This is a genomic window from Aeromicrobium sp. JP4, from assembly GCF_054957925.1.
This window is the reverse complement of sequence record NZ_CM143290.1, coordinates 1910752-1966596: the sequence shown is the minus strand read 5'-3', so window position 1 is coordinate 1966596 and position 55845 is coordinate 1910752. Positions and strand designations below refer to the sequence as shown.

Genomic DNA, 55845 nt, shown 5'->3' with positions numbered 1-55845 from the left:
GGATCGTGGCGACGATCAGGCGCCGGCGCATCGACTCGGCCGAGTGCAGGCCGCCGTGGGCGGCGTGGCCCTCATGACCGGCGTGCGGGTCGTGGACCTGCGCCGTGTAGCCGGTCTTCTCCACGGTCTGGACCAGCTCGTCCGGGTCCACGGCGTGGTGCGCGTGGACGGTGGCCTTCTCGGTCGCGTAGTTGACCGTGGCCTCCACGCCGTCGAGCCGGTTCAGCTTCTTCTCGATGCGCGCGGCGCACGACGTGCAGCTCATGCCGCCGATGTCGAGCCGGTACGTGGTGGTCTGCTCGACCCCGGTCTCGTGCGTGGTCATCAGGCCAGCGGCAGGTCGCGCGGACCCGCCAACGCGTAGCCGGCCTCGTCCACGGCGGCCGCGACCGCGGCGTCGTCGAGCGGGGCCGTGCTGGTCACGGTGACCGCACCGGAGGCGACGTCGACCGCGACGTCCTCGACGCCGGGCAGGGTCGAGATCTCCTCGGTGACGGAGGCGGCGCAGTGGCCGCAGGTCATGCCGGTGACGGTGTAGGTGGTGGTGCTCATCCTCAACTCCTCACGAGACGCGCGATGGCGTCGGACGCTTCCTTGATCTTCAGGTCGGCCTCGGGGCCGCCCTTGGCGGCGGCATCGGCGACGCAGTGGGCCAGGTGCTCGTCGAGCAGCTTCAGCGCCACCGCCTCGAGTGCCTTGGTGGTCGCGCTGATCTGGGTCAGCACGTCGATGCAGTAGGTGTCGGACTCGACCATGCGGTTGATCCCGCGGACCTGGCCCTCGATGCGGGCCAGCCGCTTCAGGACGGCCGCCTTGTCGTCGGCGTATCCGGGATGTTCATGGCTCATGTCTCGACCATACCCCTAGGGGGTACCCGTATCAAGTCCCGAACGGCCCACGCGGCGGACGAAGGCGGTGCGGCCTCATTTAGAGTCCCCTGCATGAGCGAAGTTCCCGGACTGGACGGAGTGCTCGGTGTCGAGCACGTCGAGCTGACTCCCGAGAAGGTGGTGGTGCGCTTCACCATCACCGACCGCCACCTGCAGCCCTTCGGCATCCCGCACGGCGGCATCTACTGCGCGGTGCACGAGTCGACCGCGAGCATGGCCGGCCAGATCTGGCTGGGCACGAAGGGCGTCGTCGTCGGCACCAACAACTCCACCGACTTCCTGCGCCAGGCGCGCAACGGCGACACCATCACCGTCACGGCGACGCCGATCCACCGCGGCCGCACGCAGCAGCTGTGGCACCTGGACTCGGTCAACCAGGACGGGAAGCTCATCGCGCAGGGCCAGGTGCGCCTGGCGAACCTCGACCAGGAGGTCCCGCCGGAGGCCGTGGAGGCGATGAAGGGCAACCTCGCGCCCTGAGTCCACGCTCCCGGACGTGATCGAGGGATCAGGCCCGAGCCGCTAGGATGGGGTGGTCCGCGCGCGACTGGCGTTGAGGTGGCTACCACCAGGGAGCCGTGGACAGCACGACTTACGGGACCGTTCGCCTGGGCCCCGCGTCAGCCCGATCGACCGCTGACCCGGAGGCCACACACGATGACGATGATGAGCATGAGCTTCGACGTTCACGAACCGATGACCACGATCGACGACCAGGACGTCAAGGTCCTGCTCCTCGAGAACATCCACGCCGACGGCGCGGACTTCCTGCGCAACAAGGGCTACCAGGTCGAGACGCGCAGCGCCGCGCTCACCGAGGACGAGCTCATCGAGGCCGTCAAGGGCGTCCACCTGCTCGGCATCCGCTCGACGACATACATCACCGAGAAGGTCCTGGAGAACGCTCCCGACCTGCTCGCGATCGGCGCGTTCTGCATCGGCACGAACCAGATCGACCTCGCCGCCACCAAGCGCCACGGCGTCGCGGTCTTCAACGCGCCCTACTCCAACACGCGCAGCGTCGTCGAGCTGGCGATCGCCGAGATCATCTCGCTCGCCCGCCGCCTGCACGAGAAGTCCACCGCCATGCACGGCGGCGTGTGGAACAAGTCGGCCGCCGGCAGCCACGAGGTGCGCGGCCGCACGCTCGGCATCGTCGGCTACGGCAACATCGGCAGCCAGCTCTCGGTCATCGCCGAGGCGCTCGGCCTGTCGGTCGTGTTCTACGACATCGACGACAAGCTCGCGCTGGGCAACGCCAAGAAGTGCGCCACGATCGACGAGCTGCTCGCCATCTCCGACGTCGTCTCGCTGCACGTCGACGGCCGCCCGGGCAACGCGGGCCTGTTCGGCGACGAGCAGATGCGCGCGATGAAGCCGCGCTCGCTGTTCCTCAACCTGTCGCGGGGCATCGCCGTGGACACCTCGGCGCTGCGCCGCCACTTGGAGTCGGGCCACATCGCCGGCGCCGCCCTCGACGTCTTCCCCGTGGAGCCGAAGGCCCAGGGCGACCCGTTCGAGAGCGAGCTGCGCGGCGTGCCGAACGTGATCCTCACGCCGCACGTCGGTGGCTCCACCGAGGAGGCCCAGCAGGACATCGGCCGCTTCGTCGCGTCGAAGCTGCGTGCCTACGCCAAGGCCGGCACGACGAACCTGTCCGTCACGTTCCCCGAGCTGAACCTGCCGAGCGACCCGGCGCGTCACCGCCTCGCGCACGTGCACCACAACGCCCCGGGCGTGCTCGCCACGATCAACACGATCCTGGGCGACCACGGGGTGAACATCGAGGGCCAGCAGCTCGCCACCCGCGGCGAGCTGGGCTACGTCGTCACCGACGTCTCGGCCGAGGTCGGCGCCGACGTGCTCAAGGAGCTCGCCGCGCTGCCCGAGACCGTGCGCCTGCGCCAGCTGAGCTGACCCGGTCTCGATACGCCTGCTCGTTCCTCGCAGCGCTACTCGACCACCGGTGATCGAGTAGCTCGCGAGCGCAGCGAGCGGCGTATCGAGATCATGGCGACGGGGCCCGGTGCTAGTCCTAGCACCGGGCCCCGTCGCGTCTCAGCCCTCGCCGAGGCGCCGCAGGGTCTCGGCGACCCCGTCGTCGATCCGCACCGTGGCCAGCTCGTCGCCGCGGGTCGGGCCGCGGTTGATGATCACGATCTCCATGCCGTCCTTGGCCGCCCGCCGCACGAAGCGCAGGCCGCTCATCACCTGCAGCGACGAGCCCAGCACGACGAGCGCCGCCCCCTCGCGGCCCGCGCGCTCCACGAGTTCGAAGCAGTGGTTCACCTTCGGCTTGGGCACCGACTCGCCGAAGAACACCACGTCAGGCTTGAGCCGGCCGCCGCACTGGGTGCAGTCGGCCACGACGAAACCCGCGGTGTCCTCGAGGTCGACGTCGCCGTCGGGCGCGATCGTGACCTCCTGCTCGGTCCAGCCCGGGTTCAGCGCGTCGAGCCGCGCCTGCACCTCGGTCCGGCTCGTGACGTCGCCGCAGTCGAGGCAGATCACCCGGTCGAGCCGGCCGTGGAGGTCGACGACGTCGAGCGAGCCGGCCTTCTCGTGGAGGCCGTCGACGTTCTGGGTGATGAGCCCGACGAGCCGGTCCTGGCGCTCGGCGAGAAAGCGGTGGGTGAAGTTCGGCTCGGCGCCGCCCATCCGGCTCCAGCCCAGGTGCGCCCTGGCCCAGTAGCGCTGGCGGTTGGCCGGCGAGGCGATGAAGTCCTGGTACGTCATCGGCTGCCGCGGCACCGACTCGGGGCCGCGGTAGTCGGGGATGCCGGAGTCGGTGCTGACGCCCGCGCCGGTGAGCACCAGCCACCGGCGCTCGAACCAGTCGCTCACCCGGCCCCCGGGCGGCGCCGCGCGCCGATGTCGAAGGTGCGCTGCTCCAGTGCCTCAGAGCGTGACGCCAGCGCATCGAAGCGGGCGTCCACGGCGAACCCCACCAAGGTGATGATCGACTCCAGGTCCATGACGGGCACTCCTCCAGTGTGACGGCTGCCGGTGACGATGTCAGCCCGCGACGGTGCCGCGCACCCGCCCGTCCACAGGCTCACACCGTCGCGAGGGTGACCAGCTTCTCGACGGTGTTGAGGTTGCGTCCGGTGCCGTGACTTCCGAGCGTCCGCAGGATCAGCGCGGGCGTCAGCTTCGTGTTCGCGACCCCGTCGGCGTAGCGGATGTGCAGGTCACGGCCGATCACGGCGAGCCGGTCGGGCAGACCGCGGGCCATCAGGGCGTCGACCTGCTCGGCGCTCGGCGGCTCGAGCAGGAAGTAGACGTGGTGCGCCTTGCGCTCGCCCTCGATCGCGAACGGGTGCGCCTCCAGCGCCGCACGCAACTCCTCGGGGGAGCGGCTGATCGCCTCGCGGAAGAACCCGAACCGCTCCTCGATCGCTCGCTCGAGGGCCCGGTCGAACGCCTCCGGCTCGTCGACGTCCACCAGCAGGTTCCCCGACGCGATGAACGTCGAGACGTCCCGCGCGCCGAGCTCCTGCGCGACCTCGCGCAGCTCCGCCATCGGCAGCTTCGAGCCGCCGACGTTCACCGCTCGCAGCAGCACCACTCGTCTGGCCATGTCCCCAGTGTGCTGCGACCGGTGGACAGATTCCCCGGTTACGTGGGTTCTCTCGCACTTACCGGGGATGCGATCCCCGGGAAGTGACAGCAAACCCACGTAACCGGGGAAACCGTCAGAGCCGAGCCGCCAGCTCGGTGGCCTGCCGGATGGCGCGCTTGGCGTCGAGCTCGGCGGCGACGTCGGCGCCGCCGATGACGTGGACGGAGACGCCTGCGGCCTCGAGCGGCTCGACGAGGTCGCGCACCGACTCCTGGCCTGTGCACAGCACGATCGTGTCGGCGGCGATGAGGCGCGACTCGGGGGAGTCGCCGTCGGCGCCGACCGTCACGTGCAGGCCGTCGTCGTCGATGCGGTCGTACCGGACGCCCCCGACGAACTCGACGCCCGAGTCCTTCAGCGTCGTGCGGTGCACCCAGCCCGTGGTCTTGCCGAGGTCCTTGCCGAACGTCGTGGCCTTGCGCTGGAGCAGCGTCACGGCGCGCCTCGGCGGGGCCTTGGTCTTCGTGGCGAGCCCGCCGCGCTCGACCTCGGGGTCGGTGACGCCCCAGCGGGACATCCAGTGCTCGAGCGACTCGCCGGACTCGTGCAGCAGGAACTCCGACACGTCGTAGCCGATGCCGCCGGCACCGAGGACGGCCACCCGCTCGCCGGCGACGGCCTGCTCGCGGATCAGCTGCTGGTAGGTCACGACCGAGGGATGGTCGACACCCGGGATCGCGGGCACGCGCGGCTCGACGCCCGTTGCGATGACCACCTCGTCGAAGTCGCTGAGGTCCTCGACGGAGGCCCAGCGGTTCAGGTGCACCTTCACGCCGCGGCGCTCGAGCATCACCGAGTAGTAGCGAATCGTCTCGGCGAAGTCCTCCTTGCCGGGGATCTGCATCGCGAGGCGGAACTGGCCGCCGATCTCGGGCAGTGCCTCGAACAGCTCGACCTCGTGACCGCGCCCCGCGAGCTCGACGGCGGCCGCCAGTCCCGCCGGTCCCGCGCCGACGACGGCGATCCGCTTCGTGGACCGGGTGGGCAGCAGGACCAGCTCGGTCTCGTGCGCCGCCCGCGGGTTCAGCATGCAGGTGGCCCGCTGGTTCTTGAACGTGTGGTCCAGGCACGCCTGGTTGCAGGCGATGCACGTGATGATCTCGTCGGAGCGCCCGTCGGCGGCCTTGTTCACGAAGTCGGCGTCGGCGAGCAGCGGCCGCGCCATCGAGATCAGGTCGGCCTCGCCGGCGGCCAGGATCGCCTCGGCCTGCTCGGGGGTGTTGATGCGGTTGGATGCGACGACCGGCACCGAGACCTCGGCGCGCAGCTTCGCCGTGACCCACGTGAATGCGCCGCGCGGCACGCTCGTGACGATCGTCGGGATCCGTGCCTCGTGCCAGCCGATGCCGGTGTTGAGGATCGTGACCCCCTCGTCCTCGAGGGCCTTCGCGAGCGCGATGGTCTCCTCCCACGACTGCGCGTCGTCGACGAGGTCGAGCAGGCTGATCCGGTACTGGACGATGAAGTCGTCGCCGACGAGCTCGCGGGTGCGACGCACGATCTCCACCGGGAACCGCATGCGCTTCTCGGCGGACCCACCCCACGCGTCGGTGCGGGTGTTGGTGCGCGCCGCGAGGAACTGGTTGATCAGGTAGCCCTCGGAGCCCATGATCTCGACGCCGGCGTAGCCGGCGCGCTTCGCGAGGGCGGCCGACCGCGCGAAGTCGGTGACCGTGCGGTCGACCTCCTTCGTCGACATCGGGGACACCCGGAACGGCGTGATCGGCGACTTCACCGACGACACGCCCTTCTTGAACGGCGAGTAGCCGTAGCGGCCCGCGTGCAGGATCTGCAGCGCGATCTTGCCGTCGTGCTCGTGCACCGCATCGGTGACGAGACGGTGCTTGTCGGCGTGCCGCTTCCGCGACATCTCCGAGCCGAACGGCAGCAGCCAGCCGCGCCAGCTGGGCGCGAACCCGCCCGTGATCGACAGGGCGACGCCGCCCTTGGCGCGCTCGGCGAAGTAGGCCGCGAGCTTCGGCAGGTCCTTCGCGTGGTCCTCCAGGCCGGTGTGCATCGAGCCCATCACCACGCGATTGCGCAAGGTGGTGAAGCCGAGGTCGAGCGGACTCAGCAGGTGCGGGAACTCGCTCACCGCTGCTGCTCCGCGAAGGCGGCGGCGTCGGCCTGGATCTGCGGGAACTCCGCGGCCATGGCCTCCATGAGGGCCGTGGCGCCCGACATCGGGCGGACCATCACGGTGAACTCGGTGATGAGGCCCTCGTCGTTCGTCGTGATGAAGTCGCAGCCGTTCACGGTGACGTCGCCGATCCTCGTCTCGAAGAGGAGTGCGCTGCGGTTCCCCTCCTCGATGGAGCCCACGTAGTGGAGGTCCTCGAAGACCCGCGCGACCCCGTTGAGGATCGCCGTGGTGATCGCCTTGCCGGGGTACGGCTTGTGGGCGACGGGACTGCGGAACACGACGTCGTCGGCCAGCAGGTCCTCGACCCCGGCCAGGGAGCCGGTGGCGATGCCGCGCTCGACGAGTTCTCGGAAGGCCTTCATGGGCGGGTTCCCTTCGGTGGGGACAATGGAGGGGTGATCGGAAAGCTCGCGTCCTGGCTGCTCATCGCGGCCGGCGTCTTCAACATCGTCATCTGGCCCCGCTTCTTCAAGGCGATCGTCGACGACGACCGCGCGTGGGGCGGGGCGAGGTGGCAGGAGCCGACGTCGTTCTTCTGGGTGCACCTGGTGCTGATCGGCACGGCGATGACGCTGGGCGTGATCGTGCTCGTCATCGGGATCCGCGCGCTTCGAGGACAGTGAGGATCTCGTCGCACCAGGCGATGCCCTGACGCTCGCCGAGGATGCCGCCGCGCAGCGCCAGCCACGAGCCGAGGTCCGGACCGTCGAGCGCGGAGGGATCGGGGTAGAAGCGGGCCTCGCTGGCCTCGTACTCGGCCAGCCGCTCGGCATGGGCGGCGCGACGGGCGCGCGTGTCGGCGAGCACGGTCCGGGCGTCGCGGAAGGCGCGCAGCTTCACGGCGAAGTCGCTGCGCAGCGCCTCGCGCTCGGTCGGCTGGGCGGCCCACCGATCGAGCTCCGCGGCGCCGTCGGGCGTGATCGCGTAGGTCTTCTTGTCGGGTCGGCCGTCCTGCTCCTGCAGGGTGCTCTCGACCCAGCCGGCCTCCTGCATCCGCGCCAGCACCTTGTAGATCTGCTGGTGGCTGGCCGGCCAGAAGTAGCCGATGGAGGCGTCGAAGCGGCGGGCGAGGTCGTAGCCGCTGGCGGCGCGCTCGGTCAGCGACACCAGGATCGCGTGGTCGAGGGCCATGCGGGGAGCCTAGGGCTCGGCCGGACCATATGCAACGAGGTTCATACGTATCCGCACGACGAGACGGTGTCTCGTGCCCATTACGATGGGCACCATGAAGCGATCCCTGCTCGCCGTCCCCCTGGCGCTCATGCTCTCCGTCGCGGCCGGCTGCGCGCCGTCCGACGACTCCGACGACGCGAAGGCGTCCGAGTCCACCGCCTCCGCCTCCGCCGGCGGCGAGTGCGCCGCCGACCAGCTGCCGCTGACCACGTCCGGCAAGCTCACGATCGCCACCGACGACCCCGCGTTCGAGCCGTGGTTCACCGACAACGATCCCAGCAACGGCGAGGGCTTCGAGTCCGCCGTGGCCTACGCCGTGGCCGAGGAGATGGGCTTCACCCGCGACCAGGTGGCGTGGACGAAGGTTCCGTTCAACGTCTCCTACCAGCCGGGCAAGAAGGCCTTCGACTTCGACATCAACCAGATCTCGATCACGGAGGAGCGCCAGAACGCTGTCGACTTCAGCAAGCCGTACTACTCGGCCGCGCAGGCGATCATCGTCCGGAACGACTCCGAGTTCGCCGACGCCTCCAGCCTCGCCGACTTCCGCACCGCCAGCCTGGGCGCCCAGATCGGCACCACCTCGCTCAAGGCGATCGAATCGCTCGAGACCGAGGACGCCCCCCTGGTCTACGACGACACCACCAAGGCGGCCCTCGCCCTGGCCAACGGCCAGGTCGACGGCATCGTGGCCGACCTGCCCAGCGCCTTCTACCTCGTCGCCGCCGAGCTCGAGGACGCCACGATCGCCGGCCAGTTCGAGTTCGACGGCGGTGAGCCCGAGCAGTTCGGTCTCCTGCTGCAGAAGGACAGCGAGCTGACCCCGTGCGTCGACCAGGCGGTCACCGCCCTGACCGAGGACGGCACGCTGGCCGACCTCGAGCAGAAGTGGCTGTCGGCGTCGCAGGACGTCCCCGTCCTGAAGTGACCCGGTGACCCACGACGCGGGGCTCGCGAGCCCTCCCCCTCCGTCCGCTCGGCAGCAGCAGCGCAACGCCTTCCGGCGCCGGCGCACGCTGCGCCGCGTGGTGGTGGGGACGATCTCGAGCCTCGTCGTCCTGGGCCTGCTGGCCTGGGTCGTCACGTCGGCACCGGGCTGGCCCCGCGTCCGCGAGACGTTCTTCAGCGGCTACCACGCCCGCGAGTCCTTCCCCGCGATCCGTGACGCGTTCTGGCTGAACGTGCGGCTCTTCCTCACGGTCGAGCTGCTCGTGCTGCCGCTGGCGCTGCTCGTCGCGGTGGTCCGCGTGATCCCGGCGCCGGCGATGGCGCCCTTCAAGTTCCTCGCCGCCGCCTACACCGACGTGTTCCGTGGCATCCCCACGATCCTCGTCGTGATGCTGGTGGGCTTCGGCTTCCCGGCGCTCGGCCTGGCCGGGGTCCCCACCAGCCTGTTCTGGCTCGGCGTCATCGCCCTGACGCTGAGCTACGGCGCCTACGTGGCCGAGGTGATCCGGGCGGGCATCCTGTCGGTGCACCCCACGCAGTGGGCGGCCGGTCGCGCCCTCGGTCTGGGGTACGGCCAGACGCTGACGCGCGTGATCCTGCCGCAGGCCGTCCGCAACGTCACGCCGCCGCTGATGAACGACTTCGTGTCGCTGCAGAAGGACACCGCGCTGGTGTCGACGATCGGCCTGGTCGAGGCGCTCCGCGCGGCCTCGGTCTACCAGGCCACCACGTTCAACGTGACCTCGCTGTGCGTGGCCGCGCTGTTCTTCATCGTCGTGACGATCCCGCTGGCGCGGTTCACCGACTGGCTCACCATCCGTTCCATGCGTCGTCAGGGAGGCCAGTGATGCTGCGCGTCGAGGGAGTCCGCAAGTCGTTCGGCGACCACGTCGTGCTCGACGGGATCGACCTGACGGTCGGCCGCGGCGAGGTGGTGTGCCTCATCGGAGCGTCCGGGTCGGGCAAGTCCACCCTGCTGCGCTGCATCGACCTGCTCGAGCTGACTGACGACGGCGACATCTTCCTGGGCGACCTCGAGCTGACCGACCCGGCCATCGACGAGAACGCGGCCCGCGCGCGGATCGCGTTCGTGTTCCAGGCGTTCAACCTGTTCCCGCACCTCAGCGTCCTGCAGAACCTCGTGCTGGGACCGCGCCGGGTCAAGGGGGTCTCCCGGTCGCAGGCCACGCGGCGGGCCCACGAGCTGCTCGCGCGCGTCGGTCTCGACGCGAAGGCGGCGGCGTACCCGGACTCGCTCTCCGGTGGTCAGCAGCAGCGGGTCGCGCTGGCCCGGGCGATGGCGATGGATCCCGAGCTGCTGCTGCTCGACGAGGTCACGTCCGCGCTCGACCCGCTGCTCGTGGCCGAGGTGCTCGATGTCGTCCGCGAGCTCAAGGACGAGGGCCGCACGATCGTCATGGCGACGCACGAGATGGACTTCGCCCGCGAGTGCGCCGACCGGATCGTGTTCCTGGCCGAGGGCCGGATCGTCGAGTCCGGGCCGCCCGAGCAGTTGTTCACCGCGCCGCGCGACCCGCGCACCGCGGCCTTCCTGGCCCGCCACTCCGGCGCCCGCTGACGCATCTCGATAGTCCCCCGCGAGCGGGAGGTGCCCCCACGACTCGCTGCGCTCGCCGGCACTCGATCACCGGCCGGGCCGGTGATCGAGTAGCTCGCGAGGAACGAGCGGCGTATCGAGACCAGCGCTCAGGCGACGGAGGAGTCGTCCCGGGCCGCGGTGGCGCGGGCGGTGGTGGCGCGGATCGCCGCGACGACCTGCTCGGGGGAGTCGCCCATGGGCACGTGGCCGCAGTCGGCGAGGGTCACGAACTCCACGCCGCGCATCCGCTTCGCGGCCAGCTTGGCCTGCGACTTGTGCAGGATGAGGTCCTTGTCGCCCCACGCGATCGTGATCGGCACCCTGGCCGAGCCGCGGAACGACTCGGGACTGGTGAAGCCCAGCGGGAAGCAGCGGATGAAGTAGCGCCAGAAGCCCTGGCCGTGCCTCATCGCGAGGGCGTCGCCGTAGACGCGCTCGGCGGTGTAGCGGTCAGGGTGGCTGTAGAGCGAGAAGCCGATGAGGCGGCGACCGATCGGCAGGCGCGAGACCGCCCGCAGGACCCGCTTCGGCAGGTACGAGCCCAACTTGAGCGGCAGCAGGGTGACGGTGGCCTGCAGGAGGCTCCACGGCCGGAAGTAGCCCGCGGGGGACAGGCAGGTGGCCGAGCGCACGTCGCCGCGCTGGGCGAGCGCGATCGAGAGCAGTCCGCCGAGCGAGTTCCCGACGACGTGGGGGCGGTCGACTCCCCAGGCCGTGAAGTTCTCCGCAATCGCGGCGGCCACGTTCTCGGCCGAGTAGCCCGTGCCGTGGGGCAGGGGCGGCGAGTCGCCGAGACCGGGAAGGTCGGCGGCGATGACGTCGTAGTGCCGTGCCAGCTCGTCGAGGACCGGCTCGTACGCGGCGCGGCGGTGCCCGATGCCGTGCAGCAGGACGAGCGGCTCGCCCTGGCCGCGTCGTGTGTAGGCCATCTCGCTCAACATTGGGGACTCCTCAGGCTCACCCACCGGACGCCCGCCCGATGTGACATCGACGATGTCGCATGCAGCATCGCACAGATTTCGCCGGGTGTGAACGGGACCACGCGGGCCCGCCCCGCGAGGCCGCGGCACCGCGGTTGCCACTGTGACAGCGATGGTGTCAGAATCACGGCGTGACCCAGAGCACAGGACCCCTCGCCGGGGTGCGCGTCGTCGAGATCGTCGGGATCGGCCCGGGCCCGTTCGCGGCCATGCTGCTCGCCGATCTCGGTGCCGACGTCATCCGCATAGATCGACCGGGCGGCAACGCCCTGCAGGTCGCGCCGCCCGAGCGCGACGTCCTGGGCCGCAACCGGCCCAGCGTGGCCATCGACCTCAAGCACGAGCAGGGTGTCGCAATGGTGCTCGACCTCGTCGAGCGTGCCGACATCCTGATCGAGGGATTCCGTCCCGGGGTGATGGAGCGCCTCGGGCTGGGACCCGAGGTCGCCCTCGCGCGCAACCCGCGCCTCGTCTACGGCCGGATGACCGGCTGGGGCCAGAGCGGCCCGCTCGCCGACGCCGCGGGACACGACATCAACTACATCGCGGTCGCCGGCGGGCTGGACCCGATCGGCCGTGCCGGCGGACCCCCGCAGGTCCCGCTGAACCTGCTGGGCGACTTCGCGGGCGGGTCGATGTACCTCGTCACGGGCGTGCTGGCCGCCCTCACCCACGCGCGCGGCACCGGGCAGGGCCAGGTCGTCGACGCGGCGATCACCGACGGCGTGGCGCACCTGCTGTCGATGACCATCAGCATGCAGCAGTCGGGCGCGTGGTCGCCGCGCCGCGGCACGAACCTGCTCGACACCGGCGCCCCGTTCTACGACGTCTACGAGACCTCCGACGGCTACTGGATGAGCGTCGGCGGGCTCGAGCCGCAGTTCTGGTACGCCATGCAGGAGGTCTTCGCCTCCGTCGGCCTGGGCGACCTGCCCGACCGCAACGACCCGAAGAACTGGGCCGACCTGCGCGACACCCTGCGCACGTGGTTCCTCAGCCGCACCCAGGAGGAGTGGACCACCCTCTTCGCCGGCACCGACGCGTGCGTCGCACCCGTCATGCCGACGGAGGAGGCCTACGAGCACCCGCACAACGTCGCCCGCGGCACCTACGTCTCGGCGTTCGGCATCACCCAGCCCGCTCCCGCTCCGCGCTTCTCGGCGACGGAGACCGGGATCCACCGCGCCCCGGAACGCCCGGGCGCCAGCACCCGCGAGGCGTTGACCGCGTGGGGCATCGAGGACGTGGACGACCTCATCGAGAGCAAGGTCGCCGTCCAGGACGAGGAGAACTGATGGAACGCACCCTGTTCGAGCCCGAGCACCAGTCGTTCCGCGACACCGTGCGCGTCTTCCTCGAGAAGGAGGTCGTGCCCCACCACGACGAGTGGGAGCGCGAGGGCATCGTCCCGCGCGAGGTGTGGACGCGGGCCGGCGAGCTGGGCCTGCTCGGCTTCATGATGCCCGAGGAGTTCGGCGGTGGCGGCGTCTCGGACTTCCGCTACAACGCGGTGCTCCAGGAGGAGCTCACCCGCATCGGCGCCAGCGGTGTCGGCTTCGCCCTGCACACCGACCTGGTGTCGGGCTACCTGCTCAGCTACACGAACGACGAGCAGAAGCGCCGCTGGTTCCCCAAGTTCGTCTCCGGCGAGATGATCACCGCGATCGCGATGACCGAGCCGGGCACCGGGTCCGACCTGCAGGGCATCAAGACCACGGCGGTCCGCGAGGGCGACCACTACGTCGTCAACGGCGCGAAGACCTTCATCACGAACGGCATCAACGCCGACTTCGTGATCGTCGCGTGCAAGACCGATCCCGACGCCGGCGCGATGGGCGTCTCGCTGATCGTGCTCGAGCGCGGCATGGAGGGGTTCGAGCGCGGCCGCAACCTCGACAAGCTGGGGCTCAAGGCGCAGGACACCGCCGAGCTGTTCTTCGACGACGTCCGCGTACCGGTGGAGAACCTGCTCGGCGAGGAGGGCCGCGGCTTCGTCTACCTCATGGAGAAGCTGCCGCAGGAGCGCCTGACGATCTCGGTGGTCGCGGCGGCCGCGTGCCGCGCCGCGATCGACATGACGCTGGAGTACGTGAAGTCGCGCCACGCGTTCGGCAAGCCGATCGGGTCGTTCCAGAACACGCGCTTCGTGCTGGCCGAGCTCGAGACCGAGCAGCGCATCGCGCAGGTGTTCGTCGACCGCAGCATCGAGGCCCTGAACGCGGGCACCCTCTCGATCGACGACGCGGCCGCGGGCAAGTGGTGGACCACCGAGCTGCAGAAGAAGACCGTCGACGCGTGCCTGCAGCTGCACGGCGGCTACGGCTACATGAGCGAGTACCCGATCAGCAGGGCCTACCGGGACACCCGCATCCAGACGATCTACGGCGGCACCACCGAGATCATGAAGGAGATCGTCGGCCGGTCGCTGGGCATCTGACGCTGGGCATCTGACCCTCGGGGTTTCGTACGATGCCCGCATGGGGGTACGGAGCAGCTTCGCGATCCTCTCGACGCGGGACCTCCCGCGACTCGAGGCGTTCTACCGTGACGCCTTCGGCGCCGAGCGCACTTACGCGTTCGAGGCCGGGGGCCGCGACGTGTACGTCGCCCTGAGCATCGGTGACTCCGCTCTCGGCCTCGGGCTCGACGAGGACCTGGCGGCCGAGCCCGTCGGCGCCGCGCTGTGGCTCTACGTGGACGACGTCGACGCGGCGTACCGGCGGGCGCTCGAGGCCGGCGCGACGAGCATCGCCGAGCCCGACGTGATGCCGTGGGGCGAGCGGGTCGCGCAGGTGCGCGACCCCGGCGGCTTCGTGGTGCATCTGGGCGCCGCGGCGGACTGATCCCTGCGGGAGCCGCCGAGCGCTCGGTCAGGTCAGCAGATCGACACGCTCGGACGCCTCGGCGAGCGCTCGGTCGAACGTGACCAGACGGGCGCCCCGGCTGGCGGCGAGCCCGAGGAGGTAGGCATCGGTGACCTGTCGATGCCCGACGACATGATCCAGCGGCGTGTCGGCGTAGGACGTGGCGTCGGGCCAGAAGGCGCACCGGCCCGAGGCGTACAGCGCCGAGAGGACGGCCTGCGCGGTGGACGGGCTCTCACCGAGGCGGACGAGGAAGCGCACCAGCGCGCCCTCGACGACGGGACAGAGCGCGAGCTCCACGCCGGACCCCGCCCAGGCGGCCGCGGCCCGGTGGTGCTCGTGCTCCGCGACGGTGAGCGCGATGAGGACGTTCGCGTCGAGCAGGTGTGCCGTCACTCGTCGTCCAGGGCGTCGGCGACCTCGGCCGACGTGATGGTTCGCCCGATGGAGATCACCGGGAGACCGCTGACGTGGTCGGTGCTGATCTCGACCGGCTCACCGAGGCAGGCCAGGCCGCGGGTCGTGAGCTCGGCGACGACCGCGGACAGCGACTGGTGGCGCGCTTCCGCGAGTGCCAGCGCACGGCGGTGCACCGCAGGAGGCAGGTCGACGGTGGTTCGCATGGACAGCATCATAGGTGCATCACCCGTGATGCACCAGCGAGATGCGCCCCGCTGGGGACTGATCCGCCCTAGGCTCGGCGCGTGCGCTTCCTTCGAGTCCTCGGTCGGTGGATGGGTCGTGCGGCATTCGGCCTGGCCGCCCTCCTCGGCGCGGTCCTGGTGTGGGCGAGGGTCAGCCCGCGGCCCGGGGTCGCACTGATCAACTGGCTCTTCTCGCTGACCGACACGGGCGAGGTCAAGGGCATGGAGGCCACCGGCGTCGTCGGACGCACCGGTCTGGCCTACGGCGATGGCCCCGACGAGGTCCTCGACGTCTGGTCGCCGGAGGGAGCCGCCGGGCCGTTGCCGGTCGTCGTGTGGGCGCACGGAGGGGCCTGGATCGGCGGCGGCCGGTCCCAGCCCGCGCCGTACCTGCGCCTGCTGGCCCAGCACGGCTACGTAGGGATCGGCATCGACTACTCGCTCGCTCCGGACCATCCGTACCCGCTGCCGGTGCGCCAGCTGGGGGCGGCGCTGACCTGGATCCGCGAGCACGCGGACGAGTTGGGCGTCGATCCCGAGCGCGTCGTGCTGGCCGGGGACTCCGCCGGGGCGCACATCGCGGCGCAGTACGCGGCTCTCGTCACCAGCCCGGACTACGCGGACCTGCTCGGCATCGAGCCGCCCCTCGAGGCGGACCATCTGGTGGGCACGATGCTGCACTGCGGTCCGTACGACCCGCCGACGGCGATGCACTCGACCGGCTTCGGCGGCTGGTTCGTGCGCACGGTGGGCTGGGCGTATCTCGGCACGAAGGACTTCACCGACCCGCGGGTTCGCGAGTCGTCCGTCGTCGACCACGCCACCGCCGCGTACCCGCCCACCCTGCTCAGCGGAGGCGACGAGGACCCGCTCACGGCGCAGGGTCGCGTCTTCGCGGCACGCCTCGCCGAGCTCGGGGTGGAGCACGAGACGCACTTCCATCCCGGCCTGAACCACGAGTTCCAGTTCGACCTCACGAGACCCGAGGCGCGGCGGGTCCTGACCGCGTCGGTCGACTTCCTCGCCCGCGTGACAGCACGGCACTCCTGAGACTCCTGGTGCGAGTCGCGTCATGGACCCGCTCCTGCCCGGTCTCATGGGGGACGGCGCACCTCGCGCCTGTCGGAGAAGGTGATCCGGATGCAGACCTGGTGGCACACCGCGACCCCCGACGTCCTCGTGGCGCCCGACGGCGACCTCGGGCCCCGATCGGTCCGCGCGTCTCGATTCGTCGACCGTGAGCGGGTGCAGCCGGGGGAGGGCGGACGGCGCCTGTGGGCCCGCCTCGCCGACGTGCTGGCCACCGTCGCCGACGTGCATCCGCTGAGCCTCTACGAGACGTCGGCCGACGACATCACGCTCATGCACGGCGCGTCGATGCACTGGTACGCCACGGCCGGGTCCGAGACGCTCGTCGAGACCGTCGACGCGCTCGGTTGGCGTCGGTTCGCGTTCGTCCCGCCGGCCCGCGCGGCCGCCACCCTGATCGGCTCGTTCGCGACCGGGAGCCCCGGCACCACGGGCCGCTGGCTGGCCTGCACGCTCGCCGACCGCCGCGGGAGCGTGGTGCTCTCCGACGGCATCGACCTCGTGCTGGGCGACCTGCCGCCCGGCTCCGGCCCGATCCGCGAGCCGATGAGCCTCGCCACCGAGGACATCAGCATGCTGCTGCTCGCCCGTCTGCGCGTCCCCGCCGTCGTCTGAGGGACGGCACGGTGACGAGGCGCCCGGCTCAGCTACGGCGTCGCACCGTCTCGCGCTTCTGCTCGTCGACCGCCTGCTCGTACGCCGTCACCAAGGCCTGGATCGTCAGCGGCTTGAAGCGCTCGATCATCGACGTGATGATCTCCGGCGGCTGGCCCGAGGACGTGAGGTACGGCCACACCTGCGTGCGGAAGAGGGCGGTCAGCTCGTCGGCGAGCGCGGTGCCGTGGGCGAGGATCAGCTTTCGGGCCGCGTGGGCCGCGTCGATCGGCAGCTCGGCGTCGAGGAAGCCCATGCCCACCGCGAGGTGGGCGGGAGCGAGGCGGAAGACGTCCTCGTCCGGGGTCGGCTCGATGACTCCCAGGGCGATCAGCAGCTCGAGGTCCTCGTCGGAGAGCTCGCGCCCGGCGCGCTTCTCCAGCGCGGGGCGCTCCAGCGTCTCGGGCAGCTCGGGCATCCAGGGCGCGAGGAGGGTGCGGTGCAGGGCCACCTGGTCGGGACCCGCGTCGGCCGGGATCTTCTCGAGGTATCCCTCGATCGCCTGCAGCGTGAAGCCGTGGGCCTGCAGCTCCCGCACGAGCTCGAGCCGGACGATGTGGTCGGCGCCGTAGTAGCCGTTGCGCCCCGCGCGTCGCGGCGGCGGGATCAGGCCACGGCCGGCGTAGAACCGCACGGTGCGCACGGACATGCCGACCCGCTCGGCCAGCTGCTCGATGCCGATCGACTCGGGGGCGTCGTTCACGCTGTCGAGACTAGCCCGATCCGCCCGCGCCCTGCCCTACGCTCGGCCAATGCAGCAGCCACGGCCCCCGGTGCCCCGCGCCGTGATCGCGCTGGCCGTGCTCTACGTCGTGCTGGCGGCGGCGATCGCCCTGTGGCCCCGGCACGTGGACTCCGGGCTCGGCGTGGAGACCTGGCCGCTCACCACGGCGATCGCCGACGTGCTCTCCGTGCCGGCCTCCCGGGTGGTCGAAGGGGCCGAGGTCCTGGCCAACACGCTGTTCTTCGTCCCCGTCGGTGCGGTGGTGGCGGTGGCGCTGCCGAGGTCCTCGGTGCTGGTCGCCGTCGCCGTCGGCCTCGTGATCGCCGTCGCGATCGAGCTGGCGCAGGGGCTCGGTCCCCTCGACCGCACGGCATCGCTGCTCGACGTGGTCGCCGACGTGGCGGGCGCGGTGCTCGGCTTCGGGGCGGTGCGGGCCGCCTCCAGCGGCTCGCCGGTGGCCCGTGCGGCCTTCGCGATGCTCGCCGCGGTCGTGCTCGTCGTGCTCGGCGTGCTGCTGGCCGGCCTGGTGATCCCCGGCTCCTGAGCCGGTCCGCACGCGTGGATCCTGCTTCGATCCGGTGGAATACTGGGGGTATGTGGCGACTCTGACAGTAATGGTGTCAGAATCATCGCCAACGCTTCCATCCGTTGTGAGGACATCCATGACCGAGGCATTCATCTACGACGCCATCCGTACCCCCCGCGGGCGCGGCAAGAAGAACGGGTCGCTCCACGAGGTCAAGCCGATCTCGCTGGTCACCGGCCTGCTCGACGAGATCAAGGTGCGCAACCCCGACCTCGACCCGAACCAGGTCGACGACGTCGTCCTCGGCGTCGTGTCGCCCGTGGGCGACCAGGGCGCCGACATCGCCCGCACCGCCGTGCTCGCCGCCGGCTTCGGCCAGCAGGTCGCCGGCGTGCAGCTCAACCGCTTCTGCGCCTCGGGCCTGGAGTCGGTCAACCAGGCCGCCTCGCGCGTGAAGTCCGGCTGGGAGGACCTGATCATCGCCGGCGGCGTCGAGTCCATGAGCCGCGTGCCCATGGGCTCGGACGGCGGCGCCTGGGCGATGGACCCCAAGACCTCGCTCGACACCGGCTTCGCGCCCCAGGGCATCGGCGCCGACCTGATCGCGACGATCGAGGGCTACAGCCGGGAGGACGTCGACACGTTCGCCGCCGAGTCGCAGGCCCGCGCGGCCAAGGCGATCGCCAACGGCTACTTCGACAAGTCGATCGTGCCGGTCAAGGACCTCAGCGGCCTGACGATCCTCGACCACGACGAGTTCGTGCGCGAGGGCACCACGGTCGAGTCCCTGTCGGGCCTCAAGCCCTCGTTCGCCGACATCGGCGACCTCGGTGGCTTCGACGCCGTCGCGCTCCAGCGCTACGTCGACGTCGACCGGATCAACCACGTCCACCACGCCGGCAACAGCTCGGGCATCGTCGACGGCGCCTCCCTGGTGCTGATCGGCAACGAGAACGCCGGCGCCCGCCACGGCCTCACGCCGCGCGCCCGCATCGTCTCGACCGCCGTCATCGGCTCCGAGCCCACGATCATGCTGACGGGCCCCGGCCCCGCGTGCCGCAAGGCGCTGGACAAGGCCGGCCTGTCGATCGAGGACATTGACCTGCTCGAGATCAACGAGGCCTTCGCCGCCGTCGCGCTCAAGCTCATGCGCGACCTCGACGACTTCCCGCACGACCGCACCAACGTCAACGGCGGCTCGATCGCGATGGGCCACCCGCTGGGTGCGACCGGCGCGATGATCCTGGGCACGCTCGTCGACGAGCTGGAGCGTCGTGAGAAGCGCTACGGCCTGGCCACGCTGTGCATCGGCGGCGGCATGGGCATCGCCACCATCGTCGAGCGCATCTGATCCGTCCGACCCCACACTTCGAAGGAATACGTATGACTGCAACCGACGCGGTGCGCTACGAGGTCGAGAACGGCATCGTCACCCTGACGATCGACGACCCGAACCAGAGCGCCAACACGATGAACGAGACCTACCGCGCCTCGATGGAGGCGGCGGTGAACCGTCTCGCCGACGAGATCGCCCGTGACGGCGACGCCATCAAGGGCGTCGTCATCGCCAGCGCGAAGAAGACCTTCTTCGCCGGCGGCGACCTCAAGCTGATGACCCAGGCCACCCCGGCCGACGCGCAGACGCTGTTCGACAACGTCGAGTCGATCAAGGCCACGCTGCGCAAGCTCGAGACGATCGGCAAGCCCGTCGTCGCGGCGATCAACGGCGCCGCCCTCGGTGGCGGCCTCGAGATCGCGCTGGCGTGCCACCACCGCATCGCGGCGGAGGGTCGCTACGAGATCGGCCTGCCCGAGGTCACCCTCGGCCTGCTGCCCGGTGGCGGCGGCGTCACCCGCACCACCCGCATGTTCGGCATCCAGGACGCGCTGATGAACGTCCTGCTGCAGGGCCAGCGCAACAAGCCCGAGAAGGCGCTCAAGATCGGCCTGATCGACGAGATCGTCCCGGCCGGCGAGCTGCTGTCCTCGGCGCGCGCCTGGGTCGAGGCCAACGCCGGCAACGAGGAGGCGGCCACCCAGCCGTGGGACCGTCCGGGTCACAAGATCCCCGGCGGCACGCCGAGCAACCCCAAGCTGGCGGCGTTCCTGCCCAGCTTCCCGGCCAACCTCAAGAAGCAGCTCAAGGGTGCGCCGTACATCGCGCCGCGCCACATCATGAGCGCCGTCGTGGAGGGCGCCCAGGTCGACTTCGACACCGCCAGCCGGATCGAGTCGCGCTACCTGGTCAACCTGCTGATCGGCCAGCAGTTCAAGAACATGACGCAGGCGTTCTTCTTCGACCTCGGCGCGATCAACGCCGGTGGGTCGCGTCCGGTGGGCGTCGCGGAGCGCAAGGCCGAGAAGCTGGCCATCCTCGGCGCCGGCATGATGGGCGCGGGCATCGCCTACGAGGCCGCTCGCGCGGGCATCGAGGTCGTCCTGAAGGACGTCAGCGTCGAGGCCGCCGAGAAGGGCAAGAGCTACTCCGACAACCTGCTCACCAAGCAGGTCGAGCGGGGTCGCCTCACGGCGGAGAAGAAGGACGAGATCCTGGCCCGCATCCAGCCCACGGCCGACTACGCCGACCTCGCCGGCTGCGACTTCGTGGTCGAGGCCGTCTTCGAGTCGGTCGAGCTCAAGCACAGCGTCTTCGCCGAGCTCGAGCCGATCGTCAACGGCGACGCGCTGCTGGGGTCGAACACGTCGACGCTGCCGATCACCACCCTCGCCGAGGGCGTCCAGCGTCCCGAGGACTTCATCGGCATCCACTTCTTCAGCCCGGTCGACAAGATGCAGCTCGTCGAGATCATCGTGGGCGAGAAGACCTCCGACGAGGCCCTGGCCCGCGCGATCGACTTCACGAAGCAGATCCGCAAGATCCCGATCGTCGTCAACGACAGCCGCGGCTTCTTCACCTCGCGCGTGTTCGGCACGCTCGTGATGGAGGGCGTCGAGATGCTCGCCGAGGGCGTCGACCCCGTCACGATCGAGCGCGCCGCGCAGCTGGCCGGCTTCCCCGGTCAGCCGCTGGCGATGTCCGACGAGGTCTCGCTGACGCTGCAGCAGAAGATCGAGGGCGAGGCCCGCAAGGCCGCTGCCGCCGAGGGCAAGGAGCTGCCCGTCACGCCCGCGTCCGAGGTCGTCAACAAGCTGGTCGAGCTCGGTCGCCCGGGCAAGGCCGCCGGTGCCGGCTTCTACGAGTACCCGGAGGGCGGCAAGAAGTTCCTGTGGCCCGAGCTGTGGAACCTGTTCGTCAAGGAAGACGTCGACGTGCCGCTCGAGGACATCAAGGAGCGCCTGACGTTCATCATGGCGATCGAGACGGTCCGCTGCTTCGAGGAGGGCGTCATCCGCCAGGTGGCCGACGCCAACATCGGCTCCATCTTCGGCATCGGCTTCCCGCCGGTCCACGGTGGCGCGCTGCAGTACGTGAACGGCTACGAGTCCGCCACGGGCGAGATCGGCGTCAAGGCGTTCGCCGAGCGCGCGCAGGAGCTGGCCGAGAAGTACGGCGAGCGGTTCACCCCGCCCGCGCTGCTGCTCGAGAAGGCCGAGAAGGGCGAGAAGTTCGCCTGATCACACTCCGCACGACGAAGCCCCGGTCCACCTGGACCGGGGCTTCGTCGTGGGTGGTGGTGACCGTGGCGTCGCCACCGACTGATGTGACGTTGATGATGTCGAGGTCGTTTGACGTGCGGCCGGAGGGGTTCGGTGTCTACCGTCGGTGACATGACCTCCCTCGTCCTGCATGACCGCGAGATCACCGTCGCCGTCGCGCCCCACGGGGCGGAGCCCGTCTCGATCCGCGACCAGGACGATCACGAGTACCTCTGGTCGGGCGACGAGCCGTGGCGGCGTCACGCCCCCGTGCTGTTCCCCGTGATCTGCCGCGTGCCCGACGACCGCATCCGGGTGGGCGACCAGACCTTCCCGATGCCGCAGCACGGCTTCGCCCGTGATCGCGAGTGGACCGTGGTCGACAGCACGCACGACCGTGCGTCCTTCGTGCTGGTCGCCGACGAGGACACGCGGCGGCACTACCCCTTCGACTTCGCGCTGGCGGTGACGTACACCGTGGAGGGACGCAGCCTCTCGGTGCAGTACACCGTGGAGAACCGCGGCGACGAGCCGATGCCGTTCGACCTCGGGTCCCACCCGGCGTTCGTGTGGCCGCTCGAGGACGACCAGCCCCGCTCGATGCACCAGGTGCGGTTCGACGAGCCCGAGACGGCCCCCGTGCGCCGGGTGGTGGACAACCTGCTCACCGACGAGCGATTCGACAACCCCGCCTGGGACCACGTGGTGACCCTCAACGACGCGTGGTTCACCGACGGCGCGGTGATCATGCCCGAGGTCGCCAGTCGCGGACTGGTCTACTCCTCCGGAGCCGGTCGCCAGGTCCGGCTGACCTGGGAGGGGTTCACCGGGATCACCCTGTGGTCGGTGCCCGGCGCGCGGTTCGTGTGCATCGAGCCGTGGCGCGGCCGGCCCGCCCCGACCGACTACGTGGGCCAGTTCGCCGGCAAGCCCGGCAACGCGGTGGTGCCGCCGGGCGGGCGCGAGGAGCTGTCCTACCGCGTCGAGCTGCTCTGAGCCAGCCGCGAGTTCCGGCGGCCGTAGGCGAAGTAGATGACGATGCCGATCGCCATCCAGATCGCGAAGCGCTCCCACGTGAGCAGCGACAGGTTCAACATGAGCCAGATGCAGGTCAGGATCGACCCTCCCGCCACGAGGGGTGCGAACGGCACCTTGAACGCCCGCTCCAGGTCGGGCCGCGTGCGACGCAGGATCAGCACGCCGGCCGAGACCAGCACGAACGCGAACAGCGTGCCGATGCTCACCAGATGACTGAGCTCGGCCAGCGGCACGAAGCCCGCGAGGATCGCCACGAAGGCGGTGGTGATGATCGTGATGCGGTGCGGCGTGCCGTACTTCGGGTGCACCTTCGCCAGGCCGCGCGGCAGCAGCCCGTCCCGGCACATCGCGAACAGGATGCGCGACTGGCCCAGCAGCAGCACGAGGATCGTCGTGGTCATGCCGGCGACGGCGCCCAGCGAGATCAGGTTGGCCGCCCACTCGATCCCGTTCGCCGAGAACGCCTCGGCCAGCGGGGCGCCGGTGTTCATCCGGTCGTCGGTGTAGGGCAGCATCCCGGTGATGACGAACGACACGGCCATGTAGAGCACGGTGCAGATCAGCAGGGAGCCGAGGATGCCGCGGGGCACGTCGCGCTGGGGGTTCCTGGTCTCCTCGGCGGTGGTGGCCACCACGTCGAAGCCGATGTAGCTGAAGAACACCACCGAGGCCGCCGCGACGATGCCCATGACCCCGAACGCGGTCGGGGCCATGCCGAAGACAGCCTGGATGAGGGGCTGGTCGGCGCCCTTCGCCAGCTCCTGCTCCTGCGCGGGCGGGATGAAGGGGGTGTAGTTCGCCGCCTTGACGAGGAACAGGCCGGCGACGATGACGAAGAGCACGACCGCGACCTTGATCAGCACGAAGACGCTCGTGACCGAGCTGGACAGCTTCGTGCCGGCGATCACCAGGAACGACAGCAGCACGACGATGCCCATGGCGGCGACGTCCACGACCGCCTCGTCGCCGGCCACCTGGGTGGGCAGTTCGAGCAGCTCCTGGAGGTAGCCAGACCAGCCCCGGGCCACCACGGCCGCGCCGAGGGCCAGCTCGAGCAGCAGGTCCCAGCCGATGATCCAGGCGATGAACTCGCCGAGGGTGGCGTAGCTGAAGGTGTACGCGCTGCCGGCCACCGGCACTGTCGCCGCGAACTCGGCGTAGCAGAGCGCGGCGAGGGCGCAGACGGCGCCGGCGATGAGGAAGCTGATGACGATCGCCGGGCCGGCGTGGTTGTGCGCCTCCTGGCCGGTGAGCACGAAGATGCCGGTGCCGATGATGACGCCGACGCCGAAGACCATCAGGTCGCGGGCGGTGAGCTCCCGCTTGAGTCGGTGCTCGGGCTCGTCCGTCTCCGCGATCGACTGTTCGACGGTCTTCGTGCGGAACAGGCTCATGGCCACGACTCTGGCCCTCCGCGCAGGCGCCTGCAACCGGGCTCCACGGCGAGAGCCCGCCGCGACCGTGAGGTCCCGGCGGGCTCGGACGCGGTCAGCGGGTGGGCCGGCCGTTCTCGTACAGCCGCGGGATCGCGTGGTTCGCGACGAACACGCCGTCGGGGTCCACCGCGGAGCGGATCGCGGCCAGCCGCAGCCACGCATCGTCGGCGTAGGCCGTGCGGGCGTCGGTCGGCTCCTCGGCGAAGTTGAGGTACGACCGCCCGTTCGACCACGGCCGGAGCGCCGCGACGGCGTGCTCCCCGGCCGACGCGATCATCGACCCGAGCTCCGGCGTGGGTGCCATGCCCCCGCACACGAAGGCGAACTCGCCCTCGAGGTGCGTCAGCACGCCGCCGCCCTCGTGAGGGCGGCCGAGAGCGCCGCCCAGCTGGCGCAGCTCGGCGATCATGAGGGGCGTCTCGACCCCGGGGCCGAACAGGCCCAGGAACGCCTCCGCGCCCTCGTCGTCGAGCTCGCGCAGCATCGTCGAGCGGATGATGCCGGGCGCCGGCCCCTCCGGATCCATGTGCAGGTGCACGAGGGTCTCGCTCGGAACCCGCCCGAACGTGTCGAGCTCGGGCTCGAGCGCCCGCAGCGGGGCGAGGATCTCGGCGGCCCGCTCGTCGTCGGCCAGGACCGCACCGTCGATGACGACGATGGTGCGGCCGCGGAGGAAGTCCGGCATCTCGGGGATCGGGGGGATCCGCAGGATGCGGAACGACGTGGTCACCTCGTCGGGCGCGACCGGCGCCCAGGCCCGCCACATGTCCAGCACGCGCGGGGCCATCGAGACGTCCCACATCATCAGGCCGGCGTAGGCGGTGCTGAAGTCGTACGCGCGGAACTCCAGCGCCGTGACGATGCCGAAGTTGCCGCCGCCTCCGCGGACGGCCCAGAACAGCTCGGCGTGGTGCTCGGCGTCGGCGCGCACGAGGTCGCCGTTCGCCAGGACGATCTCCACGGCCGTGAGGCTGTTCGCCGCGAGCCCGAGCTTGCGGGCGTACCAGCCCATGCCGCCGCCGAGGCTGTAGCCGGCGATGCCGACGTCGACCGAGGAGCCGTGCAGGACGGTCAGGCCGTGCTCGGCCGCCGCCTTCACGGCAGGCAGCCAGACGGTGCCACCGCCGACGCGCACGATGCGGCGCTCGGGGTCGACACTGACGTCGTTCAGCTCGCTCGTGCGGACGATCACGACGTCGTCGAGGCCTCCGGCCACGAGCGGCCCGGCGTTGTGGCCGGTGCTCTGCGGCGCGACCCGCAGGCCCGCGGCGTGCGCGGCACGCACGATCCGGGCGACGTCGTCGGCGTCGCGCGGGACGGCCACGGCGGCGGGACGCTGGTCGACGGCGAGATTCCAGGCGGCTCGTGCGACGTCGTACCCGGGGTCGCCGGGCAGGTGGACGGCGCCGCCGGCCAGTCCGCGCAGGCGGTCGGCCGGGCGCTCGAGCTGGTCGATGGTTTCGTTGATGGACACGGTGGTGCTCCTTGGTGGGGGGATTCGCTTCCTGTCCCCGAGAGCATCGGCCGGAGGGCTTGATACCGACTGGGAGCTGGCTTGGAGCCCGCGAGGACGGGCGATTTCTCATTCCTGCGATCCCTGTCGGTGGCCCGGGCGCGTCCCTATGCTTCGACTGTGGAGCTCAGGGTGCTGGGGCCCGTGGCCGTCTCGGCCGACGGTGCCGACCTCGATCTCGGCACGCCCCGGCAGCGCACGCTCGTCGCCGCGCTCGCGCTCTCCGGCGGTCGGCCGGTCGGGGTCGACACGATCGTGGACCTCGTGTGGGGCGACGCCCCTCCACCCGGTGTCGCGACGACGCTGCAGGCCTACGTCTCGGGACTGCGCAAGGTCCTCGAGCCCGGCCGCGCCCGTCGCGCCCCCGCGGAGGTGCTCGTCACGGTCGCGCCCGGCTACGCGCTGCACGTGCCGGCGCAGGACGTCGACGCCCACGCCTTCGAGCTCGAGGTCGCCGCGGCCCACCGCCTGCTGGAGTCGGACCGGCCCCCACGCGCCCAGCTCGAGGAGGTGGACGCGACGCTCGCCACGGCCCTGGGGCGGTGGCGCGGCACTCCGTACGCGGAGCTCGGCGACGCGCCGGCCGCGGTGGCCGAGCGCGCGCGACTCGAGGAGCTGCGGCTGGTCGCGCTGGAGGACCGGGCGGTCGCGGCGCTCGCCCTGGGCCGCCACGCGACGGCCGCTGCCGAGCTCGAGGCACTGACGACGGCCCATCCGCTGCGCGAGCGGCTGTGGGGCCTGCGCGCCCTCGCCCTCGCGCGGTCCGGACGCCAGGCGGAGGCGCTCGAGGTGCTGCGCCGGGTGCGCGCCGTGCTCGACGACGAGCTCGGCATCGAGCCGGGCGCCGAGCTGCAGCGCCTGCAGACCGCGCTGCTGCGCCAGGACTCCGCGCTGGACTGGAGCCCGCCCCCGGAACCGGACGCGGACGAGGGCTCGTCTGTCTCCGCGCCGTGGCCGATGGTGGGCCGCGACCACCAGCTCGCGGCTCTCGCGCGCAGTCTCGACGCCGCCCTCGCCGGAGCTACCTCCTTCGCCGCGATCACCGGCGAGCCCGGCATCGGCAAGAGCCGGCTCGCCGCCGAGCTCGGGCTCCGGGCCTCGGCGGCGGGCGCCGTGGTCGCTGTGGGCCGGTGCTCGAGCGACGAGGGCGCGCCTCCGTTGTGGCCGTGGCGGTCGGTCCTCGAGGGCCTCGGGCTCGACTTCCCGGACGTCACCGACGTCGCCGACGGCTTCCGGGTGCGCGAGGCGATCCTCGCCGCCGTGCGAGAGGAGGCGCGGCGGCAGGCGGTCGTGGTGGTCCTCGAGGACCTGCACTGGGCCGACCCCGCGAGCTTGCGCTGCCTGATGCTGCTCGCCGAGTCCGTCACCGACGCCCGGCTGCTGGTGGTGGCGACGTGGCGCGACCACCCCGAGCCCTCGGGCCTGTTCGCCGACGCGGCCGAGGCGCTCGCCCGCCGGCACGCGGTGCGCCTGCAGCTGTCGGGCCTCGGGCCGGACGAGGTCGCCGAGATCGTCGTCGGGGTGGCGGACTCGGCTCCCTCCCGGGACCAGGTGGAGGCGCTGCACGAGCGCACCGACGGCAACCCCTTCTTCCTCGTCGAGTACGCCCGGCTGGCCGGTGAGCGCGGCGACCTGGCGGCGCTGCTCGCCGAGGACGACACGCCCCGGGCGGTCCAGGACGTGCTCACCCGCCGGCTCGCCCGGCTGCCCGAGGACACCCGAGCCGCGCTGGGCACCGCGGCGGTCATGGGCCGGCAGTTCGACGGTCCGACCCTCGGCGCCGTGCTGGGCACCGACGACGAGGGCGTGCTGGACCTGCTCGAGCCGGCCGTCGAGGCCGGTCTGGTCGCGGAGGAGGGGATCGACCGGTACTCGTTCGCCCACGCGCTCGTGCGCGACAGCCTCTACGCGGGACTCTCGGCGTCGCGGCGTGCCCGCCGGCACGCGGTGGTGGCCACGGCGATCACGGGCGCGGGTCGGCCGTCGGAGGAGGCCCGGCACTGGCTGGCCGCGGGCCCGGCCCACGCGGCCACGGCGTGGCGCGCGGCCGAGCGCGCGGCGGAGGCAGCCCGCGTGCTGCACGCCCACGAGGACCGGGCGGACCTGCTCTCCGCAGCCCTGGGCGCGATGTCGTCCGACCCCGAGGCCACGCCGCGCGACCGCTTCGACGCGCTGATGGAGCTGGCCGACGCCCACCGCTGGTCGGCGCGCTGGACCGAGCTCGCCGCCGACGTCGCCGAGGCCATCGGCGAGGCCCGCGCGCTCGGCGACCCCGAGCTGCTCGCCCGGGCCGCGCTCGCCACCACCCAGGGGGCGCTGTGGCAGGCCAGCCACCACGGTCAGGTGAACGAGGTCGTGGTCGCGGCGCTGAGGAAGGCGCTCGCCGACCTGCCCCCCGAGCCGTCCGCCCTGCGCTGTCGTGTGCTGGCCGCGCTGGCGAGCGAGCAGTACTACACCGCGCCCTTCGCCGAGCGCGCCGACCTGGTCGCCCGGGCTCGGGCCATGGCCGACGACCTGGGCGACCCCGGCCTCATGGTCGACGTCGCCCAGGTCGGGGTGGCCGCGCTCTGGACGGCGAGCACCGCCGAGGAGCGCGCCGCGTGGGCGGGGGAGTCGGCCCGGCTCGCCCGCGAGCTCGGCCGCGACCGCGACGTGGTGATCTCCGCGACCCTGCAGGCCGTCGCGCTCGGCGAGGCGGGCCGTCCGCTGCAAATGCGCGAGGTCATCGCGCAGACGCGGGTCGAGGCCGACCGGCTGCGACTGGCGTACGCGCAGCTCGTCCTCGACGGGCTCGAGATCCCGTGGCTCGCGATGGCCGGCCGGTTCGAGGAGTGCGCCACGGCGCTCGAGCGGATGCGGCGCCTCGAGCGGACGGTCACGCTGCCGCAGTCCGACGTGGCGATCCTCGGCGCCGAGCTCGTGCTCACCGTCTGGAGCGGGCGCGCCGGGGACGTCGTGGACCTCCTCGTGGCGATGGAGGAGAGCGACCCCCTTCCCCTGACCTCCGTCACCGCGGCGCTGCTGTGTCGCGCCGGCCGGGTGGACGACGCGCGCGACCACCTGCGGCGGTACGCCGTGGACCTCGATCACGACGACTGGTTCTCGATGCTGGCGTGGTGCAACGCGGCCGAGGCGGCCCTGTACGTCGGGGACCGGGCCCTGGCCGCCGACGCGCTGGCGCGGATCGCGCCGTTCCCGGGCTCCAGTTGCTCGGCGGGGTCGGGCAACGCCTCGGGCCCCGTCGACCACTACATCGCGGCCGCGCACGCGGCGCTCGGCGACCTCGCGACCGCGCGGGTCCACGCCGACCGGGCCGCGGAGCTGTGCGAGCAGTGGCAGATCCCGCTGGCCGCGCAGCGACTGCGCGACCAGCGGGACCAGTTCGGTTATTGAGCAGAGCGGTTACTGAGCAGAGCGGCTATTGAGGCGTCAGCGGGTGGTGACGAGCTCGCGCTCGTCGCCCTCCACGTCTCCCTCCACGTCGACCTGCGGCAGGGCCCGGTCGAGCCACGCCGGCAGCCACCAGTTCCACTTCCCGAGCAGGGTCATCGTGGCCGGCACGAGGATCATCCGCACGACCGTCGCGTCGAGGAACACGGCCGTCGCCATGCCCAGGCCCAGCATCTTGACCACGAGGTCTCCCTCGGTCGCGAACCCGAGGAACACGAAGACCATGATCGCCGCGGCGGCGGTGATGACCTTGCCCGACGCGGCCAGGCCGTGCACGATGCTCGCCGTGGAGTCGCCGGTGTCGAGCCACTTCTCACGGATGCGGCTCAGCAGGAACACCTCGTAGTCCATCGAGAGGCCGAACAGGATCGCGAAGATCAGGATCGGCACCCAGCTGGACACGGGCGCGGCGTGGTCGATGCCGAGCAGGCTCGCCCCCCAGCCCCACTGGAACACCGCGGTCATGACGCCGTAAGCGGCGCCGATCGACAGCAGGTTCATGACGGCCGCCTTGAGCGGGATCACCACCGAGCGGAACACGAGCATCAGCAGCAGCACCGAGACCGCCACGACGAACCCGATGACGACCCACAACCGGTGCGACAGCATCTCCGCGAGGTCGGCGAACAACGGCGTCTGGCCGGTGACCTCCACGCCCGAGGGCAGGTCGGCCCGCAGGTCCTCCACCAGGCCGGAGGTGCGGGCGTCGGCGGGACCGAACGCAGGCTCCGCCGTGAGCACGGTGATCGCTCCGTCCGGCGAGGGGATCGCGGGGGAGACGGACACGAGCTGGTCGTTGCCCTCGAGGGTGCTGCGCACGGAGGCCACCTCGGAGGCGTCGAGTCTCGCGTGGTCCACGACGATCGAGATCGGTCCGGTGGCTCCCGGCCCGAACGCGTCGGCCGTCAGGTCGTACGCGCGACGCGTGGTCGCCTCGGTCGTCTGGTTGCCGTCGTCCTGGGGCCACGTGCGCATGTCGAGCACGGGGGCCGCCAGCGCGATCATCACGGTCGTGCCGAGCAGGGCCCACAGCAACGGGCGCTTCGTGACGCGCTCCGCCCAGCGAGCCGTGAGCGGGCGCTCAGTGGGCACCCGGCCACGGCGCACGCCGCGGGAGAGCACCTTGCGTCCGGCGAACCGGCACAGCACGGGCACCAGGGTCAGCGCCGTGAGCATGACCGAGACGACCGCGATCGCGGTGGCCCAGCCGAACGTCGCGAACGTCGGCAGGCCGGTCAGGCCCAGGCCCAGCAGCGAGATGAGGACCGTCAGCGACGCGAACACGACGGACTTGCCGGCGGTCGCGAGGCTGCGCCCGGCGGCCTCCTCGACGGAGTGACCCTGCGCCAGGAACTCGGCGTGCCGGCTGACGAGCAGCAGGGCGTAGTCGATGCCGACCCCCAGGCCCACCATCGACGCGACCATCGGGGCCGAGGTCGAGACGTCCATCGTGGCGGCCAGGAGCGTGACGCCGGCCGAGCCGACCGCGAGTCCGGCGACCGCGACCAGGACGGGCAGCCCCGCGACGACGGCCGATCCGAAGGCGATCAGCAGGATCAGCAGGGCGGCACCCACGCCGATGAGCTCGCCGTACCCCTTGATGGGCGCGCTGGCGGTCGCCGGCTGGTCGCCGCCGAGCTCGACCTGGTAGCCGGCATCCTGGGTGGCCTCGACGGCCTTCTCGAGCGGTTCGATGTCGCCCATGAGGTCGGGATGGGTCACCTCGGTGTCGTACGCGAGGTGCACGACGGCCGTGTGGCCGTCGGCGCTCAGGCGGGGCGGGCTCACGCTGGAGACGTGGGCGACGTCCTGGAGACGCTCGCCGAGCGAGGCCAGGACGGCCGGCGGGATCGCCCGGTCGTCGTGGACCACGACGTTCGCGGAGGCGTTGCCGGCGTCGGGCAGGTGGTCGCGCAGCAGCTCGATCCCGCGCTGGGACTCGGCGCCGGGCACGTTCCAGTCGTCCTGGGTCGAGCCACCGAACGCTGAGCTGGCGGCGAACACGAGCGAGGCCAGGATCAACCAGCCGACGATCGTGCGCCACGGGTGCAGGGCCGTCGTGCGGCCGAAGCGGTACAAAAGGGAGGACATCTGTCTCGGTTCCTTCAGTGGGGGGATGGTTCCTGCCACCGACAGTCGGCCCGAGACCTTGCGTCCGACTTGGGGGTGACTTGGAGCCCGATCGGGCACGACCTCCCATGACCCGCGTGTCCCCGCGCTGATACGCCCCCGTCCCCGGGGGCGCGAATCCGACGATCAGGCGCGCGACTCCGCGGCCTTGGCCACGTTGCGCTGCATGCCCCCGAAGATCAGGCCGTGGAAGGGCGCGACCGCCCACCAGTACAGGTGCCCCAGCAGGCCACGCGGGTGGAACAGCGCCCGCTGGTGGAACGAGGTGGTGCCCGAGTCGTCCGAGCCCACGCGCAGCTCGAGCCACGCCAGCCCCGGCACCTTCATCTCGGCCCGCAGGCGCAGGAACTCGCCCTCGACCTCCTCCTCGACCCGCCAGAAGTCCACGGCGTCGCCGACCACGAGCCTGCTGTGGTCACGGCGACCGCGCCGCAGGCCCGGACCGCCGAAGGCGCGGTCGATCAGGCCGCGCACCTGCCACGCCAGCGGCCACGAGTACCAGCCGTGGTCGCCGCCGATGCCCTCGATGACCGCCCACAGGTCCTCGGGTGACGCGGCGACCTCGCGGGTGCGCTCGTCGGTGTAGAGCGAGCCGCCGGCCCAGTCGGGGTCCTCGGGCAGCGGCTCCGAGGGGGCGCCCCGGGTCGCGGCGGAGGTCCACCGCGTGGGCACGTCGAGGTCACGGATCTTCGTGAGCGCCAGCTCCACGGCCCGCTGGAACCCCGTGAGTCCCCCGGGCGGGAGGTGCACGTACCGCCAGATGTCGTCCTCCTGCGCGACCACCGTGTTGCGCAGGCTCTCGACGAGTGGCCGCGCGAGGTCCGCCGGCACGGGGGTGATGAGGCCGACCCAGTGGCTCGAGAGGCTCGGCGACAGGACCGGGACCCGCAGGATCCGCCGCCGGGGGAGCTCCGCGACCTTCGCGTACCCCTGCATCATCTCGAGGTAGGTCAGGACGTCGGGGCCGCCGATGTCGAAGCGGCGGTTCACGTCCGGCGGCAGGTCGACGCAGCCCACCAGCAGGTGCAGCACGTCACGGATCGCGATCGGCTGGGTGCGGGAGTCCACCCAGCGTGGTGTGACCATCGCGGGCAGCCGCTCGGTCAGGTACCGCAGCATCTCGAAGGACGCCGAGCCCGAGCCGATGATGATGCCGGCCTGCAGCACCGCGGTCGGCACGCCGGAGTCCAGCAGCACGCGGGCCACCTCGTCGCGCGAGCGCAGATGCTCGGACATCTCCTCGTCCTTGGGCACCATGCCCGAGAGGTAGACGATGCGCCTGACGCCCGCGGCCTTCGCGGCCTCGGCGATCGTCGCGGCCATCTCGTGCTCGGTGCGCACGAGGTCCCCGCCGGAGCCGATCGAGTGCAGCAGGTAGTAGAAGACGTCGACGTCCTCGCACGCGCGGCGCACGTCCTCGGCCTTCGTCGCGTCGCCCACGACGATCTCGACGCGGTCGGCCCACGGGTGTGCCCGCGCCTTCCGCTCATCGCGCACCAGCACGCGCACGTCGTGGCCGGCGTCCAGCAGCTGCGGCACGAGCCTGCCGCCGACGTACCCGGTGGACCCCGTCACGAGAGTTCGCATGCCACACAGTCAACGGTGCGCCGCGCGCCCCCGCGACTTTTGTGACGGGTTGCCGTTCGCCCGCTCCGTCCGCCTGCTCGCTTGCTCCGCGCGCCACTTTTGTGACGCGTTTCCGCGTGCCGACCGCGTGCGGGCCGATTCCCGTCACAAAAGTTGCCCTCGGGAGCCAGCACATCGGTCAGGGGCGAGGCTTCGGGAGGCGTGCGAGCTCACGGAGCTCCGCGGTGGCGTGGCTCGGTGCGCGAGCGGTGTAGCCCCGCGAAACCAAGGCACGCCAGACGCGGGCGACGAGCGTGGGCGGCGAGCGGAGGTCGTCGGCGGTCAGGACGATGACGAGCCAACCGTCGGCCTCGAGGGATTCGCGCCGGATGATGTCGATCCGTCGTTGCTCGGACGAGCGCTCGTGGTACCAGCCGTCGTACTCCACCACGATGCGCCACGGCCTCAGGACGAGATCGCCGTGCCAGGTGCGGCCGCCCGCGACGGGGATCGCGCCGTTCGTCTCCGGTTCAGGAAGGCCACACGCCGCCATGATCAGTCGCGCGTCGGTCTCCATGAAGGAGCCGACCCGTTCGCGCATGCGCCATGCCGTCATGCGTGATCGTCGAACGCCGTGGAGGTGCTGGGTCCACGCGAACTCGGCGAAGCCTTCAGGTGTCAGGTGGCCGGCTCTCACCAGTGCGTCACCGAAGCGGACGATCTCGGCCTGACTGAGGGAGATCGCGGCGTCCACGAGGCAGCGCTCCGGGCTGAGCTCGGGAAGGCGACCGACCGCGCCGGGCTGCAGACGGGCGAGGCGGCGATGCAGTGTGATGGCAGGGGATCGAACCTGCGTGGTGGAGTTCGTCGACCAGTGGCGCGGCACGTGAAGTCCGTGTGACTCCGGGAAGTCCGCGGGCAGATGGAGGTACAACCCCGTGACGTGGCTGACGGCCGCGTCTGCTGGGAGGACCAACCGGTCAGCAGCGAGGAGGAGTGCCAGCGTGCGCGGCTCGTCGGCCACGCACCAGACGCCGTGGCCGCGGTGCAGCAGAGTGAACGCGTGGCCGTAGAGCCGATGTCTGGTGACGCCGCGGGCCATCGCTTCGGAGGTGGTGAAGGGGCGGCCGCGCAGGTCTGAAGGGATCGACGCCATCGCTGAACCGTGCGACTTCGAGGGTGCCGATGAGAACCCCTCGCGCCGTGGCTGTGGACGACACGACCCGCCGCTGCCGCCTGTGGACGAACGCTCTCGTCAGGGCTTCCGACGCAACTTTTGTGACGGAGTTCGGCACAGGAGCGGTCGTGCGGCCGAATCTCGTCACAACCGTTGGCTTGGGGGCGGCCGAACGCGACGCCCGAGGCCCCGGCGCGAGGTCAGGCGAGGTGCTCGACGGCGGCCTGGGCCGCGCGGGAGTGGTCGGGGGCGGCGAGGGCGGCCTCGGCGGCGGCCTCGCACTGGGCGAGCGTGACCTGCGCGAGCTTCGCGCCGACGGGGCGCACCGCGGTGGCGGCGCACGACAGCGAGGTCACGCCGAGTCCGGTCAGCACGCACGCGAGCAGCGGGTGCGCGGCGGCCTCGCCGCACACGCCCACGGGCTTGCCGGCCCGGCGGCCGGCGTCGGCGACGAGCTTGATGGACGCGAGCAGCGCGGGCTGCCACGGGTCGGTGAGGTCGCTCAGCGTGGGCGCCATCCGGTCGGCGGCGAACGTGTACTGCGAGAGGTCGTTCGTACCGATCGAGACGAAGTCGAGGTGGCGGAACATCCGGTCGGCGAGCAGCACCGTGGAGGGCGTCTCGATCATGATCCCGGCGAGCAGGCCGCGGGCACGCACGCGCTCGGCGAACCACTGCGCCTCCGCCTCCGTGGTGACCATCGGCGCCATCACGCGCACGTCGGCGCCGGTCCGGGCCTGCGCGGCGGCGATGCCGTCGAGCTGGCGGTCGAGCATCGCGGGGTCGGCGAGGCCGATCCGCAGCCCGCGCACGCCGAGGGCCGGGTTCGGCTCGTCGGGCTGGTTGGCGAACGCGAGGGGCTTGTCCGAGCCCGCGTCGAGCGTGCGCACGATGACCTTCTTGTCGCCCATCGCCTCGAAGACCGCGGCGTAGATGTCGGCCTGCTCGTCGACGGAGGGCTCGGTGGAGCGGTCGAGGAAGGACAGCTCGGTGCGGAACAGGCCGACGCCCTCGATCGGCTGCTCGGCGGCGACGCGCGCGCCCGCGCCGTCCTGCACGTTCGCGAGGATCTGGATCTCGTGGCCGTCGGCCGTGCGGCCCGGTCCGGTCCATCCGGCGGCGGCCTCGCGGGTGCGGCGGTCCTCCTCGACGAGCGAGGCCACCTGGGCCTCGTCGGGATCGACGGTGACCGTGCCGCGGCTGCCGTCGACCGCCACACGGTCGCCCGCGGCGACGTCGTGCAGGTCGGTGACGGCGACGACGCAGGGGATGCCGAGCTGGCGCGCGATGATCGCGGTGTGGCTGGTGGACCCGCCCAGCTCGGTGGCGATCGCGACGATCCTCGCCGGATCGAGGCCGGCGGTGTCGGCGGGGGCGAGGTCGTCGGCCAGCAGCACGGAGGGCTCGTCGGGCACGGGGATGCCGGGCTCGGGCAGCTCCAGCAGCTCGGCCACGATGCGGTCGCGGACGTCGTAGAGGTCGGTGACGCGCTCGGCCATCAGGCCACCGGCCGACGTGAACATGGCCGCGAGCTCCTCGATCGCCGCGGTGGTGGCGGTGGCGGGCCCGGCGCCCTGGGTGGCGTGCTTCGTCACGAAGGTGGCCAGGCCACGGTCCTCGGCGAGCGCGGCGGTGGCGGAGAGGACCTCGGAGGCCGCACCGCTGGCCGCCTGGGACCGGGCGCGCAGGCGACGCGCCACCTCGGCGGCGGCCGTGCCGAAGGCGACGGTGGTGACGCTCGGGTCACCGGCCTCCTCGTGCTCCGGAGCGGTGGGACGGGGGGCCGGGCGGACCACCGGGCCGACCCCGATCCCGGGGACGACGGCGGTTCCGGAGTACACGCTGGTCACGCCTCGACGGTAACGCCCACGTGATCCACGCGACACCGGGGTCTTGACAATGTCCCACGATGTGACGTAAATCAATACACAACAACATTCGAAGCCACACAAACCCACATCGCACGTGCACCCGTCACGTGTGACGCTGGTACCCAGGATCGGAAGGAGCGGGCCGTGATCGTCACCGTCACCGCGAATCCGGCGATCGACCGGCTCGTGAGCCTCCTCGAGCCGCTCGAGCGCGGCGCCGTGGTGCGCAGCGAGATCGCCCACGACGATCCCGGTGGCAAGGGCATCAACGTCGCCCGCGTGCTGCACGCCGCGGGCGTCCCGGTCACCGCGGTGCTCCCCGCCGCCGCCGACGAGCCGCTGCTCGCCGCCCTCGCCGCGCTCGGCCTGGACCATCGCGCCGTCCCCGTCAGCGGACGCCTGCGGGTGAACCTCACCCTCGCCGAGCCCGAGGGCGTCACAACGAAGGTCAACTCCCCGGGCCCGCGGCTGGACGACGCCGAGCTCGCCGCGCTCACCGACACGCTCGCCGGTGCCGTCGGTCCCGGCGACTGGGCCGTGCTCAGCGGCTCCCTGCCTCCGGGCGTGCCCTTCGACTGGTACGCCACCACCACCCGCCGCCTGCAGGACGCCGGTGCGCGCGTCGCGGTGGACACCTCGGGCGCGGCGCTGGGCCTCACCGTGGAGCACTCCTCGCCCGACCTGATGAAGCCCAACTCCGACGAGCTGGCCGAGCTGCTCGACTGCGACCCCGACGAGATCGAGCGCGACCGTCGCCACGCCGCCGCCCGGGCGCACCAGCTGCGCGACGACCACGGCGTCGGCACGGTGCTGCTGACCCTCGGGGGAGCGGGTGCCGTGCTCGCCACCGCCGAGGGCTCGTGGTTCTGCCCGCCGGCGCCGGTCACCGTCCGCAGCACGGTGGGCGCGGGCGACTCCTCCCTCGCCGGCTACCTCGTGGCCCACGTCGCGGGCCGCTCGCCCGCCGAGTGCCTGGCCAGCGCCGCCGTCCACGGCGCCGCCGCGGCCGCCCTGCCGGGGTCGCGCCTGCCCGGTCCCTCCGACCTACCCGAAGCACCCCACGTCGAGACCGTGGATCCCGCCTGATGGAGGCCAACATGGAACAGCTCATCACCCCTCAGCTGGTGTCACTCGACGTCGACCTCGGCGCGGGGGCGTCGGACGTCATCGAGGCCCTCGCCGCACAGGTCGTCGCCGCCGGCCGGGCGGGATCGGTGGACGAGCTCGCCGGTGCCGCCAAGGCCCGCGAGGAGCTGGCCGGCACGGGCGTGCCCGGCGGCATCGCGATCCCGCACTGCCGCACCGCCACGGTCACCGAGCCCACCCTGGCGTTCGCGCGGCTGACGAACCGTGCCGACTTCGGCGCGCCCGACGGCCCCGCCGACATCGTCTTCATGATCGCTGCGCCCGAGGGTGCGGGGAACGCCCACCTGAAGCTGCTCTCGTCGCTCGCGCGGGCGCTCGTGCGGCCCGACTTCACCCAGGCCCTGCGCGACGCGCAGACGCCCGACGACGTGATCGCGCTCGTCGAGGAGGCCACCTCGGGCGTCGAGGTCAAGCAGCCCGCTCCCGCCGCCGCCGCGCCGGCCGCCGACACCGCGACGACGGACGCACCTCGGCGCAGCGTCATCGCCGTGACCGCCTGCACCACCGGCATCGCGCACACCTACATGGCCGCCGACGCGCTGGCCCAGGCCGCGCGCGACGCCCAGGTCGACTTCGCCGTGGAGCCGCAGGGCTCCTCGGGCGTGACCCCGCTGACGGCCGAGCAGATCGCCTCGGCCGACGCGGTCATCTTCGCCACCGACGTGGGCGTCAAGGACCAGGCCCGGTTCGCCGGCAAGCCCGTGGTCCGCAGCGGGGTCAAGCGCGCCATCAACGAGCCGGCGAAGATGATCGACGAGGCCCTCGCGGCCGCGGGCGACCCGAACGCCCGCCGGGTCGAGGGCGACGCCGAGGCCACCGCGGGCACCGGCGGCGGCGACAACGACCACATCGGCAAGAAGCTGCAACGCTGGCTGCTGACGGGCGTGAGCTACATGATCCCGTTCGTCGCGGCGGGCGGCCTGATGATCGCCCTCGGCTTCCTGCTGGCGGGCTACGACATCACCGACACGGCCAACGAGATCCTGGCGACCAACTCCCTGACGAACCTGCCGGCGGCCGGTGACCACGCCCTGTTCGACAGCGCGTTCCTCTACTACGTCGGCGCGCTGGTCTACCTGCTCGGCTCGTGGGCCTTCAGCTTCCTGGTGCCTGCCCTGGCCGGCTACATCGCCTACGCGATCGCCGACCGTCCGGGCATCGCCCCCGGCTTCGTCATGGGCTACGCCGCGACCCAGATCGGCGTGACCGAGACCAACCAGAGCGGCGCGGGCTTCCTCGGCGGCATCATCGGCGGCCTGCTCGCCGGCCTGGTGGCCGCGTGGTTCGCGAGCCGACCCGTGCCGCGCTGGCTGGCCGGACTGATGCCGGTGGTGATCATCCCGCTCGTCTCCACGCTCGTGGTGGGCATGGCGATGATCCTCGTCCTCGCCAAGCCGCTCGCGTGGCTCAACGAGGCCCTCGTCGACGGGCTCAACGGCATGACCGGCGGCTCGGCGATCGTGCTGGGCGCCCTGCTCGGCCTGATGATGTGCGTCGACCTCGGCGGCCCGGTGAACAAGGCGGCCTACGTCTTCGCCGTCACCGGCCTGTCCACCACGGGTGCGCTCGACCCGGGCTCCTCGCAGTCCAAGATCATGGCGGCCGTGATGCTGGCCGGCATGGTGCCCCCGCTGGCGATGGCGCTGTCCACGGCGCTGCGCCCGAAGCTCTACGCCCCGGCCGAGCGCGAGAACGGCAAGGCGGCCTGGCTGCTCGGTGCCTCGTTCATCTCCGAGGGCGCCATCCCGTTCGCGGCGGCCGACCCCTTCCGCGTGCTCCCGGCGATGATGGCCGGTGGCGTCGTCACCGGCGCGATGTCGATGGCCCTGGGCGTCACCTGCGTGGCTCCGCACGGAGGGATCTTCGTGTTCTTCGCTGTCGACAACGTCCTGTGGTTCTTCGTGTCCCTCATCGTCGGGACGCTGGTGGCAGGATTCCTCGTGACCGCCCTCAAGCAGGTCAGCTACTCCAAGCAGGCGGCCGAGACCGCCGACGAACCCGTCACCGTCTGAGAGGACACTCCATGCCCAGCAAGACCGTCACCGTCGGATCGGCCGTCGGCCTCCACGCCCGCCCGGCCGCCACGATCGCCGCAGCCGTCGCCGAGACCGGGGTCCCCGTCACCCTCGCCACCGCCGGCGGCGAGCCGGTCGACGCCGGCTCCGCCCTGATGATCATGACGCTCGGCGCGGGCCAGGGCGCCGAGGTCACCGTCGAGAGCGAGGACGAGGCGGCACTGGTCAAGATCGCCGCCCTCGTCGAGGCCGATCTCGACGCCTGACCCGCTGAGCGCGCCGGTGCGCAGGCGCTTACTGTCGAGGCATGAGCGACGAATCCTCCACCCTGCGCAGTGTCCACCTGGTCCGCACCGGCGCGATGGAGTACCGCGCCGAGAACGGGCGCGGTGGCGTCATCTCGATCGGTGAGGGCCAGAACACCGACTTCACCCCGGTGGAGCTGCTGCTGGTCGCCCTCGGCGGGTGCACCGGCCTGACCGTCGAGGCGCTCACCAAGCGTGCCGAGCCCAACCGGTTCGACATCGCGGTCGAGGGTCACAAGGTCAAGGACTCCGCCGGGGCGCACCTGCTGGAGAAGCTGCTGGTCACCCTCGACATCGCGTTCGACAACGACGAGGACGGCCAGAAGATGGCCGAGCGCGTGCCCGACGCGATGGAGAAGTCGCACCACAAGCTGTGCACCGTCAGCCGCACGGTCGAGCTGCCCTCGCCCGTGCGCGTGGTGCAGGTCCGGTCCTCCGAGGTCTGAGCCGCCGGTACGGTGGCCCCATGATCGACGAGGCACCGGCACCGGCTCAGGTCCTGGACCAGCTGCTGGCTTCCCGCTTCAGCTGTCGCGGCTACACCGACGAGCCCGTCCCGGAGGACGAGATCCGCGCGATCCTGTCGTCCGCCGCGCGCACGCCGTCGTGGTGCAACGTCCAGCCGTGGCACGTGCACGTCGTCTCCGGCGAGGCCCTCAGGCGGCTGCGGGACGACCTCATGGCCGACGCCTCGCTGGGCTCGGACTACCCGTTCCCGCCGGGCTACGACGGTGTCCACGCCGAGCGTCGCCGCGAGGTCGGCTGGCAGCTGTACGAGGCCGTCGGCGTCCCGAAGGGCGACCGTGAGGGGTCCGCGCGCGAGATGCTGCGGAACTTCGAGTTCTTCGGCGCCCCGCACGTCGCGATCATCTCCGCGCCCGAGTCGCTCGGCGTCTACGCGGCGATCGACTGCGGCCTGTTCGTGCAGTCGTTCCTGCTGGCCGCCCAGGCGCGCGGCGTCGCCACCATCGCTCAGGCGGCGCTGGCGCAGAAGTCCGACTTCCTCCGGAAGTGGCTCGAGCTCCCGCAGGACCCCGCAGGACCGGTTGGTCGTCTGCGGCATCTCCTTCGGCCACGCCGACCCCGACCACCCGGCCAACTCGTTCCGGGCCGGCCGGGCCCCGCTCGACGACGTGACGAGGTTCCACCGGTGACCGTTCCCGACTGGTTCACCTGGGCGCTCGACCAGAAGCCCCAGCACCTCGAGCTCGACGTCGACGGCGTGCCCATCTCCTACCGCGCGTGGGGACGCTCGGGCGATCCCGTCGTGGTGCTCGTGCACGGCGGCGCGGCCCACGCGGGCTGGTGGGACCACGTCGCCCCGCACCTCGCTGTCGATCACCGCGTCCTCGCGCTCGACCTCAGCGGGCACGGTGACAGCGGCCGCCGCGAGGCCTACACGCTCGAGGCCTGGGCCCGCGAGGTGATGGCGGTGGCCACCTCCGAGTCCACCGACAAGCCGGTGGTCTTCGGGCACAGCATGGGCGGGTTCGTCGCCCTCACCGCCGCCCGCGAGCACGGCGCCGGGATGCTCGGAGCGGCCGCGATCGACTCGCCCGTCCAGGCGGTGTCGCCCGAGGCCCGCTCGTGGCGCGCCGACCGCGCCGACCTCACGATGCCGCTCTACCCCGACGCCCGGACGATGGTGGCTCGCTTCCGCACGCTGCCCGAGGACCCGTCGTGCCTGCCGTACATCCGCGACCACATCGCGCGCGGCTCGATCCAGCACGTCGTGCGCGAGGAGGGCTCGGGCTGGACGTGGAAGTTCGACCCGCGCGTCTTCCTGCGCTCGATGATGGAGCCCGCCGACGTGGCCCGCAGCGCGTGCGAGGTGGCGCTGCTGCGCGGCGAGCGCGGCATGGCCACCACCGACATCACCGAGGAGATCCGGTCGCGGCTGGGCGGCAACGTGCCCGTCACCGTGATCCCCGACTCGGGACACCACATCATGCTGGACCAGCCCACCGCGCTCATCGCGGTGCTGCAGACCCTGCTCGGACAATGGAGGAGACGATGACCGACCTACTGGTCGACCGCACGGACGGCGTCCTGACGCTGACCCTGAACGCCCCGCAGCGACTCAACTCGGTGACCACCGAGATGTTCGAGCAGATGAGCGACGCGCTCGAGGACGCCGAGGGCGTCCGCGTCGCGGTCATCACCGGCGAGGGCCGCGCGTTCTGCTCCGGCGCCGTCATGGCCCCGGGCGCGACGAACACGGGCATCCTCGAGGCCGCCGACCGCCTGATCCACGCGCTGACGCAGGCCCCGTTCCCGGTGGTCGCGGCGCTGAACGGCCTGGCCGCCGGCATCGGCTCCTCGCTGGCGCTGGCCTCGGACTTCCAGGTGGCCAAGGAGGACGACTACTTCCTCCAGGCGTTCGTCAACGTGGGCCTCATGGGCGACGGCGCTGCGCACGAGCTGATCGCCGCCTCGATCGGCCGGGCCCGTGCCACGCGCCTGCTGATGCTCGGTGAGAAGCTGCCGAACTCCGAGGCGCACGCCGCCGGCCTGATCACGCACTGCGTGACCGCCGACGCGTGGCAGGCCGCGGTGGACGGCCTGGTCGACAAGCTGAAGTCCGGCCCCACCATGGCCTACGCGCGGATCAAGTCCACGATCAACGCCGCAGCGCTGGCGCACCTCGACGAGACCCTCGCGGCCGAGACGGTCGAGCAGGGCGTCCTGGGCGCCTCGAACGACTTCGCCGAGGGCGTCGCCGCGTTCAGCGAGAAGCGTCAGGCCAAGTTCACCGGCGCGTGAACGTCGCGACCACCGGCAGGTGGTCCGAGGCCCGCAGGCCCGGCACCTCGACGTCCGAGGCGACCAGGTCGGGCGTCGAGAAGAGGTAGTCGATCCGCTTCACGGGGGCGTCCGCCGGGCTCGTGTCGGCGCCGCCGGGAGCGGCGTCGACGAGTCCCACGTCGATGACGTTGTCGTAGGCGGCGCTGCCCTCCTGCAGGTTGAAGTCCCCGCCGAGGACCATCGGGCCGCCGAGCTCGCGCAGCCACGCGGCGAGGTCGGCCGACTGCGCGGTGACGCCCTCGTCGCTGCCCACGGGCTGCAGGTGGGTGGACACGAACCACGTCGACTCCCACGGTCCCTGCGGCCGTACCGCGATCGCCTGGGCGCCGGTGACCGCACCGTGCGACGGCAGTGCCCGCCGCTCGACGCGGGCTCGGCTCGCATCGACGAGGACGGCGTCGCCCCACACGGGGTCCGCCGCGGCGCCCCACCAGGCGGTGCGGCCGGTCAGGCGCTCGAGGATCGCGAGCTGGTCCTGGCCGCCGTTGAGGAACCAGCCGCGGTCGATCTCGCTGATCAGCCCGACGTCGGCGGAGACGAGGATCGCGGCGACGGCCTTCGGGCGGAACACGCCGTCCATCCCGTAGCCCATGCGCAGGTTGTAGGCCGCCACGCGAACCTCGTCGTCCCGGGGCTCGGAGGCGTCGAACGGGCGGATGGTGAGCGCAGGGGCCGCCGCGGCCACGACTCCCGCCGCCAGGGCCGTCACGCCGATGGCGGCCAGCGTCCTGGGCGGCGCGGTCGTCGCCGGCGCCGGGGGAGTGGTCGCGGCGGCGATGCCGATGACCAGGGCGACGCCCACCAGCAGCCAGTCGGCGCGGTACCCGAGGTCGTAGCCCGCGTAGTACGCGAAGAGCAGGGCCACCCAGACGAGACCGCCGAGTGCCAGCGTCATCGAGGTGCCGCGGTCTCCGTGGTCGGCGGCGCGCCACAGGTGGGCGAGCGCCGGCATCCCGACCACGAACGCCACCACGGTCCAGGCGGGCAGCAGTCCGTCGGCGTCGGTGACGAGGGCTGAGGCGGCGACCGCTCCCGTCAGCACGAGCGCGGCCGCCGCGGCCGAGACTCGCGTGACGGGCACGAGGGTCGCCGCGACGGCGAGCGTGGCGCCGAACGCGACCGCGGCGAGACCGGCCTCGCCCAAGGTGGCCGAGGCGCGCCCGGCGTTCGCGACGATCACGCCGGCGAGGAACAGTCCGGGCATCACGGTCAGGGCGAACCGCCGGCCGACTCCTCGGCCCTCCGCAGGGGTGCGCATCGTGGCGAGGCACGCGGCGAGCTGGGTGGCCAGCAGCAGCGACGCCCAGACGTCGGCGCGCCAGACCGCGCCCCAGGTGCCGAGTGCGGCGTGGGTGGTCACCGACACGGCGAGGCCGGCGACCACGCCCGTGACCGCCGCGTCACGGTGCCGGGGCAGCGCGAGGGAGAGCCAGGTCATGGCCGCGATCCCCGCGACGGAGGCGACGACGAGGTGCAGGTGGCCGCCGTCGGTGAGCTGGAGCACGACTCGGCCGGCCAGCGCGACGACGAGCGCTGCCGCGGCGAAGGTGCCTTCGCGGCCGAGGCGCCGCGCGACGGCCACGACGAGCACCGGGACGAGGACGCACCCGAACGCGAACGCGCCGATCAGCTCGGGCGGCGTCGTCGCGGCCTGACCGAAGATCGTGATGAGGGTCGGTGTCCACGCCCGCCACAGGTCGATCAGCAGCCACGTCCCGGCGGCGAGGTGGACGGCGGACGCGGCACCGAGGCGATTCATGCCCCCGTTCTACCGGCTCGCCGGCCTGTGCGGGAGCGCCTCACCGCCGCCGCGTCCCCAAGCCCACCCGCCGCGAGTGGCGCAGAATCGCCCGTCACTCGCCGAGTGGCGGGCCATTCTGCGCCACTCGGCGAGGGTCGGAGGGCGAGTTTGCGCCACTCGACGAACGGGCGAACGGGCGGACGGGCGGACGGACCCCGGCGCGCCGCCGCGGTCAGGCGCGGGAGCCGGCGAAGCCCAGGACGGCGGCGAGGCCCAACGCGGACCGCGGGTGATAGCCGGCGGTCCACAGGCCGCCGTGCGCGGCCGCGTAGGCCTCCTCGCGCCACGGCTCCTCCTCGGGGACCCGGTCGCTGCGCAGGTCGTGCACGAGCAGGGCGGCCATCAGCACGTTGCTCGTGGCGGGCTCGAAGACCTCGACGCCGAAGCGGTGCGCCCCGGCGTAGGCCGCGGCGAGCGCGCGGTTCTTGACGACCGAGGCGGTGCGCGTCGCCGGCGCGACGTTCAGCGACACCGTGGCACCGTCGTGGCGCGCCGCGGCCGCGCGCCACCGCTGCAGCCGCTTGGCGAGGGCGTAGTTCGGACCCTGCTGCGGCACGAGCGAGTCGCACACGCCGATCTCCACGTCCGGCGGGTAGTTGCGCTGCAGGAGGCGTCCTCCGCTGAGGGTCCGGAACGGCGCGCGCAGCAGGCGGCGGCCGTTCTCGTAGGCGTCGTTCGAGGTGGTGACGGCGCCCGCCGGCACGGCGAAGACGTCGGTCGGCGTGGCCAGGTAGGCCAGGGCCGTGTCCGGGCGCTGTGCCACCAGCCGGGCCGCGATGGCGTCGGCGGCGGCCGAGACGCGCACGTGGGTGGCCCCGTCGGCGTAGCAGTACGTGCCGAGGACGAGTCGGCCCTCGAGGTCCTCCAGCCACCTGCCGAGCTCGGGCAGCGTGTGCAGCAGGTCGGCCCCGGTCTCCTTGCCGCCCACGGGCAGCCGCACCCGCCCCGCACCCTCGCGGGCGTGGTCGCGGATGCGCTTCTGGATGTCGGCGCGCGGCAGGTCCACCGCGACGACGTCGGCGCCCCACCGCAGCAGCGACCGGTAGGGACCCATCTCGGCGCCGGCGCCCAGCACCACGACGGTGTCGCCCTCGAGCCGCAGCCACTCCGGGTGGTCGGCCACCTCGCGGATCGCCTCGGAGAAGGTCGGCTCGACGACGCCGCGCCGGACCCAGTCGTCGAGCTGCTCGTCCAGGGCGGCACCGGTGAGCCGCTCGCCGCGGTAGGGCACGCTCAGCTCGGTCTCCGGCGCCGCCTCACCGGCGATGTCCACGGTCGTCCACTCGTGACCGGCGGCGCGGGAGTCGAGTGCTTCGGCCAGCGAGCCGTCGCCGCAGCGCATCTGCTCGTGGATGCTGCGCAGGCCCTCGGTCGCGATCGTCACGGCGTCCTCGGGCGTGGCGAGCCCCGCCTCGAGGAGGCGGGAGAAGTGGATGAGGTAGCCGCGGCGCCAGTTCGTCTCGCGCTCGGCCGCCTGCGCACCCACCGGATCGACCTTGCGCAGCGCGTCGGCCACGACCTGGCGCGCGGTGGCGGTGGAACTGTCGGTGGGGAAGCGGACTCCGGTGGACATGAACCTGAGGATATCCTCAAGTTCGTGGACAGGCACTAAGCAAGCGCTTAGATATCCGCTACGCTCAGGGCATGCGAGCGATCCAGATCACATCCCTCGACGGTCCCGAGGCCGTCGAACTCGTCGACGTCGAGGCCCCGAAGCGTGGCGAGGACCAGGTCCTCATCGACGTCAAGGCCGCCGGCGTGGCCTTCCCCGAGCTGCTGCAGAGCCGCGGCCGCTACCAGCTACAGCCTCCGCTGCCCTTCACTCCGGGCGCCGAGGTGGCCGGGGTCGTGGTCGAGGCGCCCGCGGACTCCGGCTTCGCCCCGGGCGACCGCGTGGCCGCACTGCCGATGCTCGGCGGCTTCGCCGAGCAGGTCGTCGCGGACCAGCTCCTCACGTTCAAGCTCCCCGACTCGGTGTCCTTCGCCGAGGGCGCCTCCTTCATGTTCAACTACGCCACGGTCTACTTCGCACTGGTCAACCGCGGCGGCCTCGCCGAGGGCGAGCGCGTGCTGGTGCATGGTGCCTCCGGCGGCATCGGCACCGCCGCGATCCAGGTGGCGAAGGCATTCGGTGCCGGCCACGTGATCGCCGTGACGTCCACCGATGTCAAGGGCGAGATCGCCGTGGCCGCGGGCGCCGACGAGTACGTGCTCTCCGAGGGCTTCAAGGATGCCGTCAAGGCGTCCGGCGGCGTCGACATCGTCGTGGACCCCGTGGGCAACCCGGCCGGCGGCGACCGTTTCACCGACTCCCTGCGCTGCCTCGTCGACGACGGCCGGATCCTCATCATCGGCTTCACCGCCGGCGAGATCCCCAAGATCGCCGCCAACCGCCTGCTGCTCAACAACCTCTCGGCCGTCGGCGTCGGCTGGGGCGCCTACGCGATGAAGCGCCCCGGCCTGATCAAGCAGCAGTGGGACGCGATGGTCGAGCACCTGGCCTCCGGCGCGCTGAAGCCGATCGTCGGACAGTCGTTCGCGTTCGAGGACGCCTCCGAGGCGCTGCTGACGCTCGACCGGGCGCAGGCCACCGGCAAGCTCGTGCTGGAGTTCTGAGCACGTGGGAACCCTGCACCTGGTTCGTCACGGCCAGGCGTCCTTCGGGACCGACGACTACGACCGCCTCAGCGAGCTGGGCACCCGCCAGTCCGCCGCGCTCGGCGCGGGCTGGGAGGCGGGCGGAGCCGTCTTCACCGACGCCGTCGCCGGCGGGATGCTGCGTCACGCCCAGACCGCGATCGCCGCGATCGACGCCAGCGGACTGGGTGAGGAGGACGCCGACCCCGGCCTGCCCGGCTACGAGGTCGACCCCCGTTGGAACGAGTACGACCACCTCGCCGTCGCCACCGCGTTCGACCCGGGAGCCCTGACCAAGAACTCCAAGGAGTTCCAGGCCGCGCTGAACGCCGCGATCGACGTGTGGCGCAGTGGCGAGGGCGACTTCACCGAGCCGTACGCGCTGTTCCGGGAGCGCGTCATGGCGGGCTTCGAGGAGGCCGTCGAGCTCGCGTCCGGCAAGGGCCGGCGGGTGCTGGTGTTCACCTCGGGTGGGCCGATCGCGATGGTCGCTTCGCACCTCATCACCGGCGACGACTCGGCGTTCCAGAAGCTGAACGACGTCGTGGTCAACAGCAGTGTCACTACCCTCATGGTGGGCGGCACGGGGCCGCGGGTGCTGACGTTCAACGACCACAGCCACCTGCGTGCCGCGGACGTCACCTTCCGCTGACACGACGAGGAGCGACATGCGACGGAACACGCTGATCACGGGCGCCAGCTCGGGGCTGGGCGAGGGCATGGCCCGCCACCTGGCCGCGTCCGGACACCACCTGGCGATCACGGCCCGACGGGTCGAGCGGCTCGAGGCGCTGCGGGCCGAGCTCGTGGCTGCGCACCCGGGCATCGAGGTCTCCGTGCACGCGCTCGACGTCAACGACCACGACGCCGTGTTCCGGGTGTTCGGCGAGGCGGCTGCCGCCCACGGTGGTCTCGATCGCGTGATCGTCAACGCCGGCCTCGGCAAGGGTGGCCGCATCGGCACCGGGAAGTTCGAGGCCAACCGCGAGACCGCGATGACGAACTTCGTCGCCGCGCTCGCGCAGGCCGAGGCGGCCATGGAGCACTTCTACGAGCGCGGCGCCGGGCACCTCGTGCTGATCTCGTCGATGTCCGCCATGCGTGGCATGCCGTCGTCGATGACGACGTACGCGGCCACGAAGGCCGGCGTCGCGCACCTCGCTGAGGGAATCCGCTCGGACCTGATCGGCCGCAAGGGACACGACATCAAGGTCACGACGCTCTACCCGGGCTACATCGCCAGCGAGATGAACGCGCAGGTCGAGCAGGAGCAGAGGCTCATGGTCGACACCGCCACCGGGACCGCCGCGATGGTGAAGTACATCGAGAAGGAAGTCGTCGACGCCGCCGTGCCCGCGTGGCCCTGGGCCCCCATCGGGCAGGTCATGAAGCACGCCCCGCTCTCGGTGGTGCGCAAGCTCGTCTGAGGCGACGGGCCGACGGATGTCACCCGTCGGCACTATTGAAGTTGAGTTTGGCTTCACCTAGGTTCATCGTGACCTACCTCACATCGACGTCGCTCCGACGTCCTCGGAGCGGGTCGTGGGTCCGCCCGTCCGCGGCGGACTCGAGCTTGAGGAGGCTCGATGAACATTCGAAGCATGGCACTCGGGGCGACGATGGCCGCGGTCCTGGCGACCGCGTCCGCCTGTGGCAGCTCGGACGGCGACGGTGACGGTGGCGGTGGGGGCGGGGACGACTCCTACGACATCGGCATCGTGCAGTTCTCGGCGACGGACGAGACCGCCGAGAAGGCGATCAACTCCTACATCGACGTCGCCGACGAGGAGGGCTGGAACATCACGAAGGTCGATCCCCAGGGCTCGGTGGACAAGGCCATCAGCGCGGTCAACGACTTCGTCCAGAAGGGTGTCGACCTGATCATCGTCACCGTCTTCCCGACCGACCAGATCACCGGCGGCGTGCGCGCGGCCACCGAGGCCGGCATCCCGATCATCTCCTTCAGCGGCGGCTCCGGCGAGGGCGTGCCGCTCAACGCCGACTCCGGCGCACTGGTCTCGACCGACATCTCGAAGCAGCTCGTGGACGACATGGGCGGCGAGGGTGAGCTGCTCCTGCTCGGCTACAAGAGCGGTCTGCCGTGCATCGGCCGCGAGGAGGCGCTGAACGACGCTCTCGAGGGCAGCGACATCACCGTCACCCGCCAGGAGGTGGCCATCCCCGGCCAGGTGGAGAGCGGCACGAAGTTCACGCAGGCGTGGCTGGCCAAGAACCCCGAGGGCAGCGGGAACCTCGCCATCTGGGCGTGCTTCGACGACCCGGCGCTCGGTGCGGTCAGCGCCCTGCGCTCGGCGGACCGGGACGACGTGAAGGTCTACGGCATCAACGGCACACCCGCCGCGGTGACCGCGGTGCAGTCCGGCGCGATGCGCGCCACGGCGTTCATCGACGTCGCGGGGGCCGGCGCGGAGCTGGCGGAGCGCACGCCGGACGTCATCGAGGGCGGCGTCGACGCCGAGCCGGAGGACATCCCGATCCCGACGTTCGTGGTCACGAAGGAGTCCTACGACGAGTTCGCGGAGAAGTACCCGGACGAGGTGAAGTAGGCCCTCCTCCCGTCCGGAACGCCCGGCACCGCCCTGCGGTGCCGGGCCTTTCCGCATCTTCGGTGCGCGCCATGGCCCATCGGGACCACGCGAAGATGGCCCGGAGATTCTGAAATTGAGTTCAGTTTTCTATTGAACCCGTGATCGGTTTCACATACGTTGCTCGGTGACATAGGTCACACGCAGCGTCGAAAGGCTTCCCGCATGGTCAACATCGCCACAGAGGTCTGGGCCCACACCGACTCCGAGCCCGACCGGGTGGCGATCCGCTCACCGCGCACCATCACCTTCGGGCAGCTGCGCCGCACCAACGAGCAGGTCGCCGGCGCCGTGCGCGCCGCCGGAGTCGCTCCGCTGGACCGCGTGCTGTTCATCGCGCCGAGCATCCCGGAGTTCCCCGAGGTCTACTACGGCCTGCACGCCGCCGGCGTCACCGTCATCACGATGAACACCATGTCGACCGAGCCGGAGATCGGCTACGTGCTCGACGACTCGGGCGCCACGCTCGTCATCGCCTGGCACGAGTGCGCGGCCCACGCCCGGGCGGCGGCCGCCGACCGTGGTCTCGACTTCTGGCAGCTGGACCCCGGATTCTCGTTCGACGCCGAGCCCCTCACCGAGCCGCACGACCACGCGCCGCAGGACACCGCGCTGATCCTCTACACATCGGGCACCACCGGCCGCCCGAAGGGCGCCGAGCTCACCGCGGCGAACCTCGTCGACACGGTCTCGTCGTTCCAGCCCGTCCTCGACATCAGCCCCGACGACCGCTTCGGCACCGGGCTGCCCCTGTTCCACGTCTACGGCCAGGCCGTCTGCATGAACACGGCGCTCGCGACCGGCGCCTCGTTCTCCCTGGTCCACCCGTTCGACCCGAAGGTCATGCTCGACGTCATGGTGGCCGACGAGCTCACCACGATGGCCGGCGTCCCGACGATGTGGAACGCGATGCTGCACGCCGAGGGCGACCACTCGCCCCAGGACTTCGCGGCCCTGCGGCTGGCCACGTCGGGCGGCGCGAGCCTCCCGGTCGAGGTGATCCGGGCGTTCAAGGACCGCTTCGACTGTGCGATCCTCGAGGGCTACGGCCTGACCGAGTCCACGGGCGCGGCCACGTTCAACGACATCACCCGCGAGCAGCGGACCGGGACGGTCGGGCCCGCGCTTCCCGGCTCCCGCATCGAGGTGCGCGACCCCGAGGGGAACGTCCTGGGTCCCGACCAGCCCGGCGAGGTGTACGTCACCGGCCCCACGATCATGAAGGGCTACTGGAACCGGCCCGACGCCACGGCCTCGGACCTGCGCGACGGCTGGCTGAAGACCGGCGACATCGGCACGATCGACGCGGACGGCTACCTCAGCATCGTCGACCGCGTGAAGGACCTCATCATCCGCGGCGGCTACAACGTCTACCCGCGCGAGGTCGAGGAGGTGCTGTACGAGCACCCCGACATCGTCGAGGTGGCCGTCGTCGGCGTCCCGGACGACCACTACGGCGAGGAGATCGCGGCCGTGACGGTGCTGACCGAGGGCTCGGACGCCACGCCCGAGAGCATCCGCGCCTGGGCCAAGGAGCGCCTGTCGGCCTACAAGGTGCCCCGACTCTTCGCGTTCGTGGACGCCCTGCCGAAGGGTGCCACCGGCAAGATCCTGAAGCGGGCGATCGACCGGGACGAGCTGCGCTCCGTCGCCGCTCAGGGCGGCCGCGCATGAACCTCGAGGGCAGCGTCGCGATCGTCACCGGCGCCGGGGGCGGGATCGGCGCGGCGCTGTGCCGCCGCTTCGTCGAGCACGGTGCCCGCGTCGTCGCCACCGACCTCGACGAGGGACGCCTGAAGAGCGAGGTCGAGGCCATCGCCGCGGACCACCCCGGCACGATCGAGGCGCTCGCCGGCGACTGCGCGGACGTCGAGCACATCCGCGCGACGATCGCGCTCGCTGAGTCGGCCTTCGGCCCGGTGGACCTCTACGCCGCCAACGCCGGTGTCGGCCTCGGGGAGAACCTCGACGCGACGCCGTCGGACTGGCAGACCTCGATCGACGTCAACGTCATGGCCCACGTGCGAGCCGCCGAGCTGCTCGTGCCGGGCTGGCTGGAGCGCGGCAGCGGCCACTTCCTGTCCACCGCCTCGGCCGCCGGCCTGCTGACGCAGATCGGCTCGGCCACCTACTCGGTCACGAAGCACGCGGCGGTCGCGTTCGCGGAGTGGCTGTCGGTGACCTACGGGTCGCGCGGGATCGGCGTCAGCTGCCTGTGCCCGATGGGCGTCAACACCGCGATGCTCAACAGCGGTGCGGACTCCGACAGCGAGGCGGCACGCCAGGGCGCCAAGGCGGTCACGCAGGCCGGACTCGTCCTGGAGGCGCTCGAGGTGGCGGACATCGTCGTCGCCTCGCTGGCCACCGACGAGTTCCTGATCCTGCCTCACCCCGACGTCCTGGAGTTCTACCGGCGCAAGGCGTCCGACTACGACCGCTGGTTGCGCGGCATGCGCCGCTACCAGGAGTCGCTGGCATGAGCACCAGGCCGACCGAGCTCGTCATCGACGAACTCGCCCAAGACATCGCCGTGGCACCACGCCTCGTGATGGGCGGTGGAGTCCACGCGGACGCCGCCGCCGCCACAGTCGCCCGCGGGCGACTCTCGGGGGACCAGAAGCACCACTCAACCTCGAGTGGGCTTGAGCTTGAGGAGGCTCGATGAATTTTCGACGCGTTGCACTCGGCACGACCCTGGCGTTCACACTCGCGACAGCCGCCGCCTGTGGGGGCTCGTCCTCCGGCTCCGACGGTGGCGACGACGCCTTCTCCGTCGGCATCGTCCGCTTCGCACCCAGTGAGGTGACGACCGAAGCGGTGATCAACAAGTACACGGACATGGCCGAGAAGGAGGGCTGGGAGGTCACGACCGCCAACCCCGACGGAGCCGTCGACAAGGCCATCGGCGCGATGCAGGACTTCGTGCAGAAGGACGTCGACATGATCATCGTCTCGGTCATCGAGTCGAAGTCGCTGACGGCCGGGCTGAAGTCGGCGGAGGCCGCCGGCATCCCCGTGGCCTCCATCGCCGGTGGCGGCGCCGAGGGGGTCACCTTCGACCTCGTCGTCTCGCCGGGCGTCGAGGTTCCCGAGGCGATGGTCGAGAACATGGGCGGCAAGGGCCGCGTCCTGGCCCTCGGCTACAAGCCGGGCCTGCCGTGCCAGCTGCGTGAGGAGGCCTTCAACGAGACCGTCGAGGGCACCGACATCACGGTCGACCGCCAGGAGGTCCTGATCCCGGGCCAGCTGGAGTCGGGCCAGAAGTTCGCCACGACGTGGCTCGCCAAGAACCCGAAGGGCTCCGAGCCGCTCGCGATCTGGGCGTGCTTCGACGACCCGGCGATGGGCTCCATCGTGGCCGCGAAGCAGTCGGGCCGTGACGACGTCCAGATCTACGGCTACGACGGCACGCCGCCCGCGCTGAAGGCGCTCAAGGACGGCCAGCTCGCCGCGACCGCCGCTCCGGACACCACCGGTGCTGCCCAGATGCTCTTCGACGCGACGCCCGACGTCATCGAGGGCGGTCCCGACGCCGAGCCGAAGACCGAGGAGATCCCCTTCCCGATCATCACGCCGGAGACGCTGGACCAGTACCTGGCGGACAACCCCGGCGCGGACGCGTCCTGAGGGCCGGCTGACATGACGATCCGTCCAGAGCTCGACGTGCCCGCGCAGGGCGACGAGGAGAAGACCATGACCGGTTCCCCAGCAGGTGGCGGGCCCGACCCGGCCCCCGTGACGTCCGGGTTGCTCCAGATGCGGGGCATCTCCAAGTCGTTCGGCGGCAGTCGGGCTCTGGACGGCGTCTCGATCGAGGTGAGGCCCGGCTCGGTGCACGCGCTGTGCGGTGCCAACGGCGCGGGGAAGTCGACCCTCGTGAAGATCCTGGCCGGCCTGGAGCGCGCCGACGAGGGCGAGATCCTCCTCGACGGCGAGCTCGTCGAGGTGGCCAACCCGCGTGACGCCGCGGACCTGGGCCTGAGCTTCATCCACCAGGAGCTGAACCTGGTGCCGAAGTTCTCGGTCCTGCGGAACATGGCGATGGGATCGGGACATCCCGGCCGGTTCGGGATCCTGGACCTGCGCCGCCTGCGCCGTGAGGCCAAGGCGGTGCAGGAGCGGCTCGGCTTCGAGATCCCGCTCGACATCGAGGTCGAGCAGCTCTCGGTCTCCGACCGGTGGATGGTGTCGCTGGGCCGGTCGCTGATGCGCGACGCCCGGTTCATCGCGATGGACGAGCCGACCGCCTCGTTCACCGACGAGGAGGCCAGCAAGCTCATGTCGGTGATCGACGAGCTGACCTCCGACGGGGTGGGCATCCTCTACGTGTCGCACCGGCTCGACGAGGTCCTCCAGGTGTCGGACACCATCACGGTGTTCCGCAACGGTCAGAAGGTCGCCACGCTGGACTCGGCGGAGACCGACCGCCAGGAGCTGACCACCCAGATCGTCGGCCGCGAGGTCGAGAAGCTGGTGTCGCGCCTGGAGGCCGAGGCGGACGAGAGCGTCGCGGAGACCCGTCCGGTGCGCCTGGGGGTGCGCGGTCTCAGCCGCGCACCGCGGGTCCTCGGCGCCTCGTTCGACGTCCACGAGGGCGAGATCGTCGGCATCGCCGGACTCGTCGGCGCGGGCCGCACCGAGCTGGCGCGGCTGCTGATCGGAGCCGATCGGGCCACCGGCGGCACCATGACGCTGGGCGGCGAGCCGTACGCACCCAAGTCGCCGCACGACGCCCTGCGGGCCGGCATCGCGCTGGTCCCGGAGGAGCGTCGCAGCCAGGGCCTGGTCCTGACCGACACGGTCGAGAACAACCTGGCGATGGCCGAGCACGGCTCGGCATCGAGCATGCGGGCGCCGTTCCGGCCGAAGTCCTCGCGGTCCACGGGGGAGGCGCTGATGGAGCGCTTCTCCGTCAAGGCCCGCTCCATCCGGGACACGGCCCACCACCTCAGCGGCGGCAACCAGCAGAAGGTCGTCGTCGGCAAGTACGTCCGGACCAACCCCGGACTGCTCGTCCTGGACGAGCCCACCGTCGGGGTGGACGTCGGCGCCCGCGCCGAGATCTACCGCATCATCACCGGACTGGCCTCGGAGGGGACTTCGGTCCTGGTCATCTCCAGCGACTTCGAGGAGCTCGCGATCTGCGACCGCGTCCTCGTGATGCGCGCAGGACAGCTGGTCGCCGAGGTACCGGCCAGCGAGTTCGACGAGGACCACCTCACCGCCCTGTGCTTCGGCAGCTCCGAGAGCTCCGGCACCACCGAAACGGAGAAGCCCGCATGACCAGCCTGATGGAGAACGAACCGACCTCGGAAGCCCCGAAGTCCCACGCCCACTTCTTCGAGTGGTTCGGCCGGTACGGCGCGCTGCTCGTCCTCGCCATCCTCATCATCGGCACGTCGATCCTGGCGCCGACCACCTTCCCGACCGTCGACAACGCGATCAACATCCTGAACCAGAGTGCCCTGTCGGCGATCATCGCGATGGGCCTGACCTTCGTCCTGGTGACGGGCGAGTTCGACCTGAGCATCGGCAACACGGCGAGCCTCGCCGGCGTGACCGCGTGCGCGCTGATGGTCAACCAGAACCTCTCGATCCCGCTCGCGCTGGTCGCGATCCTGGTGGTCGGCGCGATCGTCGGCCTGATCAACGGGTTCGTCGTCACGTTCATGAACGTCTCGGCGCTGGTGGCGACACTGGGCGTCGGAACGATCGTGATCGGCGTGAACTACATGATCTCCGACGGCGCCCCCATCGCCCTGGGCGATCCCGACGCCTTCCTGGAGATCACGTTCGGCCGGTTCCTGGGCATCCCGTACCCCGTCTACATCATGCTCGTCATCGCTGCGCTGCTGTGGTGGCTGCTCAACCGGACCGTCCTCGGGCAGTCCATGCAGGCCGTCGGCGGCAACCGGGTCGCCGCCGAGCTGTCGGGCATCCGGGTCGACCGCGTGCGCGTCATCGCGTTCGTCGTGTGCTCGATGTGCGCGGCGGTCACCGGCTTCCTGCTGGCGTCCCGCACGGGCAGCGCCGCGGTCTCGGCGGGCGACACGTACCTGCTGAGCGCGTTCGCCGCGTCCTTCTTCGGCTCAGCCGTGCTGCGGGACGGGCAGTTCCACATCCTCGGCACGCTCGTCGGCGTCATCACGGTCTCGGTCGGCTTCAACTCCATCGCCCTGGTGGGACTCGAGACCTACTGGCAGTACTTCTTCCAGGGCCTGCTGCTGATCCTGGGCGTTGGCGTGGGAACGCTCGCCCGACGACGAGCCGCCGCATAGCGCCGTCCCCCCACCCCATCCCGCGGGCGTCGAGAGGCGGCGGCCGCACCACTCGAGGAGAGACTGATGAAGTTCGAACTCGACGCGATGACGCGTGAGTACCAGGACAAGCTGAATGCCTTCATGGACGAGCACGTCTACCCGGCCGAGGCCGTGTACCACCAGCAGATGGCGGAGTCGGGGAACCCGAACTTCCACCCGCCGGTGCTGGAGGAGCTGAAGAAGACGGCGCGTTCGCTGGGTCTGTGGAACCTGTTCCACCCGCACAAGAACGAGGAGTGGGGCTCGCCGGGGCTGACGAACCTGCAGTACGCGCCGTTGGCGGAGATCACGGGCCGGAGCCCGTACCTGGCTCCGGAGGCGATCAACTGCAACGCTCCGGACACCGGGAACATGGAGGTGCTGCAGCTGTTCGGCACCGAGGAGCACAAGGAGAAGTACCTCAAGCCGCTGCTCGCGGGCGAGATGGCGTCGGCGTTCTGCATGACCGAGCCGGCGGTGGCCTCCTCGGACGCGACGAACGTGGAGCTGCGGATGGTTCCCGACGGCGACGAGTACGTGCTGAACGGTCGCAAGTGGTTCGCGTCGAACGCGCTGCACGCGAACTGCAAGGTCCT

General features: G+C 71.5%; 54 protein-coding genes and 1 riboswitch (2 of these 55 cut by a window edge). Of the genes, 33 read left to right on the top strand and 21 right to left on the bottom strand.

The window, feature by feature from the left end:
* The 3 genes in view from ACY1JX_RS09665 to ACY1JX_RS09655 are tightly spaced (at most 2 nt apart) and all read right to left on the bottom strand, a layout consistent with a single transcriptional unit that may run on beyond the window.
* Window positions 1-325 carry the 5' end (the start) of a heavy metal translocating P-type ATPase gene (locus tag ACY1JX_RS09665; protein WP_462563850.1) on the bottom strand. 1829 nt of this gene lie to the left of the window's left edge, so the window shows 325 of its 2154 coding nt (coding positions 1-325); the start codon lies at window positions 323-325; its stop codon lies beyond the left edge, outside the window.
* Window positions 325-552 carry a heavy-metal-associated domain-containing protein gene (locus ACY1JX_RS09660; protein ID WP_462563849.1) on the bottom strand — a complete coding sequence of 76 codons (228 nt, stop codon included), beginning with the start codon at window positions 550-552 and terminating at the stop codon, window positions 325-327. Before ACY1JX_RS09660 ends, ACY1JX_RS09665 begins: the two co-directional genes overlap by 1 nt.
* Window positions 553-554: 2 nt before the next feature.
* Window positions 555-848: a metal-sensitive transcriptional regulator gene (locus tag ACY1JX_RS09655; protein ID WP_181753681.1), complete on the bottom strand. Its 294-nt coding sequence runs from the start codon at window positions 846-848 to the stop codon at window positions 555-557.
* Between the two features lie 93 nt (window positions 849-941).
* Between ACY1JX_RS09655 and ACY1JX_RS09650 the strand changes: the two genes are divergently transcribed.
* Together ACY1JX_RS09650 and serA are read left to right on the top strand one after the other, a co-directional pair.
* Window positions 942-1370, top strand: coding sequence for a PaaI family thioesterase (locus ACY1JX_RS09650; RefSeq protein WP_181753683.1), 429 nt, complete (start codon window positions 942-944; stop codon window positions 1368-1370).
* Window positions 1371-1423: 53 nt separating this feature from the next.
* Window positions 1424-1511, top strand: a riboswitch (ZMP/ZTP riboswitch).
* A gap of 51 nt (window positions 1512-1562) precedes the next feature.
* Entirely contained in the window at window positions 1563-2807 is a 1245-nt protein-coding gene (gene serA, locus ACY1JX_RS09645) for a phosphoglycerate dehydrogenase (RefSeq protein ID WP_241732814.1), read from the top strand.
* A gap of 141 nt (window positions 2808-2948) precedes the next feature.
* Here the strand turns inward: serA and ACY1JX_RS09640 are convergent, their stop codons facing one another.
* The 5 genes from ACY1JX_RS09640 to ACY1JX_RS09620 all read right to left on the bottom strand — a co-directional run bounded on the left by ACY1JX_RS09640 (window position 2949) and on the right by ACY1JX_RS09620 (window position 7017).
* On the bottom strand, window positions 2949-3734 hold the full coding sequence (locus tag ACY1JX_RS09640; RefSeq protein ID WP_286930620.1) for a Sir2 family NAD-dependent protein deacetylase: 786 nt from the start codon (window positions 3732-3734) through the stop codon (window positions 2949-2951).
* Window positions 3731-3874, bottom strand: a complete 144-nt coding sequence (locus tag ACY1JX_RS09635) for a hypothetical protein (RefSeq protein WP_286930618.1) — start codon at window positions 3872-3874, stop codon at window positions 3731-3733. Before ACY1JX_RS09635 ends, ACY1JX_RS09640 begins: the two co-directional genes overlap by 4 nt.
* A gap of 71 nt (window positions 3875-3945) precedes the next feature.
* A complete protein-coding gene (locus tag ACY1JX_RS09630) occupies window positions 3946-4470 on the bottom strand; it encodes a DUF1697 domain-containing protein (RefSeq protein ID WP_286930617.1) in 525 nt (174 codons plus the stop codon).
* 115 nt (window positions 4471-4585) lie between these two features.
* Window positions 4586-6607 carry an oxidoreductase gene (locus ACY1JX_RS09625; RefSeq protein WP_462563848.1) on the bottom strand — a complete coding sequence of 674 codons (2022 nt, stop codon included), beginning with the start codon at window positions 6605-6607 and terminating at the stop codon, window positions 4586-4588.
* Entirely contained in the window at window positions 6604-7017 is a 414-nt protein-coding gene (locus ACY1JX_RS09620) for a nuclear transport factor 2 family protein (protein WP_462563847.1), read from the bottom strand. Before ACY1JX_RS09620 ends, ACY1JX_RS09625 begins: the two co-directional genes overlap by 4 nt.
* A gap of 33 nt (window positions 7018-7050) precedes the next feature.
* Here ACY1JX_RS09620 and ACY1JX_RS09615 point away from each other — a divergent pair, with 33 nt between their 5' ends.
* Entirely contained in the window at window positions 7051-7278 is a 228-nt protein-coding gene (locus tag ACY1JX_RS09615) for an SCO4848 family membrane protein (RefSeq protein ID WP_462563846.1), read from the top strand.
* Here the strand turns inward: ACY1JX_RS09615 and ACY1JX_RS09610 are convergent.
* Window positions 7247-7786, bottom strand: coding sequence for a PadR family transcriptional regulator (locus ACY1JX_RS09610; RefSeq protein ID WP_462563845.1), 540 nt, complete (start codon window positions 7784-7786; stop codon window positions 7247-7249). The genes ACY1JX_RS09615 and ACY1JX_RS09610 overlap by 32 nt on opposite strands.
* 94 nt (window positions 7787-7880) lie before the next feature.
* Between ACY1JX_RS09610 and ACY1JX_RS09605 the strand changes: the two genes are divergently transcribed.
* From ACY1JX_RS09605 to ACY1JX_RS09595, 3 genes are read left to right on the top strand one after another with little or no spacing between them, the layout of a single operon-like run.
* On the top strand, window positions 7881-8756 hold the full coding sequence (locus tag ACY1JX_RS09605) for an ABC transporter substrate-binding protein (protein WP_462563844.1): 876 nt from the start codon (window positions 7881-7883) through the stop codon (window positions 8754-8756).
* Window positions 8757-8760: 4 nt separating this feature from the next.
* The gene (locus ACY1JX_RS09600) at window positions 8761-9624 is read left to right on the top strand and encodes an ABC transporter permease subunit (protein ID WP_181753698.1); all 864 of its coding nucleotides are present in this window, start codon (window positions 8761-8763) and stop codon (window positions 9622-9624) included.
* Window positions 9624-10355: an amino acid ABC transporter ATP-binding protein gene (locus ACY1JX_RS09595; protein WP_078699705.1), complete on the top strand. Its 732-nt coding sequence runs from the start codon at window positions 9624-9626 to the stop codon at window positions 10353-10355. The genes ACY1JX_RS09600 and ACY1JX_RS09595 overlap by 1 nt, the downstream gene beginning before the upstream one ends.
* 128 nt (window positions 10356-10483) lie before the next feature.
* Here the strand turns inward: ACY1JX_RS09595 and ACY1JX_RS09590 are convergent, their stop codons facing one another.
* Complete coding sequence (locus ACY1JX_RS09590; protein WP_462563843.1) at window positions 10484-11317, bottom strand: alpha/beta fold hydrolase; 834 nt, start codon at window positions 11315-11317, stop codon at window positions 10484-10486.
* 170 nt (window positions 11318-11487) lie between these two features.
* On the opposite strand from ACY1JX_RS09590, the gene ACY1JX_RS09585 reads away from it, so the two are divergent.
* The 3 genes from ACY1JX_RS09585 to ACY1JX_RS09575 are packed head-to-tail and all read left to right on the top strand — an operon-like array spanning window position 11488 to window position 14199.
* Window positions 11488-12651, top strand: coding sequence for a CaiB/BaiF CoA transferase family protein (locus tag ACY1JX_RS09585; RefSeq protein WP_462563842.1), 1164 nt, complete (start codon window positions 11488-11490; stop codon window positions 12649-12651).
* Window positions 12651-13793 carry an acyl-CoA dehydrogenase family protein gene (locus ACY1JX_RS09580; protein WP_462563841.1) on the top strand — a complete coding sequence of 381 codons (1143 nt, stop codon included), beginning with the start codon at window positions 12651-12653 and terminating at the stop codon, window positions 13791-13793. Before ACY1JX_RS09585 ends, ACY1JX_RS09580 begins: the two co-directional genes overlap by 1 nt.
* Window positions 13794-13833: 40 nt before the next feature.
* On the top strand, window positions 13834-14199 hold the full coding sequence (locus tag ACY1JX_RS09575) for a VOC family protein (RefSeq protein WP_286930604.1): 366 nt from the start codon (window positions 13834-13836) through the stop codon (window positions 14197-14199).
* 27 nt (window positions 14200-14226) lie between these two features.
* On the opposite strand, the gene ACY1JX_RS09570 is transcribed toward ACY1JX_RS09575, so the two are convergent.
* Together ACY1JX_RS09570 and ACY1JX_RS09565 are read right to left on the bottom strand one after the other, a co-directional pair.
* Entirely contained in the window at window positions 14227-14616 is a 390-nt protein-coding gene (locus ACY1JX_RS09570; RefSeq protein ID WP_286930603.1) for a TA system VapC family ribonuclease toxin, read from the bottom strand.
* Window positions 14613-14843 (bottom strand): hypothetical protein, encoded by a 231-nt coding sequence (locus ACY1JX_RS09565; protein WP_286930602.1) that lies wholly within the window; start codon window positions 14841-14843, stop codon window positions 14613-14615. Before ACY1JX_RS09565 ends, ACY1JX_RS09570 begins: the two co-directional genes overlap by 4 nt.
* 81 nt (window positions 14844-14924) lie before the next feature.
* On the opposite strand from ACY1JX_RS09565, the gene ACY1JX_RS09560 reads away from it, so the two are divergent.
* Both ACY1JX_RS09560 and ACY1JX_RS09555 read left to right on the top strand, forming a co-directional pair.
* A complete protein-coding gene (locus ACY1JX_RS09560; RefSeq protein WP_462563840.1) occupies window positions 14925-15914 on the top strand; it encodes an alpha/beta hydrolase in 990 nt (329 codons plus the stop codon).
* A 90-nt stretch (window positions 15915-16004) separates the two neighbouring features.
* Window positions 16005-16568, top strand: coding sequence for a hypothetical protein (locus ACY1JX_RS09555; RefSeq protein WP_462563838.1), 564 nt, complete (start codon window positions 16005-16007; stop codon window positions 16566-16568).
* A 28-nt stretch (window positions 16569-16596) separates the two neighbouring features.
* Here the strand turns inward: ACY1JX_RS09555 and ACY1JX_RS09550 are convergent, their stop codons facing one another.
* Window positions 16597-17310 carry a MerR family transcriptional regulator gene (locus ACY1JX_RS09550; RefSeq protein ID WP_286930599.1) on the bottom strand — a complete coding sequence of 238 codons (714 nt, stop codon included), beginning with the start codon at window positions 17308-17310 and terminating at the stop codon, window positions 16597-16599.
* A gap of 49 nt (window positions 17311-17359) precedes the next feature.
* Between ACY1JX_RS09550 and ACY1JX_RS09545 the strand changes: the two genes are divergently transcribed.
* The 4 genes from ACY1JX_RS09545 to ACY1JX_RS09530 all read left to right on the top strand — a co-directional run bounded on the left by ACY1JX_RS09545 (window position 17360) and on the right by ACY1JX_RS09530 (window position 22450).
* On the top strand, window positions 17360-17875 hold the full coding sequence (locus tag ACY1JX_RS09545; protein WP_462563837.1) for a VanZ family protein: 516 nt from the start codon (window positions 17360-17362) through the stop codon (window positions 17873-17875).
* Window positions 17876-17993: 118 nt separating this feature from the next.
* Window positions 17994-19208, top strand: coding sequence for an acetyl-CoA C-acetyltransferase (locus tag ACY1JX_RS09540; RefSeq protein ID WP_462563836.1), 1215 nt, complete (start codon window positions 17994-17996; stop codon window positions 19206-19208).
* Between the two features lie 32 nt (window positions 19209-19240).
* The gene (locus ACY1JX_RS09535; protein WP_462563834.1) at window positions 19241-21433 is read left to right on the top strand and encodes a 3-hydroxyacyl-CoA dehydrogenase NAD-binding domain-containing protein; all 2193 of its coding nucleotides are present in this window, start codon (window positions 19241-19243) and stop codon (window positions 21431-21433) included.
* Between the two features lie 153 nt (window positions 21434-21586).
* Window positions 21587-22450 (top strand): aldose 1-epimerase family protein, encoded by an 864-nt coding sequence (locus tag ACY1JX_RS09530; RefSeq protein ID WP_286930595.1) that lies wholly within the window; start codon window positions 21587-21589, stop codon window positions 22448-22450.
* On the opposite strand, the gene ACY1JX_RS09525 is transcribed toward ACY1JX_RS09530, so the two are convergent.
* Complete coding sequence (locus ACY1JX_RS09525; RefSeq protein WP_462563833.1) at window positions 22429-23886, bottom strand: amino acid permease; 1458 nt, start codon at window positions 23884-23886, stop codon at window positions 22429-22431. The two genes, ACY1JX_RS09530 and ACY1JX_RS09525, sit on opposite strands and share 22 nt — an antisense overlap.
* A gap of 94 nt (window positions 23887-23980) precedes the next feature.
* Window positions 23981-25402, bottom strand: coding sequence for an FAD-binding oxidoreductase (locus ACY1JX_RS09520; protein ID WP_462563832.1), 1422 nt, complete (start codon window positions 25400-25402; stop codon window positions 23981-23983).
* 159 nt (window positions 25403-25561) lie between these two features.
* Between ACY1JX_RS09520 and ACY1JX_RS09515 the strand changes: the two genes are divergently transcribed.
* The gene (locus ACY1JX_RS09515) at window positions 25562-28834 is read left to right on the top strand and encodes a BTAD domain-containing putative transcriptional regulator (protein WP_462563831.1); all 3273 of its coding nucleotides are present in this window, start codon (window positions 25562-25564) and stop codon (window positions 28832-28834) included.
* 36 nt (window positions 28835-28870) lie between these two features.
* Here ACY1JX_RS09515 and ACY1JX_RS09510 read toward each other — a convergent pair whose 3' ends face one another.
* From ACY1JX_RS09510 to ACY1JX_RS09495, 4 genes are all read right to left on the bottom strand, one after another.
* Window positions 28871-30982, bottom strand: a complete 2112-nt coding sequence (locus ACY1JX_RS09510) for an MMPL family transporter (protein ID WP_462563830.1) — start codon at window positions 30980-30982, stop codon at window positions 28871-28873.
* Between the two features lie 165 nt (window positions 30983-31147).
* Entirely contained in the window at window positions 31148-32608 is a 1461-nt protein-coding gene (locus tag ACY1JX_RS09505) for an SDR family oxidoreductase (protein WP_462563829.1), read from the bottom strand.
* 178 nt (window positions 32609-32786) lie between these two features.
* Entirely contained in the window at window positions 32787-33743 is a 957-nt protein-coding gene (locus ACY1JX_RS09500; RefSeq protein WP_462563828.1) for a hypothetical protein, read from the bottom strand.
* Window positions 33744-33964: 221 nt separating this feature from the next.
* On the bottom strand, window positions 33965-35614 hold the full coding sequence (locus ACY1JX_RS09495; RefSeq protein ID WP_462563827.1) for a phosphoenolpyruvate--protein phosphotransferase: 1650 nt from the start codon (window positions 35612-35614) through the stop codon (window positions 33965-33967).
* A gap of 165 nt (window positions 35615-35779) precedes the next feature.
* On the opposite strand from ACY1JX_RS09495, the gene ACY1JX_RS09490 reads away from it, so the two are divergent.
* Genes ACY1JX_RS09490 through ACY1JX_RS09465 form a run of 6 tightly spaced genes read left to right on the top strand, consistent with a single transcriptional unit; the run spans window position 35780 to window position 41864 of the window.
* A complete protein-coding gene (locus tag ACY1JX_RS09490; RefSeq protein WP_462563826.1) occupies window positions 35780-36721 on the top strand; it encodes a 1-phosphofructokinase family hexose kinase in 942 nt (313 codons plus the stop codon).
* An 11-nt stretch (window positions 36722-36732) separates the two neighbouring features.
* Entirely contained in the window at window positions 36733-38793 is a 2061-nt protein-coding gene (locus ACY1JX_RS09485) for a PTS fructose transporter subunit IIABC (RefSeq protein WP_462563825.1), read from the top strand.
* A gap of 11 nt (window positions 38794-38804) precedes the next feature.
* Complete coding sequence (locus ACY1JX_RS09480; RefSeq protein WP_181753776.1) at window positions 38805-39062, top strand: HPr family phosphocarrier protein; 258 nt, start codon at window positions 38805-38807, stop codon at window positions 39060-39062.
* A 41-nt stretch (window positions 39063-39103) separates the two neighbouring features.
* Window positions 39104-39547, top strand: a complete 444-nt coding sequence (locus ACY1JX_RS09475; RefSeq protein WP_286930585.1) for an OsmC family protein — start codon at window positions 39104-39106, stop codon at window positions 39545-39547.
* Between the two features lie 20 nt (window positions 39548-39567).
* Entirely contained in the window at window positions 39568-41118 is a 1551-nt protein-coding gene (locus tag ACY1JX_RS09470) for an alpha/beta fold hydrolase (RefSeq protein WP_462563824.1), read from the top strand.
* Window positions 41115-41864 (top strand): enoyl-CoA hydratase-related protein, encoded by a 750-nt coding sequence (locus ACY1JX_RS09465; protein WP_462563823.1) that lies wholly within the window; start codon window positions 41115-41117, stop codon window positions 41862-41864. The genes ACY1JX_RS09470 and ACY1JX_RS09465 overlap by 4 nt, the downstream gene beginning before the upstream one ends.
* Here ACY1JX_RS09465 and ACY1JX_RS09460 read toward each other — a convergent pair.
* Both ACY1JX_RS09460 and ACY1JX_RS09455 read right to left on the bottom strand, forming a co-directional pair.
* On the bottom strand, window positions 41851-43665 hold the full coding sequence (locus ACY1JX_RS09460) for an endonuclease/exonuclease/phosphatase family protein (RefSeq protein WP_462563822.1): 1815 nt from the start codon (window positions 43663-43665) through the stop codon (window positions 41851-41853). The genes ACY1JX_RS09465 and ACY1JX_RS09460 overlap by 14 nt on opposite strands.
* Before the next feature lie 214 nt (window positions 43666-43879).
* Window positions 43880-45280: a hypothetical protein gene (locus ACY1JX_RS09455; protein ID WP_462563821.1), complete on the bottom strand. Its 1401-nt coding sequence runs from the start codon at window positions 45278-45280 to the stop codon at window positions 43880-43882.
* Between the two features lie 71 nt (window positions 45281-45351).
* Between ACY1JX_RS09455 and ACY1JX_RS09450 the strand changes: the two genes are divergently transcribed.
* The 11 genes from ACY1JX_RS09450 to ACY1JX_RS09400 form a co-directional block, all read left to right on the top strand.
* The gene (locus tag ACY1JX_RS09450) at window positions 45352-46323 is read left to right on the top strand and encodes an NADPH:quinone oxidoreductase family protein (protein ID WP_181753790.1); all 972 of its coding nucleotides are present in this window, start codon (window positions 45352-45354) and stop codon (window positions 46321-46323) included.
* A gap of 4 nt (window positions 46324-46327) precedes the next feature.
* The gene (locus ACY1JX_RS09445) at window positions 46328-46996 is read left to right on the top strand and encodes a histidine phosphatase family protein (RefSeq protein WP_462563820.1); all 669 of its coding nucleotides are present in this window, start codon (window positions 46328-46330) and stop codon (window positions 46994-46996) included.
* 16 nt (window positions 46997-47012) lie between these two features.
* The gene (locus ACY1JX_RS09440; RefSeq protein ID WP_462563819.1) at window positions 47013-47771 is read left to right on the top strand and encodes an SDR family oxidoreductase; all 759 of its coding nucleotides are present in this window, start codon (window positions 47013-47015) and stop codon (window positions 47769-47771) included.
* 159 nt (window positions 47772-47930) lie between these two features.
* The gene (locus ACY1JX_RS09435; RefSeq protein WP_462563818.1) at window positions 47931-48911 is read left to right on the top strand and encodes a sugar ABC transporter substrate-binding protein; all 981 of its coding nucleotides are present in this window, start codon (window positions 47931-47933) and stop codon (window positions 48909-48911) included.
* Between the two features lie 204 nt (window positions 48912-49115).
* Complete coding sequence (locus ACY1JX_RS09430; protein ID WP_181753798.1) at window positions 49116-50624, top strand: AMP-binding protein; 1509 nt, start codon at window positions 49116-49118, stop codon at window positions 50622-50624.
* On the top strand, window positions 50621-51430 hold the full coding sequence (locus tag ACY1JX_RS09425) for an SDR family oxidoreductase (protein ID WP_462563817.1): 810 nt from the start codon (window positions 50621-50623) through the stop codon (window positions 51428-51430). Before ACY1JX_RS09430 ends, ACY1JX_RS09425 begins: the two co-directional genes overlap by 4 nt.
* Window positions 51427-51615, top strand: coding sequence for a hypothetical protein (locus tag ACY1JX_RS09420; protein WP_286930572.1), 189 nt, complete (start codon window positions 51427-51429; stop codon window positions 51613-51615). Before ACY1JX_RS09425 ends, ACY1JX_RS09420 begins: the two co-directional genes overlap by 4 nt.
* Complete coding sequence (locus ACY1JX_RS09415; protein WP_462563816.1) at window positions 51612-52577, top strand: sugar ABC transporter substrate-binding protein; 966 nt, start codon at window positions 51612-51614, stop codon at window positions 52575-52577. Before ACY1JX_RS09420 ends, ACY1JX_RS09415 begins: the two co-directional genes overlap by 4 nt.
* A 12-nt stretch (window positions 52578-52589) precedes the next feature.
* Window positions 52590-54233 carry a sugar ABC transporter ATP-binding protein gene (locus ACY1JX_RS09410; RefSeq protein WP_462563815.1) on the top strand — a complete coding sequence of 548 codons (1644 nt, stop codon included), beginning with the start codon at window positions 52590-52592 and terminating at the stop codon, window positions 54231-54233.
* Entirely contained in the window at window positions 54230-55228 is a 999-nt protein-coding gene (locus ACY1JX_RS09405) for an ABC transporter permease (RefSeq protein WP_206679962.1), read from the top strand. The genes ACY1JX_RS09410 and ACY1JX_RS09405 overlap by 4 nt, the downstream gene beginning before the upstream one ends.
* A gap of 66 nt (window positions 55229-55294) precedes the next feature.
* A protein-coding gene (locus ACY1JX_RS09400) for an acyl-CoA dehydrogenase family protein (protein ID WP_462563814.1) crosses the window boundary here: on the top strand, window positions 55295-55845 show its beginning. Its footprint extends 679 nt past the window's final position; 551 of the gene's 1230 nt are visible here — the first part of the coding sequence; the start codon lies at window positions 55295-55297; its stop codon lies off the right edge, out of view.

Bases quoted from the DNA above. Each gene is read 5' to 3' on its own strand.
- ACY1JX_RS09655 (WP_181753681.1), bottom strand. From the start codon at position 848: ATGAGCCATGAACATCCCGGATACGCCGACGACAAGGCGGCCGTCCTG.
- ACY1JX_RS09475 (WP_286930585.1), top strand. From the start codon at position 39,104: ATGAGCGACGAATCCTCCACCCTGCGCAGTGTCCACCTGGTCCGCACC.
- ACY1JX_RS09575 (WP_286930604.1), top strand. From the start codon at position 13,834: ATGGGGGTACGGAGCAGCTTCGCGATCCTCTCGACGCGGGACCTCCCG.
- ACY1JX_RS09605 (WP_462563844.1), top strand. From the start codon at position 7,881: ATGAAGCGATCCCTGCTCGCCGTCCCCCTGGCGCTCATGCTCTCCGTC.
- ACY1JX_RS09460 (WP_462563822.1), bottom strand. From the start codon at position 43,665: ATGAATCGCCTCGGTGCCGCGTCCGCCGTCCACCTCGCCGCCGGGACG.
- ACY1JX_RS09485 (WP_462563825.1), top strand. From the start codon at position 36,733: ATGGAACAGCTCATCACCCCTCAGCTGGTGTCACTCGACGTCGACCTC.
- ACY1JX_RS09540 (WP_462563836.1), top strand. From the start codon at position 17,994: ATGACCGAGGCATTCATCTACGACGCCATCCGTACCCCCCGCGGGCGC.
- ACY1JX_RS09410 (WP_462563815.1), top strand. From the start codon at position 52,590: ATGACGATCCGTCCAGAGCTCGACGTGCCCGCGCAGGGCGACGAGGAG.
- ACY1JX_RS09505 (WP_462563829.1), bottom strand. From the start codon at position 32,608: ATGCGAACTCTCGTGACGGGGTCCACCGGGTACGTCGGCGGCAGGCTC.
- ACY1JX_RS09630 (WP_286930617.1), bottom strand. From the start codon at position 4,470: ATGGCCAGACGAGTGGTGCTGCTGCGAGCGGTGAACGTCGGCGGCTCG.
- ACY1JX_RS09650 (WP_181753683.1), top strand. From the start codon at position 942: ATGAGCGAAGTTCCCGGACTGGACGGAGTGCTCGGTGTCGAGCACGTC.
- ACY1JX_RS09595 (WP_078699705.1), top strand. From the start codon at position 9,624: ATGCTGCGCGTCGAGGGAGTCCGCAAGTCGTTCGGCGACCACGTCGTG.
- ACY1JX_RS09590 (WP_462563843.1), bottom strand. From the start codon at position 11,317: ATGTTGAGCGAGATGGCCTACACACGACGCGGCCAGGGCGAGCCGCTC.
- ACY1JX_RS09455 (WP_462563821.1), bottom strand. From the start codon at position 45,280: ATGTCCACCGGAGTCCGCTTCCCCACCGACAGTTCCACCGCCACCGCG.
- ACY1JX_RS09660 (WP_462563849.1), bottom strand. From the start codon at position 552: ATGAGCACCACCACCTACACCGTCACCGGCATGACCTGCGGCCACTGC.
- ACY1JX_RS09510 (WP_462563830.1), bottom strand. From the start codon at position 30,982: ATGTCCTCCCTTTTGTACCGCTTCGGCCGCACGACGGCCCTGCACCCG.
- ACY1JX_RS09525 (WP_462563833.1), bottom strand. From the start codon at position 23,886: ATGAGCCTGTTCCGCACGAAGACCGTCGAACAGTCGATCGCGGAGACG.
- ACY1JX_RS09430 (WP_181753798.1), top strand. From the start codon at position 49,116: ATGGTCAACATCGCCACAGAGGTCTGGGCCCACACCGACTCCGAGCCC.
- ACY1JX_RS09450 (WP_181753790.1), top strand. From the start codon at position 45,352: ATGCGAGCGATCCAGATCACATCCCTCGACGGTCCCGAGGCCGTCGAA.
- ACY1JX_RS09470 (WP_462563824.1), top strand. From the start codon at position 39,568: ATGATCGACGAGGCACCGGCACCGGCTCAGGTCCTGGACCAGCTGCTG.
- ACY1JX_RS09545 (WP_462563837.1), top strand. From the start codon at position 17,360: ATGCAGCAGCCACGGCCCCCGGTGCCCCGCGCCGTGATCGCGCTGGCC.
- ACY1JX_RS09420 (WP_286930572.1), top strand. From the start codon at position 51,427: ATGAGCACCAGGCCGACCGAGCTCGTCATCGACGAACTCGCCCAAGAC.
- ACY1JX_RS09530 (WP_286930595.1), top strand. From the start codon at position 21,587: ATGACCTCCCTCGTCCTGCATGACCGCGAGATCACCGTCGCCGTCGCG.
- ACY1JX_RS09480 (WP_181753776.1), top strand. From the start codon at position 38,805: ATGCCCAGCAAGACCGTCACCGTCGGATCGGCCGTCGGCCTCCACGCC.
- ACY1JX_RS09440 (WP_462563819.1), top strand. From the start codon at position 47,013: ATGCGACGGAACACGCTGATCACGGGCGCCAGCTCGGGGCTGGGCGAG.
- ACY1JX_RS09580 (WP_462563841.1), top strand. From the start codon at position 12,651: ATGGAACGCACCCTGTTCGAGCCCGAGCACCAGTCGTTCCGCGACACC.
- serA (WP_241732814.1), top strand. From the start codon at position 1,563: ATGAGCTTCGACGTTCACGAACCGATGACCACGATCGACGACCAGGAC.
- ACY1JX_RS09405 (WP_206679962.1), top strand. From the start codon at position 54,230: ATGACCAGCCTGATGGAGAACGAACCGACCTCGGAAGCCCCGAAGTCC.
- ACY1JX_RS09610 (WP_462563845.1), bottom strand. From the start codon at position 7,786: ATGGCCCTCGACCACGCGATCCTGGTGTCGCTGACCGAGCGCGCCGCC.
- ACY1JX_RS09435 (WP_462563818.1), top strand. From the start codon at position 47,931: ATGAACATTCGAAGCATGGCACTCGGGGCGACGATGGCCGCGGTCCTG.
- ACY1JX_RS09500 (WP_462563828.1), bottom strand. From the start codon at position 33,743: ATGGCGTCGATCCCTTCAGACCTGCGCGGCCGCCCCTTCACCACCTCC.
- ACY1JX_RS09565 (WP_286930602.1), bottom strand. From the start codon at position 14,843: ATGCGAACCACCGTCGACCTGCCTCCTGCGGTGCACCGCCGTGCGCTG.
- ACY1JX_RS09425 (WP_462563817.1), top strand. From the start codon at position 50,621: ATGAACCTCGAGGGCAGCGTCGCGATCGTCACCGGCGCCGGGGGCGGG.
- ACY1JX_RS09415 (WP_462563816.1), top strand. From the start codon at position 51,612: ATGAATTTTCGACGCGTTGCACTCGGCACGACCCTGGCGTTCACACTC.
- ACY1JX_RS09535 (WP_462563834.1), top strand. From the start codon at position 19,241: ATGACTGCAACCGACGCGGTGCGCTACGAGGTCGAGAACGGCATCGTC.
- ACY1JX_RS09620 (WP_462563847.1), bottom strand. From the start codon at position 7,017: ATGAAGGCCTTCCGAGAACTCGTCGAGCGCGGCATCGCCACCGGCTCC.
- ACY1JX_RS09465 (WP_462563823.1), top strand. From the start codon at position 41,115: ATGACCGACCTACTGGTCGACCGCACGGACGGCGTCCTGACGCTGACC.
- ACY1JX_RS09555 (WP_462563838.1), top strand. From the start codon at position 16,005: ATGCAGACCTGGTGGCACACCGCGACCCCCGACGTCCTCGTGGCGCCC.